The organism is Kouleothrix sp., assembly GCF_046328425.1.
GTDB lineage: Bacteria > Chloroflexota > Chloroflexia > Chloroflexales > Roseiflexaceae > Kouleothrix.
In genome coordinates this window covers 56,785-114,455 of sequence record NZ_JAXLWP010000004.1, presented here as the reverse complement: position 1 = coordinate 114,455, position 57,671 = coordinate 56,785, and the positions used below count along the sequence as shown (strand labels likewise).

Here is a 57,671-nt window from a genome sequence, read left to right as displayed (position 1 = left end):
CCGGCGTCATCGCGCCGATGCCGGGCAGGTCGAACGTGCTCTGCGCGGCGGCCTTCAGCACGAACTCGAGCAGCTTCGGCGCCCAGAACGCCCCGCCGCCCAGCGAGATCAGCCAGCTGCCGAGCGTCAGCCCCAGCGACACCAGCCGATCCCAGCGCTCGGGCTCGGCCAGGCGCGTGCCGGCGTGCGGCGAGCCGGCGGTGAGCAGCCGGCGCGGCTGGAGCTTGGGCTGCCATTCGAGCAGCTCGACCAGGCTGCGCACCACCAGGCCGCCGCGGCTGTGCGCCACCAGGTCGGCGCTCAGGCGCAGGTCGTCGGGGATCATGGCCAGCAGCGCCTGGGCGTTTTCGAGCGGCGTGAGCGTGGCGGTGGGGTGATCGTAGCTGAGCACCGCGTCGTAGCCGGGCGCCAGCTCGGGCACGAACCTGGCGCCGCCGCTGCCGGCGGTGGAGCTGCCAAAGCCGTGGACGTACAGCAGCACGCGGTGGTCGGCGCCGGGCGGCAGCAGTGCGCGCCAGGCCTCGAAGCCTTCGAGCGGCGCGAAGCCGCCAGGGCGCCAGGCCTGCACCTGGGCCGCCGGCTCGAAGCGGCGCACCGCCGCCAGCAGCGCCTTGTCGATCGGGCTGCGCAGCACCTGCAGCACGCGCTTGGTGACGGCGTCGGCCACTGCCCCGCCCACCGCGTCGCCGAGGCCCAGCGTCCGCGGGCGCGGACGCGGGTCGGGCGCGCCGCCGCCGGCCACCTGGTGGATCGGGAAGCGCAACACGCCGGGCTGGTCGTCGCCGAGCGTGCGCGTGGCGCCGGGCTGGCGGTCGGGCAGCGTCACATCGTAGATCACGCCGTCGGCGGTGTGCACCTCTTGCAGCAGCGCGTACACCGCCGGCTCGGCCGGCTGGTACTCGAGCGCGCCGTCGGCGGATGCGTCGCCGAGCGTGCGCGCGCCGGGGCGGGCCTTCACGTCGAGGACTATCGCCGGCTCGGCCGGCTTGAACAGGCTCAGCGGCGCGGTGATCGCCGGCTTATCGCCAAGCACCGCGCCGCTCTTTGGCGCGACCTGCGCGTTGCCCTGCCAGCCGGCAGCCGGCCGCAGCTTCAGGCGCGGCGTCAGCGCGACCGGCGGGGAGTTTGGGGGAATGGTGGGCATGATGACCTCCTGGTATGCGTCGGCTCACTCATCCAGTGGTTGCACCATTGTACCATCGGGCAATAAAAATGTTTCAGGGGGCCTGGTTACCCAGACCCCCTGAAACAAGAGAAGAGAGGAGAAGGAGATATTGCGATTATAGCATACCTTAAAGAGTTTGCAAGCACTTTGTTGGCGTTGATGGCATAGAACGTGCTGAAGCGCGGCGCGCTGCGGCAGAGCGGAGCAGATTGCTATGAGCTGGATCTACCACTTGGCGCCGGCGGCGCGCTGGCGCGATTGGCCGGAGGGCCAGGCGTACCTGCCGGCCGAGTTCGCCGCCGATGGGTTTGTGCACTGCACGGCCGGCGAGGATGTGATGCTGAAGGTCGCGAACGCGTTCTACCGCGCCGTGCCGGGCGAGTTCGTGCTGCTGACGATCGACCCGGCCCGCCTGAGCGCGCCGCTGCGCTGGGAGCCGCCGGCCGACCCGGCGCCGAACGCCGGGCCGCCGCTGGCGCCGCTGTTCCCGCACGTCTACGGCCCGCTCGACCGCGCGGCGATCGTGGCGGTGCGCGCGGCCCGGCGCGCCGAGGACGGGGCGTTTGTGGAGTGGTGAAAACACTGCCATTCTAACCCACCACCCGCGCGCCGGCGTGTAATATCCACACAATATCCCCAACGTCACCAATTCATCAATCGAACATCCTTGCTGTTGCCTTGAGATAGCAGTGCCGATTTTCTTATGATATAGGCACGTCGATGGGTTTTGTGAAGTGCAAGGAGGTTCGATATGTACGTGCAAGGAATTAGCGGCGACCAGGTTATCCTGGCGTGCTTGGCGGCGATATGCGCGTTCTTCATGGCGCGGCAGCTGCTGGCGCTGCTCGGCCTGCTTGTCGGGGTGGTGGCGCGCGTCGGCGTGTTGGTGCTGGGCGCGGCAGTGCTGTATGTGCTTGCTCGTGGCCTGGGCGGATAGCCTACGTTCAAGCTGCTTACGTCAACGCGGGCGGATGCCGGCGAACCTCCTTCCTCACGTAGCGCTATGTAAAACGTTTGCTCGGCTCATACGCTGTTCGCTTGATCACGTATAGATTGTTTGCACGACGTGGCTTCGCCACGTCGTGCAACACAAAAGCAGGGCGGCGGCTTGCCCCCAAACCCCCACCAAGTAGAGGCTCTAACCCACCACCCGCGCGCCGGCGCCGGCGCCATTGGCGATCGTGAACTGCACGCCCGGCAGCGCGCCCAGCCGCCGCGCAACCTCGTCGCGGTCGCCGTCGGCGCAGATCACGTGGACATTCGGGCCGGCGTCGATCGTGAAGTAGGCCGCCAGCCCGCCCTCGCGCCAGGCGCGCACGGCGTGGATGATCTCGAGCGTGCCGGCGTTCCAGTAGAACGACGGCGGCGACGAGGTCATGCACACCGCGTGCATCGACACCGCGTCGGCCTCCATGGTCGCGCCTAGCAGCTCGAGGTCGCGCCGCGCGATTGCGTCGCGCGCGGCGGCCAGCCGCGCCGGGATCTCGGCCAGCCGCGCCGGGAAGTAGGCGCTGGTTGCGGCGAGCTGGTGGTTCTCGGCGCTGCCGATCTTTTTGGCCCCGGCATCCACCACCGCAACCACGTCGGCCAGCGCCCAGTGCTCGGGCGGCGCCAGGCTCACCGCGTACGATTCCTCGTCCCAGCGCGCGGCGTCGAACGGGCCCTCGGGGATACGCCACTCGACATAGCCGGTGGGGATCGAGCGGCATGCTGACCCCGACCCGCCCCGCCGCGTCAGCACCGTCAGCTGGCGCTCGTCGAGATCGAGCCCCAGCGCGGTGGCGCCGGCCAGCGTGAGCGCCGCAAACGCCGCCGCCGACGAGGCGATGCCCGCGTCGGACGGGAAGGTGTTGGCCGAGTCGACGCGCGCGCAGGTGGCCACGCCCGCTAGCGCGCGCAGCCGGCCGAGCTGGGCCACCACGCGCTCGCGCGGCCGGCCGCTGGCGGCCTCGGCGGCGCGCCCGTACAGCGCGATCGTCACCTCGTCGTCGCGCAGCTCGGGGTCGAATGTGACCGTGGTGGTGGTGAGGCAGCTGTCGAGGTTCAGCGAGATCGAGCCGTTGAACGGCAGCGTGCGCGCTGCATCCTGCACGCCCCAGTACTTGATGAAGGCGATGTTCGCGGGCGCCACCGCCGTGGCGGATCTGATCGTGCTCATTGGTGTGCTTTCATTTACAGTACTTACGCGGTGCCCTCTCGCGTGGGGGCTCGGAGGGCGCAAGCCCTCCAGTATCACTCTTTTGGCTGGTCGCGGCCACCGCCGTAGCCGCGACCAGCCAAAAAGAGGCGAGCGCGGTGCCGCCCCGAACCCCCACCGCGTAGCTCGTGTCATGTACAGTACTTACAGGGACGCAGTCCTTCCAAACCACCCTTTTCAGACTGCTTCTAAGCATACCACACCGCGCGGATTGCGCGGCGGCTGCCGGGGTTTGCCAGGGCTGATGCGGCGTTGGCCCTCACCCCCTTACCCCCTTCTCCCGCGCGCGGGAGAGGGGGGTAAGGGGGTGAGTGCGGTCGCAGCCGCGACCGCACCTCACAGCCAGTTGAGCAATCACCAACACGACATACACGCTCTTGGTGTCTTCTGTGGCTACGTCTCAGGCAATTTCTGAGCGGCTTGCACACTACTCCGAGAACCTGTCTGCAAAGCCTGTATACCACCAAGGCGCCAAGCGGTTCTACGCTGAGCAATCACCAACACGACATATACGCTCTTGGTGTCTTGGTGTCTTGGTGGCTACGTCTCAGGCAATTTCTGAGCAGCGACTTGCACACTACTCCGAGAACCTGTCTGCAAAGCCTGTGTACCACCAAGGCGCCAAGCGGTTCTACGCTGAGCAATCACCAACACGACATACACGCTCTTGGTGTCTTGGTGTCTTGGTGGCTACGTCTCAGGCAATTTCTGAGCAGCGACTTGCAAAGTCCCCGGAGGGGCTTGCAAAGTCCCCGGAAGGGCTTGCAAAATCCCCGGAGGGGCTTGCAAAATCCCCGGAAGGGCTTGCAAAGTCCCCGGAGGGGCTTGCAAAATCCCCGGAGGGGCTTGCAAAATACTCGGAAGGGCCTGCAAAGTGGTGCGAAGGGCTTGCAAAGTCCAGCGATGGGCTTGCCCGGTTCTCTCAGCATTGTCTCATCTTCCGGCGGTGAAAAAATGCTATAGTTACCGCACACTGTTCTCTTCCACGGAGCCCTGCGCGCGCCTTGGCGTGTTGATCGCTATTCCTTGCGGTTAGGAAGGGGCATGAACCAACCGACGACCACTCGATTGGAGCGCTGGCGCAGCCGCCTCGCGCGCGGCCGCGCGCTTGCCCGCAAGGCCGCGCCGTTTGCCTCGGGCGTGCTGGCGGCGCTGGTGGCGCTGCTGCTGTACGGCCTGCTGTTCCCCGCGCCGCAGCCGCTCACCGCCGGCCAGGTGAATGAGTCGATCGCGCAGGCGATGGCCTCGGCTACGCCGCCGGCCGCCTACTCGGCGCGGGTGTACGCCGCGATCCAGCCCTCGCTCGTGCTGATCCAGACGCAGGCGCATAGCAGCGCCGACGAGGCCGAGCAGGGGCTTGGCAGCGGCGTGGTGATCGACGACCGCGGCGACATCCTCACCAGCCTGCACGTCGTGGCCGGCGCCGACGATATCAGCCTTACGTTTGCCGACGGCAGCCGCTCGGGCGCGCAGGTGGTGGCTACCCAGCCCAACCACGATATCGCCGTGCTGCGCGCCACCGAGCCGCCGCAGCAGCTTGTGCCGGCGACGCTGGGCAACCCCAACGCAATGCACGTCGGCGACGAGGCGTTTGTGGTCGGCCATCCGCTCGGGCTGTACGGCTCGATGAGCGCCGGCGTGATCTCGGGCTTCGACCGCTCGTTTGTGCTCTCGAACAGCGGGCGCAAGCTGGATGGCCTGATCCAGATCGACGCGGCCGTCAACCCCGGCAACTCGGGCGGGCCGCTGCTGAACCGCGACGGCCAGGTGATCGGCATTGTGGCCGGGCTGATCAACCCGACCGACCAGAATGTGTTCATTGGAATCGGCTTTGCTGTGCCGATCGACGTGGCTGGCGGCGCGGCCGGGCTACCACCTTTCTGATACGCTGTTGGCTTGATTACGTAGAGATACTGTTGCACGACGTGGCGCAGTCACGTCGTGCAACACAAAAAGAATAGAACGTACGCAGTTGGCGCGCTCAGCCTTCGGCAGAGCGGTACTTTCTTCGTGTAGTGTCTGCGGTTTTTCCGCGCGGAGCGAGGAAGCCGAACAGCGCAAGTGCGTAACTTCTAAGAGCCTGTTTGAAAAGGGGGTGCGCGAGGGGCTATGCCCTCGCACCCTCTGGCGGGTGGCGCACGAGTGGCCGCACCCGCCAGAAAAGTGGATACTTGGAGGGACTTCGTCCCTCCAAACCACCCTTTTCAAACAACTTCTAAAGAAATGCGGCGGCGGCGAAGCCGCCCCAAACCCCCACGAAAGTGTACGTGATCAAGCGAATTTGGCATGACAGCTCAAAGGAGTATACAGTGGAGTATCAGAGGAACCCCGAGAGCGCCACGGCCATGGAGCGCGTGCTGTACGAAGTCAAGAAGGTGATCGTCGGCCAGGATGCCCTGCTCGAGCGGCTGGTGGTGGCGCTGCTGGCGCGCGGCCACCTGCTGGTGGAGGGCGTGCCGGGCCTGGCCAAGACCATGGCGATCAAGACGCTGGCCGAGGCGATCGGCGGCGAGTTCAAGCGCATCCAGTTCACGCCCGACCTGGTGCCGGCCGACCTGGTGGGTACGCGGATCTACAACCAGAAGACCGGCGAGTTCAACACTGCGCTCGGGCCGGTGTTCACCAACCTGCTGCTGGCCGACGAGATCAACCGCGCGCCGGCTAAGGTGCAGAGTGCGCTGCTCGAGGTGATGCAGGAGCGCCAGGTGACGATCGGCCGCGAGACGTTCCGCGTGCCGAACCCGTTCCTGGTGCTGGCGACGCAGAACCCGATCGAGACCGAAGGCACCTACCCGCTGCCCGAGGCCCAGGTCGACCGCTTCATGCTCAAGGTGCTGGTGGGCTACCCCAGCCCCACCGAGGAGTTCGTGATCGTCGAGCGCATGACCGGCGTGCTGCAGGCGGTGCAGAAGGTGCTGACCACCGACCAGCTGCTCGATCTGCAGCAGGCCGCCGCGCGCGTGTATGTCGACCCGGCGCTGATCGAATATGCCGTGCGCATGGTTACCGCCACGCGCCAGCCGGGCGAGCACGGGCTAAAAGACCTGGAGCGCTACATCATGTTCGGCGCCAGCCCGCGCGCTTCGATCAACCTCATCCTGGGCGCGCGCGCGCTGGCGTTTGTGCGCGGCCGCGACTACGCGCTGCCGCAGGATGTGCTCGACCTGGCGATGGACGTGATGCGCCACCGCATGGTGCTCTCGTACGAGGCGCTCTCCGATAATGTCGGCGCCGACGAGCTGCTGGCGAAGATCATCGGCCGCATTCCCAAGCCGGAGGTGCCGCTCCATGAGCACACACGCGCCCGCGCCTGAGCGCATCCTGCAGCGCCTCGAATGGCAGGTGATCCGCCGGCTCGACGGGCTGCTGCAGGGCGACTACCGCAGCCTGTTCTATGGCTATGGCGTCGACTTCGCCGACCTGCGTGAGTACCAGCCGACCGACGATATTCGCTACATCGACTGGAACGTGACCGCGCGCATGGACGCGCCGTATGTGCGCCAGTATGTCGAAGATCGCGAGATCACCGCCTGGTTCCTGCTGGATCTCAGCCCGTCGATGGACTTCGGCACCGCGCCGAGCCTCAAGCGCGGCGTGCTGATCGACCTGGTGGCGACGATCGCGCGGCTGCTGACGCGCCACGGCAACCGCGTCGGCGCGATCTTCTATGGCGGCCGGGTCGAGCGCACCGTGCCGGCGCGCGGCGGGCGGCTGCAGGTGCTGCGCCTGCTGAACGACCTGCTGCGCCAGCCGCAGCTGCCCAAGGCGCCGCCCACCAACCTGGCGCCGCTGCTGGCGGCCGGGCTCGGCACAATCAAGCAGCGCTCGCTGGTGTTTGTGATCTCCGACTTCATCAGCGCGCCGGGCTGGGAGCGCCCGCTGAGCCTGCTGAACCAGCGCCACGAGGTGCTGGCCATCCGGCTGTGGGACCCGCGCGAGACCGAGCTGCCCGACGTGGGCCTGATCGTGATGGAGGACGCCGAGACCGGCGAGCAGCTGTATGTCGACACGCACGATCCGCAGTTTCGGCGGCGCTTCGCGGCGGCGGCGCGCGAGCGCGAGGCGGCGCTGGCCGAGGCGTTCAAGCGCGCCGGCGTCGACGTGCTGAGCCTGGCGACCGACGAAGACCTGGCGCGCGCGATCGTGCGCTTCGCGACCCTGCGGCGGCAGCGCCGCAGGTAAAAGCTTTACGGGAACAGCTATGTCGTTTATCTGGCCTGTGATGCTGGTTTCGCTGCTGCTGCTGCCGCTGTTCGCGTGGCAGTACCTGCGGGGCCAGCGGCGGCGCCGGCAGATCGCCGCAAGCTACGGCGGGTTCGGGCTGGCGCAGGCTGCCGGCGGCGCGCGGCTGGGCGCGCGGCGGCACGTTCCGCCGGCGCTGTTTCTGCTGGGCCTGGGCGTGCTGCTGGTGGCGCTGGCGCGGCCGCAGGCGGTGCTCAGCCTGCCGCGGATCGAAGGCACCGTCATCCTGGCGTTCGACGTGTCGGGCAGCATGGCCGCCGACGACATCAAGCCGACGCGCATGGAGGCGGCCAAAACCGCCGCGCGCGCGTTTGTCGAGCGCCAGCCGCGCAGCGTGCAGGTGGGCGTGGTGGCGTTCAGCGATGGCGGGCTGGCGGTGCAGCCGCCCACGAACGACCAGGCGGCGATCGTGGCGGCGATCAACCGGCTGGCGCCGCAGCGCGGCACCTCGCTTGGCCAGGGCATGATCGTGGCGATCAAGGCCATCCAGGCGCTCAGCCAGCCGGCCGAGCGGCTGTACACCAACCGGACGCCCACGCCCACGGCGGTGCCGCCGGGCACGTACACCTCGGCCACGATCGTGATGCTGACCGACGGCGAGAACAACCAGGCGCCCAACCCGCTGGAGGTAGCGCGCGCCGCCGCCGAGATGGGCATCCGCATCTACACGATCGGCGTCGGCAGCCCGGCCGGCACAACGCTGCGCGCCAACGGCTTCAGCGTACACACCCAGCTCGACGCCGAGCTGCTGCAGCAGATCGCGCAGCGCACCGAGGGCGCGTACTACAACGCCGAAAGCCAGCAGGAGCTGCAGTCGATCTACGATAACCTCGATTTGCAGATGGTGATCCGCCCCGAGCCGGTGGAGATCACCGCCGCGCTGGCGGCGGCCGGCATTCTGGCCCTGCTGCTCGGCGCGGTCTGCTCGATGCTGTGGTTTGGCCGCGTGCCGTAGCGGCCCGCGCGGCGGCTTACCCCGGAGGGCGATCGATGGACTTGCTGTGGCCTGGCTTTCTGCTGCTGCTGGCGATCATTCCGCTGCTGCTGGCGGCCTACCTGTGGATGCTGCGGCGGCGGCGGCGCTTCGCGGTGCGCTACTCGAGCCTGGCGCTGGTGCGCGCGGCGATCCCGCGCCACTCGTGGCTGCGGCGGCACCTGCCGTTCGCGCTGCTGCTGGGCGCGCTTGCCAGCCTGGTGATCGCGGCGTGCCGGCCGGTGGCGATCGTCAGCGTGCCGACCAACCAGACCGTGATCTTGCTGTCGATCGACGTGTCGCGCAGCATGTGCTCGACCGATATTGCGCCCAGCCGGATCGAGGCGGCCGAGGAGGCCGCGCTGTCGTTCATCCGCAGCCAGAAATCCGGCACGCAGATCGGGATCGTGGCCTTCGCCGGCTTTGCCGAGCTGGTGCAGCCGCCAACCGCCGATCAAGACGCGCTCGAGGCCGCGGTGAAGAGCCTGACCACCGGGCGGCGCACGGCCATCGGCAGCGGCATCCTCAAGGCGCTCGACGCGATCGCCGAGGTCGATAAGAACGTGGCGCCGAGCGTCACCGACGCGACGCTGCAGGCCGCACCCACGCCAGTGCCGCAGGGGGCCTACGCGCCCGATATCATCGTGCTGCTGACCGACGGCGTCAGCAACTCAGGGCCGCAGCCGATCGAGGCGGCGCAGCAGGCTGCCGATCGTGGCGTGCGCGTGTACACGATCGGCTTCGGCACCGAGAATGGCACGCTGCCGATCTGCGCGCCACAGCTCCAGGGCGGCGGCACGCTCGATAGCAGCGCCGGCGGGTTTGGCGGCGGCGGCGGGTTTGGCGGCGGCGGCGGGTTTGGCGGCGGCGGTGGGTTTCGGCGTGGCATCGACGAAGCGACGCTGAAGGAAGTGTCGGAAATGACCGGCGGCACCTACTATGCGGCCTCAAGCGCGGGCGAGCTGCAAGATGTGTTCAACAGCCTGCCGACCTACCTGATCACCAAGCACGAAACCACCGAGATCAGCTTTGCGTTTGCGGCGGCCGGCGCGCTGCTGGCGGCGCTGGCGATCGGCCTGGCGCTGATCTGGAACCCGCTGCCCTGAGAAGCTGCCTGGAAAGGCTGGCCGCCAGGCGCCAGAGCGGGGGTGCGCGAGGGGCATGCCCCTCGCGCACCCCCGCTGTTGCCCCCAGGCTCGCGCGATCGTTCACCGCTACGAAACCTCTTGCTGGCGGATCCACATGCGCAGGCCCAGAATAACCCCCGAAATGATTGCCAGCAGCATGATGATCGGCAGCGTCCAGGAGGCCGGCTGCTTGGCCGGGGCCGGCTGGTTTGCGGCGGCGCCTGCACCGGCCGTCGCCGGGGTTGGCCGCGTGGGCAGCGAGGCGCCAGGCGCATTGCTACTCTCCGGCGGATCGACGCTCGGCACAGCCGAGGTGGGCTGGGCGGTCGCGATCAGCTGGGGCGTGATCACCACGTCGGCCTGCACCAGCGCGAGCTCGCCACTCAGCTGGCGCCGCAGCGCACTGTCGGTCAGCCCGCTGGCCGCCCAGCTCAGCTCCTGATCGTCGCGCCCGAGCACCAGCAGCACCACCCGCCGCGTGTTCCACGGCGCCGGAACAATCTGGAGGTAGCCTTGCTGCTCGGGCGGGGCGAAGTGCATCACCACCCGGCTGCGCCGATCGTCGGGGTCGTTCGTGCCGGGCGCGAACACGATCGGCAGCTGATCGGAAAGCTCGGCGAGCAGCGGCAGCGCGCGCGGCTGGCCGATCATGATCAGGTGCAGGTCGCTGCGAACTTCGCTGGCCGGCGTATCGGCGAACAGGATCGTCGGCGATACCACCTGGCTGCCGGCCATATCGGCCAAGTACATGATCATATGCTGGGCGATATTCCAGCTGTGCGGGTCGCCGGCTGGCAGCACAAACGCCAGGTTCGCCAGGTCGGGGTCGTAGCTGAACGGCGCCGGGTAGCGATCGAGCGTGAACGGCAGCTCGGGGTCGATCAAATTCTCGCGCGAGATCGAGAACATCGAGTCGTTGTGAACCGTCAGCCAGATGTCGTCGCCGCTGGGCTTGCCGCAGTCGGAGAGCGCGCGCATCAGGGCGCTGACGCTCAGCCGGTTGTCGCCGGGCTTGAGCGCCGTCGTTGGCAGGCGCATCGTTACAACCCGGCCCTGCGCATTATCGTCGTCGAGGCGAATATTGCCCACGACAGTGCCGTTGAGCTCGATCGTGACGTTTGACAGGCCGCCGTTGAGCAGCGCCGAGTGCGCGATCGAGATGTTCAGGGTGCCGCTGCTGAAGCGCGCCTGCCGGGCCGTCAGCGTGAAGTGCGCGTCGGCCGAGCTGGTGCCCAGGCCGCGCAGCGTGATGTCGGGCACGCGCAGCATGGCGAATGTCGCCCGGTCGAGCGGGAAGTCGGCCGTCTGGCTGGCGCGCACGGCCGAGACGATCGCAACCGCGCGCTGCGGCTGGGCCTGCTCGTGCAGGGTATCGAGGCCCTGCGCGCCGCGCAGCACCGCCGTCGGCGTGGCCCCGCTCACCAGCAGCAGCGCGTGCTGGCTATTCCACGGCGAGACGGCGATCTGCACCACGCCATCGTCGTCGCCGACCGGCAGTGAAGGAAAGTGATCGTCTCGCGGCTGCGCCGGCAGCGTCACGCCGCTGAGCAGCGGCAGCCGGCTGGGCTGGCCGACAAGCACCACGTGCGTGGCGGCACGCTGATCGTCGCTCAGGTCGTTGGCCTGCACCAGCGCGAGCGGCGCGTTTTTGTCGATATCGCGCAGGCTCGTCGATACCGCAAACGCCGCCGCCAGCTCGGCCGTCGTCGGCTGCTGCGGCACCACCACGGTGATCCCCTGCACGTCGAAGCTCTGCTCGATCAGCGGGAATGGGTAGTCCATCAGGTCGGGCTGGATCGAGCGCAGCGTATGCGGCAGCACCAGCGAGCTATTATTGAAGATCGTGACTTCAACCGGCGAGAGGCCGATGCAGTCGATATTGTCGCTGATGGTGAAGCTAAGGGTATTGCGCGCCGAGCGCGCGGCCGCAGGGTGCAGGTCGGCGCGCGCGAGCGTGATGTCGACGCTCGAGTCCATGTCCTGGGTGATCGGGTAAAACGCGACGGTTTTGCCGTTCAGCCGGACATTCAGCGACGCGACGTACGCGCTGGTCTTGCTGGTGTCGGAACCCTGTGCCGCCACCATGGGGCCGGTGATCTTCACGGCGTAGTGCAGCCGCATTTTAGTGTCGGGCTGCAGATCCCACGTCGAAGGAAGCGTAAAGAAGACTTTTGCCTCGTCGGTGGAGCTGCGCAGGGTGTGGTCCTGAAAGCCGAGCTGCATCAGCTGCACTTCGTCGTCGGCTACGTCGAGGCTGCCCGTGCGCGGCTGTGGGCTGGCGTGCGCGCCGGTGGCGGGCACGGCGCCGAGGCAGAGCGCGCCTATCAGCGCGATCAACCCAATGCGAATGCATCTTATACGATAAATCAATAATTTTGTTAGCATGCGAGTAGCTCCGCTGTTGTTGCAATATACTGTTCGTTTGTGCTCGGAAAGCAACTTCGCCGTTATACCGACATATAAAAACAAATCGATACGCCGTATGTGGGGCGTATCGATGAAATAATTGATATTTCGCAACGTTATTTTGCTATATTGGGTATTATATCATTATTTTATTGTGCTCGTGCTATTGTTTGATCATTAATCCAGGGCTCGTGCAAAGTCTTTCAAATTGGTGGGGGCTCGGGGGCGGCTTTGCCGCCCGCCCCACCATAGAGCGTGTGCGGCCGCTTTACGGCGCCAAAGCACCACCGCGCAGCGGGCTAACTGCCGCCCAGGTTCAGGCTACCGAACAGCACAGTGCTGTAGCCAGGGTCGGCCCAGTTCGACCAGGAGTACGGCCGGTGCTCGAGGACCACCGGCAGGTAGGCCGGCGCGTGCCAGTGGGCGTAGGCCAGCTCCCAGCCGGAGCGATTGGTGGCGCCGACGCAGTGATCCGGGGTATAGAGCCAGGTGCAGCGCCCCGCGAAGGCGTCGAGAACGCGCGGGGCCAGGAAATCCCAGCCATTTTTCAGCCCCACGCCGCGCGGTGTCTTGTAGGTGTACAGCGAGGCGTCGCCCTGCCTGCGCATGATCTCGGCGAACACCGTCTTGACGCTCAGCGCGCCCTGGTTATAGCCGAGGCCGTCGGCGCCGCGGCGGTTCTCCTCGGTCAGCGAGCCATCGCTGCACATGCCGTAGATCCAGCTGGTATCGGCGCAGGCGTCGCTGGCGGCGGCCGCGCCGGCCTGGGCCACGCCGTCGAGCTTGAGCTTCCAGTTCGCCACCGCCGCAGCGCGCTCGGAGGGCATGCCGGCGTAGACGGCGATGCTGAGCCACAGCAGGTTGCCGGCGTCGGCCCAGTTGTTCGCGCGCTGCGCCGCGGCCTTGGCCTGGGGCAGGGCGTGGTTCTGAAGCATCGCTATCAGCTGCTGGCGGTCGGCCTCGCTCCAGCTGGGCGTGCCGTCGAGCAGGTCGGCGCCCCAGATCATCGCCGGCACCAGCCGGCTCCAATCGAGCTGGGCCTGGTCGTCGCCGGGCGTGATGCCGCTGAGGGTTGCCGACCAGGCGCGGATGAACGCCGCGCCCTTCGCGCTATAGGCCGTATCGCCGGTCAGGCGGTAGGCGAGCGCCAGCAGGTAGGCATACTCCGAAGCCTGGTTGAGGCAGTCGTAGCCGGTGCTCGTGGCATACGTCGCCTGCGCGCACGGCGTCGCGGCGAGCGCCTCGGCGGCGTCGTTGAGCAGCGACTTCACCGCGCTGCGCCCTGGCTCGACGCGCTGATCGTACTGGGCCTTGGTGACCAGCAGCTCGGCGGGCTGAATGATCATGCCCAGCGGGGCGCGCGGGCGGCTAATCATGGGGGCGAAGACCTGGAATGCGCCTTGCGTTGTGGCGCTGGCCGGCGAGGGCGGGGCCGATGGGGAGGCTGGCGGTGCGGCAAATGCTGGCAGCGCCGAGGCAAGTGCGGCAACCACTACCAGGAGCAGCGAGCCTACCGCAGTGGAACGATGCTCGGGGCGACGGTAGGAGTGCGGCAATGAGTTCTCCTTTTATTCATTTCTTAAGAAGCTGTCTGAAAGGGAAGTGCGAGGGGCTATGCCCCTCGCGCACCCTCTTTTCAAACAGGCTCTCTAGCCTCTGGAGTCTCACTCTACCATGATCGATTCGGCGGGTCAATCGGCGCGGGGCGCTGGGAGATGAATTCTTGGTCTCAATGTTTAGCCTGGGTCGCTGCCGGTGGCCACCGGGCGGGCCGGGTCGCTCGACCAGTCGCTCCACGAGCCCTCGTACAGCAGCGCGTCGGCGCGGCCGGCCAGCCACAGCGCGAACACAGCATGCGCTGCGGTGACGCCCGAGCCGCAGTAGCAGACGATCGGGTCGGCGGCGTCGGCGCCAAGCGCGAGGTAGCGCTCGCGCAGCTCGTCGGCGCTCTTCATGTGGCCGTCGGCGCGCAGGTTGCCGGCGAATGGCGCCGAGCGCGCGCCGGGGATATGCCCGGCCTGCGGGTCGATCGGCTCGACGCGGCCCTCGTAGCGCTCGGTGGCGCGCGCGTCGAGCAGCAGCGCGCGCGGCTCGCGGCGCAGCGCGTCGACGGCGGCGGCGTCGACGAGCATTGCCGGGCGCGGCACGGCGATGAACTCGGCCGGCGCGACGGCGGGCGCTGCGGTGGTGGTGGGGTAGCCGCCGGCCAGCCACGCCGGCCAGCCGCCGTCGAGCAGCGACACGCGCTCGTGGCCGAAGTAGCGCAGCAGCCACCAGAGCCGCGCGGCATACGCGCCGCCGCTGGCGTCGTAGGCCACCACGTGCGTGTCGGGGCCAATGCCCGCGCGCCCGGCGGCGGCGGCGAAGCGCTCGGGCGCCGGCAGCGGGTGGCGGCCCGGCCCCTGCCCGCGCGGCGCGGCCAGGTCGCCGTCGATGTCCATGAACACCGCGCCGGGGAGGTGCGCGGCGTCGTAGTCGGCGCGCCCGCGGTGCGGCTCGGTCAGGTACCAGCGCACGTCCACCGCGCGCACCTGCGGGTCGCCGAGGTGGTCTTTCAGCCACTCAACCGATACCAGTGGGTCTACGGTCATGTATGCACCTCGTTTCCTTAAGAGCAGGCTATCACACATCCGCACCGGGTTTCACGAAAGACGGAAGACGAATCAGCGCCGTCTTCCGTCTTTTGTGCTTCGTCCTTTATTCGGAAAATTCGGATCGAACCTGCGGTAGCCTGTACTCAGAACTGTGTCAACAGCGTTTGCCTGTATGTTCAGTGTCATGGTGAGCGCAGCTTCCTTTTCTCGATGGAAATCGGTGTTTATCCGTGAGATGTTTCACCCCGTTCAGCCTGACATGGAGCCTCGTTGGCTCAGCGAATATGCGCTCACTTCGTTGACATGCTACAAGGGCATGGTGCAATCGAGCTTGATGCGCGGGGCGCGATCGATCGCGCCCATACAGAGCCAAAGATGCGGGGCGGTGATGGATCGCGCCGGTACGCACTCGCTGCTCGTTCGGGCGTTAAAGGCGGTGGTAGCGCGGCGCGGCGAACTCATCGCCGGCAACTTCGTCGAGGTTGGCGATCGCCAGCAGGCCGCGCTGGTCGAGGTACTCGACGTGGGCGCCGACCTCCTCGATCGCCAGCAGAATATTGTAGCCGTCGACGTGCGGGTAGATCTGCTTCGACAGCTCGTTGATCGTGCGCGGCTCGGCGCAGGCCGCTAGCAGCCGCTCGAGCTTGCGCTGGTGCGACGCCTCGATCTGCGCGATCCGCTCGTACAGGTCGCCGATCGGCCCCTCGTGGCCGCCGAGCGCCAGGTGGATGCCCGGCACCGCCGCGATCTTGCGCAGCGCCTCGAGGTAGTGGCCCAGCCCCGTCGAGGGCGTGATGCTCTCGGGGGCCATGTGCGGCGACGTGTGCGGCAGCACGTGGTCGGCGCTGAGCAGCACATCGTCGATCTGCAGGCACACCTGGCCGGGGCAGTGGCCGGGCGCGTGCAGCACCAGCATGCGATCGTCGAGCAGGTCGCCGTCGCGCAGCACCGTCTCGACCTCGGTCGACCGCAGCAGGCCCTTGCTCCAGCCGTACATACCCATGAGGCTGGCGTGGTTCGACTCGGAGACGCCGGCGCGCCACAGGAACGCCGACACCGCGCGGCTGGCCAGCACCAGCCGCTCCTCGTGGTTCGTCAGCACACGCCGGTCGAGCTCGTGCACCGCCAGCGGCGCGCTGGTGAGCGCGCGCACCGCGCCCAGGCCACCGTAGTGGTCGACATGCGCGTGGGTGATCACGACGCGGCGGATATCGGCCCAGCCGATGCGCGCGCCCCAATCGTCGCGGATCTGCTCCATTCCGCGCCGGATGTGCTCGCTGCTCTGGCCAAGGCCGCTGCCGGTATCGACAAGCGCGACATACTCGCCGTCGACGACGAGGTAGACGTTCGCGACGAGCATGGGGAAGACCTGCGCCGAGATGCGGTAGATCCAGGCGCCGCGCTCGGTTTCGTAACGAACGACAGGTTCAACTGACACGGCCGCCTCGCTCGCTGTATAGTCTGCTATTCGGCGGGTAGTATACACCTTTTAGGTTACATTGACACGCCGTACGGCAGGTTTTTGTGGTGGGGGTTCGGCGGCGGCGAAGCCACCCCCGCAATTGCTTTAGGGCTTACGCAGCTGGCGCGCTCAGCCTTCGGCAGAGGGGTACTCTTCTCCGTATCGTGTGCGGTTTCTCCGGAAAACCGCCTGCAAAACATCAAAGCCCAGGGGCAAGAGCGCCGGCCGCAAGGCAGCGCGGCTATGGGTGCAGCACCAGCAGCAGCGGCGCGATCGCCAGCCACGAAAGGCGCGCCAGGTCGTCGTTCACAAACGAGATGCCAAGCGAGATCACGAACACCAGCGGCGCCACCAGCGTGCGCAGGCGGCTATTGCGCAGCTGCCTGGCGTCGAGCGGGCGCGCCAGCAGCCGGCCGCCGGCGCCGCTGGCATACCACCACAGCGCCCAGGTCATCAGGCCGGTCACGATCATGGTGAGCGCGTAGAACACCGTGGCCACCTGGCCGGTGTACTCGCCGATGATGCTGGTGGGGAACGGGATGAAGCCGACGCACAGCAGCAGCAGCAGGTTGAGGAACATCAGCCGGCCGTCGTAGCGCGCGATCGAGCGAAACATGCGGTGGTGCGACATCCAGTACATGCCGATCACCAGAAAGCTGATGCCGTAGCTCAGGTAGCGCGGCCAGATGCCCAGCAGCGCCGCCAGCAGATCGGCGCCGGAGGACATCTCGGCGCCGGCGGGCAGGCGGATCTCGAGCGCCAGCAGGGTGATCGCGATCGCGAACACTGCGTCGCTGAAGAAGATCACGCGCTCCAGCCCGAGGTCGTGCTCTGGCTCGGCGGCTGCGTGCTCGGCGGCGCGCGCCCGGCGCGTCGCCGCGCTTTCGCGATGGCTCATGGGCGTACTCCTCCTCTTGCCAGGGCCGGCGCCGCCTCTCTGCCGCAGCGCCAGCCGCCACGGTGATACCAGCTTCGCTTGATTACTTACACTTTGGTGGGGGTTTGGGGGCGGCGAAGCCGCCCCGAAATTCCTTATTATGTTGCAGCGTGGCTTCGCCACTCAGTGCAACGCAATCTATTAAGCGATCAAGCGAGCAGCCTATTATACGCGATCCTGCTGCCAACGAGCAGGCCCCCGCTCGCATGGCCAGGGCTCGTGCAACGTCTTTCGACCCCTCCCCCTGGCTTTGTGGTGCGGTCGCGGCGGCGACCGCACCACAAAGCCAACAACCCCCCTCCCCGCGCGCGGGAGAGGGGGTGAGGGCCGACTTTTCGCATGGCGAGCGGGGGCCTGCGGCTTGCGGAGCGCGCGGCCTACGGCGGGGTCACCTCGATGAACACCCGGCTGTTGGGCGGCTGAGTTGCATCCATGCGTGCAGTCGTGGCGGTGTACATTTCGCCATACTTGGCGCGCAGCGCCGCCTCGGCGGCGGGCGCCTCGTCGGGGCCGAGCACGCGCGCGCGGCCGGACACCGCCGGCCCCTGCAGATTCCCCACCCGGTCGCTCGGCGCCACCAGCACCGCAGGCGTAGCGCGAATACGCGCGACCTTCTTGAGGTTCTGGTTGGTGGTGACGTACACGCGCCCGGCCACCTCGGCGAACCACACCGTGGTAGGAACCGCCTCGCCGCTGGCGCGGTAGGTGGTGAGCACCATGAAATCGGCGCCGGCCAGCGGCGCGAAGTACGCCGGATCGTCTTGTGATGCCTCAGTCATTGGGAAAAACTCCTGTATTTTTCATGTTGGTTAGGAGTTACGCACTTGGCGTGCTCAGCCTTCGGCAGAGCGGTACTTTCCTTTTGGACGTATGCAGTTTTTCCGCGCGGAGCGCGGAAAAACTGCACACAGAAGATGAACAGGTACTATGCTGCCGCAGGCTCAATCTCATCGCTTGAGGAAGCCGAAACACGCAAATGCGCAACTCCTAGTTGGTATCTAGAAGCTGCTACGTACGGCGCGGCGCGGCGGATCTGCCGCGCCTCACTCGTCGAGCAGCACCACCGGCTCCTGGTAGTAGCGAATGCGCCGGCCGGCCAGCTTCTCTTGCAGCATGCGGTCGAGCTGGTCGCTCTTGGCGGCCAGCGGCTCGTCGCCGCGCAGAAACGCGAGCGGCAGGTTGAGGCGTAGCACGCGCCCAGGGATGACAAAGCGCGTGATGCCGGCCGGCAGCACGCGCCCGGCCGCCGCCAGCGCCAGGATGCTGTCGGCGGTGAGCTGCGGGAACACCACCAGCCCGGCGAGCTGCGGGAACTGCGCCTTGAGCGCGCCCATGTCGGTGGCGAGCGTGCGCTCGACGCTGCCCCAGGCGGTGTAGCGCTCGACCGCCGGGTTGAGCACGTCGAGCCAGTCGTGCTGCTGATCAGGCGCGGCGCGTAAGAGGAAGCCGCGCTTATCGGCGGTATAGAGCCCGGCCAGCGCCTGCTCGATCTGCAGGCGCTCGCGCAGCTGCTCGGGCGCCAGCTCGCGCAGCTCGAGCCCCGGCACGGCGTGCAGCAGCGCCAGCAGGCCCTCGGGCGAGGCGCCCGAGATCGCGTGGAACCAGGTGTGCGCGTTGTGGTTGGCCTGGTCGGCCGGCACGATCTGCACGACGGTGTGCGGGAAGCCGAGCTGGCGCATCGCCGCGGTGCGGGTGGCGCCGTCGAGCACGACATAGCGGCCGTCGCGCTCGGCTACTACCGGCGGGTTGATCAGCGTGCCCTCGGCGTCGAGGCGCGCGGCCAGGTCGGCGGCGCGCTGGGCGTCGAACGACTCGTGCGGCACCACCAGGCTGAGCGGCACCACCCGCAGGCCGAGCGTGTCGGCCACGCGGCGCGGCCGCAGCAGCGCGATGATCTGCTCGGCTACGCTGATCGCCGCGCTGCGCTGGGCGTCTTCGGTGCTGGCGGCGATATGCGGCGTGGCCAGCACCTTGGCGTGGCCGGCCAGCGCGCTGTCCATGGCCGGCTCCTGCGCGAACACGTCGAGCGCGGCGCCGGCCAGCCGGCCGGCGTCGAGCGCCGCCAGCAGCGCGGCCTCGTCGATCACGCCGCCGCGCGCCGTGTTGACGATGTAGGCGCCGGGCTTCAGCAGCGCCAGCTCGGCCGCGCCGATCAGCCCGTTCGTCTCGGGGCGCAGCGGCACGTGCAGCGTCACGAAGTCGGCGGCGCGCAGCAGCACCTGCAGGTCGGCCTGCTCGACGCCCCACTCCAGCGCCAGCTCGGGCGTGAGCCGCGGCTGGTTGACGAGCACGCGCATGCCGAAGGCCTGGGCGTACTTCGCCACCTGCCGGCCGATCCGCCCGAACCCGACGATCCCCAGCGTCTTGCCCATCAGGCCGGTGCCCATCAGGCGCGATTTCTCCCAGCGCCCGGCCTTCATGCTCTGGTCGGCGGCGACAAGCCGGCGCGCCAGCGTCAGCATCAGGCCGAGCGTGTGCTCGGCTACGGCCACGGTGTTGGCGTCGGGGCAGTTCACCACCTCGACGCCCTGCACGCGCGCGGCCGAGACGTCGATGCTGTCGAGGCCGGCGCCGGCCCGGCCGATCACCCGCAGGCGCTGGCCGGCGGCGATCACCGACGCCGGCACTTTGGTGGCGCTGCGCACGATCAGCGCGTCGGCGTCGGCCACGGCCTGCTCGAGCTGCTCGCGCGCCAGGCCCGGGCGGATGTCGACGGTCGCGTGCTGGCGCAGCAGCGCGATCCCATCCTCGTGGATCAGGTCGCACACAAGGACGCGCGGCTGGTGGGCGCTCATGGGCTTGCTCCTGTTGTTGTGTTCAGGCTAGCTGCGGCCGCGGCCGGCCTACAAAGATGTATGCGCGGGCAGCCTTGCCACCCGCGCACCAACCAAAGAGCTTCTCGAATTGTGGGTATACGTTTGCCGAGGTAACGCTGGTACGCAGCGCTAATGATACCGCAACTGGCGCGCGGCTACGCCGCCGGTTGTTGCGCCTGGCGCAACCGCAACGGGCGTGCGGCTAGCGCACGCGCACGTTCTCCTGGCCCTGCTGCTCGGCGTAGCCCGTCAGCTCGACATAGCCGCTGCCCGAGGCGGGCTGGCCGCCGGCCGTGCCCTCGAAGCGCACCGCGCCCTCCCAGTACACCGTCGCCAGCGGCAGCTCTTGGTCGGCCAGGTATGGCGTGATCGTCAGGTCGATGCCGGCCGAGGCCACGCGCAGCCGCCATGTGGAGGGGTAGGCTCCGCCGCTGCGCGGGCTCTGCCATGTGCCGAGCACGTCGATGCGCGCGTCGTCGCGGGCGATTGGCGTGGCGGTGCCATCGGCGGCGATCAGCGTGCCGCTGCTGTAGCTGTCGGCCGCGCCGCTTTTCTGGCGCAGCTGGAAGTACATCAGGTCGCGGCCGTCGGCCAGCTGCAGCGCGAACCAATCCCAGCCGGCCACATTGGCGGCGAGCGAGCTGGTGCTCCACTCGCGATCCATCCAGCTCAGCCCGCTGACATCGTAGCGCGCGCCGCCGGCCGCCACCGAGCCGCGCGTGGGCATGCGCGTCAGCGAGTAGTAGTACGAGGCATTGCCCGGCTCGGCGCTCTTCTGGCTGAGGCCGCGGTCGCCCTGCAGCACCACTGGCTTGCCGGCGTCGAGCGTGAGGTCGATCGCGACCTCGCCCTGCTGGGCGCGCAGGCGCATAGGCGTGGCGCCGCCGACGCCCTCGGCGCTCCAGCCCTCGAGCCAGACCCGGAACGGGTCGCCCTGGGCGCCGGCCAGCCCGGCCGCGTCGCGGCTGAAGCGGTCGAAGGCGTAGAACTGCTTGCCGGCAACGTCGCTGAGCGCGAAGTGCGCCATGTAAATATTCGACGCGCCCCAGTCGGATGCTCGCTCGGCCGGCTTGGGCGCCAGGCCGAAGCGGAAGAACGTGAGCTGGTAGCCGAAGTGCCGGCCGTCGGCGGCGCTCAGGTTGCCGGTGTAGTACCACCACTCGGTGGCGTACTCCTGGTGCGGGCCGTGATCCTGCGGGAACACGAACTGGCGCGGGCGCGTGGCGCGCGCAAACCCCGCCGCGCCCGATCCGCCCACCGCCTCGACCGCCGAGATCTGGCCGAGCGGGCCGGCCGCCGGCGTGGCGCCGCCGCACGCCGCCAGCAGCAGCGCCGCCACGAGAAACATGAATGCTTTGCGCATAGTAGCTGCCTTATGTCTGCTTGTCTTCGGGATGTGCGCCCGCAACGCCGTGCTGGCGGCCGGCCACACAGCCGCCCTGCTGGAACACTAGCATATTCTACGCCTCGCCGGCTGGCGGGGATGCTGTGAACTGGCGTACATCCCGCTGTCATCCTGCCGTAATGTCGTGAATGGTGCGGGCTCGCGCCGAGCGGCGTTCTACATAGTGGAACGTGCGAACATCGGCGCGGAGCTGAAGGAGCCGCCGCCGGCCGCGCGGCTAACCGCAGGCACAGGCGCAATTACAGCGGCGCCCGTTTCCAGGCCCTCGCCCGCAACGTTAACCTAAACGAATGCATTGTCTTAGCCAACGATGGCTAGGTGGGAAGCGCTGGCACCGCGCGAGCGCATGGCAGCCATATGCCAAAAGCGCCTTTCGCGCGCCTGGGATCGCGATCTAATGAAGTGTGCGGCGGTGTGGGAGCGTCATCGCGGATCGCCAGGGATAGAGCACGAGCGTTCACGCCATCATCGCAACCGAGGGATCACCAGTATGACACAGCGAAGCGAGGCACGGCTCGACTCTGGCGCCATGCGCCAGATCGAACGCTGGGATATCGCCCCACAGGCTAGCTCGATCATCGCGCTCATTCCGGCCTACAATGAAGAACGATTCATTGGCAGCCTGGTGCTGAATGTCCAGCAGTTCGTCGATCAGGTCGTGGTTGTCGACGACGGCTCGGCCGACCAGACTGCCCAGATAGCGCGGCGCGCCGGTGCGATGGTGCTGCGCCACCAGGCCAACAGCGGCAAGGCCGCGGCGGTGAACACCGGCTTCAACTACCTGCGCCAGCTCGGCCCGGCCGCCGTGGTGATGCTCGACGGCGACGGCCAGCACTGCGCCGACGATATCCCGGCCGTGCTCGAGCCAGTGCTGGCCGGCCACGCCGATATCGTCGTCGGCTCGCGCTTCCTCGATGTCAAGAGCGACATCCCGGCGTACCGCCAGGTGGGGCAGCACAGCCTGACGCTGCTGACCAACCTGGCCTCGGGCGTGCCGATCAGCGACTCGCAGAGCGGCTACCGCGCTTTCTCGGCGGCGGCGCTGGCGGCGCTGACCTTCGGCCACGGCGGGTTCTCGCTCGAGTCCGAGATGCAGTTCCTGGCCAACGAGCACCGGCTGCGGATCGTCGAGGTGCCGATCAAGGTTGTGTACGCCGAGCCGGCCAAGCGCAACCCGGTGAGCCACGGCATGCAGGTGGTGAACGCGGTGATGCGCCTGGTAGGCCAGACGCGGCCGCTGCTGTTTTTCGGCGCGCCTGGCTTCGCCACGCTGCTGGCCGGAGTGCTGCTCGGGCTGTATGTGATCCGGATCTACGCCACCAGCCACCAGCTCGCCCAGGGCTACGCGCTGATCACCGTGGCGCTCAGCCTCGTCGGCCTGCTGCTGCTGTTCTCGGCGATCATCCTGCACTCGGTGCGCGGCATGATCGTCGATCTGCGCCAGCGCCTGATCGAGCGCCTGGCCGACCCATACCAGCGCAAGGTCGACTACCGCGCGCTCGAGGAGCCCTACGACGACGCCGGGGCGGCCGGCGGCCAGTTGCTGAAAGAGCGCGAGCATGCGAGCTAGCATCGTCGTCGTCACACACAACAGCGCCGGCTACATCGAAGCCTGCCTGCGCGCAATCAGCGCCGACATGGGCGCGCACGACGAGCTGATCGTCGTCGACTGCGGCTCGGCCGACGGCACCGCCGAACTGGTGCGCGCGCGCTTTCCCCAGGCGCGGCTGCTGGCGGCCGCGAACCTGGGCTTCGCCGGCGGCAACAACCTGGGCGCGCAGCTGGCGAGCGGCGAGTACCTGGTGCTGCTAAACCCCGACACGCTGGTGCGGCCCGGCGCGATCGACGCGCTGATCGCGCCGCTGGCGCGCCACGCCGACGTCGGGCTCAGCACCGGCTGCGTGGTGCATCTGCGCCGGCCGGCAATCGTCAATGCCTGCGGCAATACCATGCACTACACCGGGCTGACATACTGCCGTGGCGCCGGCCGGCCGGCCAGCCAGTACGCCGCGCCGGCCGATGTCGACGCGGTGTCGGGCGCGGCCTGCGCGATCCGCCGCGCGCTGTTCGAGGCGCTGGGCGGCTTCGACGACCACTTCTTTATGTATGTCGAAGATACCGACCTCTCGCTGCGGGCGCGGCTGGCCGGCTTTCGCTGCGTCTACGCCCCCGGCGCGCTGGTCGAGCACGACTACCGGCCCGGCTACAGCCCCGACAAAGCCTTCTACCTCGACCGCAACCGCCACCTGATGCTGCTGAAGAACCTGCGGCGCGCCACCTACGCGCGGCTGCTGCCGGGGCTGCTGCTGGGCGAGGCGGTGACATGGGGCTTTCTGCTGCTGAAAGGCCCGCGCTTCTGGGGCGTCAAGCTGCGCGTGTACCGCGCGCTGTGGGCCGAGCGCGGGTACATCCGCGCGGCGCGCCAGGCCGGCAGGGCGCTGCGCCGCAGATCGGACCGCGCCGTGCTGGCGCGCCTGACGTGGCGGCTTGAATTTGGCCAGCTGGCCAGCCGCACGCTGGCCGCGTGCGCGGCGGCGGTCTTTCACCCGGTGTTCTGGGCGCTGCGCGCGCCGATCGGCGGAGGGCGGGCATGAGCATGCGCATTGCCCACGTCAGCGCGACTTTCCCGCCCTACCGCGGCGGCACCGGCAACGTGTGCCTGCACAACGCGCTGGCGCTGGCGCGGCGCGGCCACGAGGTTCACGTGTTTACGGCTGCCGGAGGCGCGCCGGCCCGCGAAGAGCGCGATGGCGTGGTCGTGCGCCGGCTGCGCCCGCTGCTGCGGGTGGGCAATGCGCCAGTGCTGCCGGGGCTGCTCGGCGCGCTGCGCGGCTTCGATATCGTGCACCTGCACTACCCGTTTTTTGGCGGCGAGATCAGCGCGCTGGCGGCGGCGCTCGGCCGCACGCCGCTGGTGATCACCTACCACCAGGACGTGCTGCTGCGCGGCGCGATCGGGCTGGCCGAGCGCGCCCTGCGCCATACCTCCGGCCGCGTAGCGCTGCGCTCGGCGGCGCGCGTGCTGTTCACCTCGCGCGACTACGCGCGCGCCAGCTATGCCCGTGGGCTGCTGCGCGGCCGCGATCAGCGCGTCGGCGAGCTGCCGAACGGCGTCGATATCGATTTCTTCACCCCCGGCGTGGCCTCGGCTGTGCAGCGCGCCGGCATCGCGCCGCAGTCGGGCGATCGCGTGGCGCTGCTGGTGGCCGGGCTCGATCACGCGCACTACTTCAAGGGCGTGCCGGTGTTTCTGCAGGCGCTTGCCGGGCTGCCGCGCCATATCAAGGGCGTGATCGTCGGCGATGGCGATATGCGCGCCGAGTATGGCGCGCTGGCTGGCCGCCTGCGCCTCGACACGCGCGTGCTGTTCGCCGGGCGCGTGGCCGACGACGAGCTGCCGGGCTACTACCGGCTGGCCGATGTCACCGTGCTGCCCTCGACGACCATGGGCGAGGCGTTCGGGCTGGTGCTGCTCGAGTCGATGGCCTGCGCAACGCCGGTGATCGCTAGCGACCTGCCGGGCGTGCGCACGGTGGTATCGCACGGCCGCGATGGCCTGCTGGCGCCGCCGGGCGACGCCGCCGCGCTGAGCCGCGCGCTGGCACGCATCCTCGGCGACGAGCGCCGGCGCCAGGCCATGGGCCAGGCCGGGCGCATCAAGGCCGTGACATACTACGACTGGAATACGATCGGCGCGCGGCTGGAAGACGAGTATGTCGCCGTGCTGGCGCGCCGCCCCGCTCCGGCCGGCGTCTATGCGCGAGGCGACGAATGATCGGCACGCAGCCCGCGAGCACGCTCCCGCCGCTCGACTACCGCTACGCGCTCGATGCCGCGCTGGCGACGGTTGGCGCCGCGCCGCTGGCGATCTGCCGCGCCGACGAGCTGCGCGACGCGGTGGAGCAGCGCGTTGCGCGCGGCGAGGCAGGCCCGGGCGGGCTGTGGATCGAGCCCGACGCGCGCGGCTGGCACGAAGACCTGGCGGCCTTCGCGCGCGCGCTGGCGCCTGGCGCGCCACTGGCGATAGTCATGTCGCTGCCGCTGGCCCGGCTGCTGCCCGAGCGGCGCGGCTGGGGCGGGGCGCCGCTGGGTTTGCGCGGCGCCGGGGCCGGCCAGCTGATCGACGCGCTGGCGCCGGCCGGGTTTACGCTGCGTGCGCGCCACGGCGTCCACAGCCTTGCGTCGATCGTGCTGCAGGCGCTGAGCCGCCGCGCAGGCCAACCCGACCTTGCCGACCGGCTGTATTTTGCCGCGCGGCTGCGCTACCGCGCCGAGGGCCGCTCCGCCGGCCTCGCGGCGGTCGCGCTGCTGATTGCAGATAAGAACGGCTAGCCCATGGAACTTCAGCCCGCAGCAACCGAAATGCCCGCCCGCGCGCCCGCGCCGAAGCCGTTTGACCACGCGCTGGCCCGCCTCGACGCCTGGCTCGAAACTATCCGCGGCGCGGGCGGCTACGGCGGCCCGGTGGCGCACTGGTGGCGCCAGAGCCTGAGCTACACCGGCCCCGGCCGCGACTGGCGCTACGAGGGGATCGTCGCGGGCTACCTGCTGCTGTGGCGCCGCAGCGGCGACGAGCTCTGGCAGAGCAAGGCCCAGCGCGCCGGCGACGACCTGCTGGCTGGCCAAGTGGGCTACCACTACGCCGCCTCGGGCTTTGAAGAAAACCCCAGCTCGGCCGGAACACCACACGAGGCCGCCGCCGACGTGGCGCTGCTGCTGCTGGCGCTGGCGCTGCGCCAGGCCAGGCGCGCCGGCGCCGAGCACTACGCCGCCGGCGCGGTGCGCAACCGGCACGGCTTCTATATCGACCAGCTGTGGGACGCAAACGCCAAATCGTTTCGCGACAGCCCGGCGGTGGCGTCGTTTGTGCCGAACAAGGCCGCCACCGCCTGCGAGGCGCTGTTTCTGCTGGCCGAGCTCACCGGCGACAGCAGCTGGGTCGATCGCTACGCGCTGCCCAATCTGCGGCGCATCCTCGAGCACCAGGTGCGCACGCCCGGCCGGCTGTACGGCGCGATCGCTCAGAACAGCTTTGGCCCGCGCGTCGTCGAGAAGTATTTCCCGATCTACATCGCGCGCTGCGTGCCGGCGCTGCTGCGCGGCTTCGGCTGGACAAACGACGAGCGCCTGCTCGACGGCGCGCTGGGGGCAATGCGCTTTGTGGTGAGCTGGATGGACGCCGACGGTACGCTGCCGACGGCAATCTACGCCAACGCCAAAGCCAGCCGCGGCCCGGCCTGGCTGGCGCCACTCGGCGACGTGCTGCGCGCCGCCGACCTGCTGCGGCCGCACGGCTTCGCCGCCGACCTGCGCGCGGCCCAGCAGCACCTGCTGGCCGCCCAGGACGCGAGCGGCGGTATTCAGACGGCGCGCGGCTTCGCGGCCCAGGCGTTTGGCCGGCCGGCCAAGCTGCCCGACGCGCGCGACCTGCTGCATGTCGCCGGCTGGTGCGACAAGGCGTTTCGCTACATGGCCGCGCACGCTGGCCCGGCCCTGCCGGCCGCGCGCAGCGAGCCGTTCGAGGCCGAGTGCTCCTTTGGCGGACGGTCGTTCGTTATGGCCGAGACCCCGGCCGAGCTGACGTTCGCGCGGCGCGGCGCGGTGTGCTACCGCTGGCGCAAGGGCGCCGCGTGGGCCGAAATCAACGACCCGGTGTTCTGGCTGGCCTGAAAAATAAAACGCGCTTTCGCGCCCGTATGCGGATGTTGCTATGAACAATCGACATTTCCGGCTTCAAGGTATCCGACAAGCTCAGCAGACAGCGAACCGTAATGTGGGTAAGCTGTTTCTCATAGGCCTGGCGTCTGTTGCGGCCTACAATTGGCAGCGGTGGCAGCGCGATAAAGCGCTGGCCGAACGGCTTCGCGCCGCGCAGACGCCCGCACCCGCGCTCGACAACCCGCCGCAGGTGAGCGCGCTGGTGGCGGCCTGGAACGAGGTTGAGCATATCGACGCGCACATCCAATCATTTCTGGCGCTGCGCTACCCGAATATCGAGCTGGTGCTGTGCGCCGGCGGCTACGATGGCACGCTGGCCAAGGCCCGGCTGTACGCCGGCGAGCGCGTGATTGTGATCGAGCAGCATGCCGGCGAGGGCAAGCAAAAGGCGCTGGCGCGCTGCTACGAGCACGCCCACGGCGACGTGATCTACCTGACCGACGCCGACTGCCGCTTCGACGACGACGCCCTGGCGCGGCTGCTCGGCCCGATTGTCAACGAGGGCGAGCACGCCGCGACGGGCGGCTCGCGGCCGCTGGCGCAGCAGGCCGACCAGATCTTGCCGGCCTACCTGTGGGCCTCCGACGTGGTGGCCGGGCTGCGCAACGTGCCGTACACCGCCGGGCTGCTTGGCCGCAATGCCGCCGCCACGCGCGAGGCGATCGACCGGAGCGGCGGGCTCGATTTCGAGGCGCGCACCGGCACCGATTACCAGCTGGCTCGCCGGCTGCTCGCCTCGCACACCAAGATCCGTAACGTGCCGGCGAGCGTGGTCGAAGCGGAGTACCCGCCAACGTACGGCGAGTACCAGCGGCGCCAGTCGCGCTGGCTGCGCAATCTGCTGCTGTATAGCCGGCGCTACGGCGCGGCGGAGGATGCGCGCGCGACCTGGAGGACGATCGGAACCGGCCTGGCAATGCTGGCCATGCCCGCTTTCGCACTGCGGCTCGGGCCTGCCGTGCTGGCGCTGTGGGCTTTGATTGTCGCGTACGCGGCCGGCGCGAAGCTGCGCTATGCCGCCTTCACCGAGCGCCTGTATGCCCTGCGTTTGCCGAAGCGCCTGCCGGCCCTGCTGCTGCCGCTCACGCTCGTCGATTTCGCGATCTGGGCCTCGCCGATCATCGACCTGCTCGACCCGCGGAGGCGCGAGCGATGGTAGCGCCCCGGCGGCAACCGGCCGCGCCGGCGTGGGTGGCGGAGTGGCACGGCACCGTGGCGCTGATTGCCAAGCCGGGCGGCATGCACACCGGCGTCGGGCGCTACGCGCGGATGCTGCACGATGGCCTGCGCGCCTCCGGCGCCGACGCGCAGCGCGTCGCGCCGGTGCTGCCGCCGCTGCCGGGCATCGGCTATCGGCTGTTGGGGCGGCTGGGCCTCGACGCCCGCGCATTCTTCGGCACCTACCTGGTGGGCGCGCTACCCGCGCGCCGATGTCTACCACCTTACCAGCCAGAACCTGGCCTCGCTGCTGCTGTTTCGCCGCCCGGCCGGCAAAGTCGTCGTCACCGTGCACGACATCATCCCGTATATGCTGCGCGCCGACCGGCAGCTGAGCGTGTATCGCGGCGCGGCCGACCGGCTGTTCGACCGCATGGCCATGGCCGGGCTGAAGCGCGCCGACCGGCTGATCGCGGTTTCGCACTATAGCAAGCGCTCGGTGGTTGCGCTGCTGCACATTCGCGCCGATCAGATCGACGTCGTGCACGAAAGCGTCGACCACTCGCGCTTCCGGCCGCTCGATGTGCCGGCTGCGCTTCGCGAGCGCTACAGCCTGCCCGCCGGCCGCCGCTACCTGATCTACGTCGGCTCGGACGACCCGCGTAAGAACCTGGCGACGCTGCTGCGCGCGCTGGCCGAGCTGCGGCAGACGCAGCCCGATGTCGAGCTGATCAAAGTCGGCCGGGCGCATTTCGATGCCGAGCGCGCCAGGCTGCGTGCGCTGGCCGCCGAGCTTGGCCTGGCCGGGGCGATCCACTGGCTCGACGATGTGCCCGAGCGCGATCTGCCGCTGCTGTACGGGCTGGCCGATCTGTGCGTGATGCCGTCGCTGTACGAGGGCTTCGGGTTCCCGGTGATCGAGGCCATGGCCTGCGGCACGCCGGTGGTGGCCGCGAATGCCAGCTCGCTGCCCGAGCTGCTGGGCGACGCCGGGCGGCTGTACGAGCCGCGCGATGTGCACGCGCTGGCCGAGGCCATCGGCGAGCTGCTTGGCCCGGGCGCGCGGCGCGAGCAGCTGCGCCAGCGCGCTGCGGCGCGCTCCGCGATTTCATGCCCGCAGCAGAGATCGAGAAGACGCTGGCGAGCTACACGATGCTTTAGGCTTCATCGGTACTATGCTCTGTATCGTGTGCGGCTTTTTCGCGCTCCGCGCGGAAAAACCGCACACAGAAGATCAATAAGTACCATGCTGCCGCAGGCTCAATCTCCTGCCTTTGCGTAACTCCTATTTCCAACTGTACGGCAGGCGGCCATCGTACTGGCAACAAGGGCGTAGAGCTATGTACCCGCAATTATTCTCGAAGCATGCCGCCCGGCTCAATACCAGGCTCTTGCAGCAGCTGTGGGCCTGGCTGCATACGGCCGAGGGCGCGCCGTGTGTGCGACGCTGCTGGGCCACGCACTGCTGCACCTGGCGCTGCCGCTGTTCATGCCGCTCCCGTACTTCTCGGAGCTGAGCGCGCACGACGGGCGATCGTACTATGCGCTGGCCTACGACCCGGTTCCCGCGCAGCCGGCCTACTCGCTGATGCGCTACAAGCGCGTGCTGTTCGCGCTGGCGGCGCGCGCCGCCTGGCCGTGGGACGCGCACATCGGCTTCGCGCTGATTGGCATTGCCGCAGCGGCGATGGCGAACCTGTTCGTGTACCGCATTCTCGCGCGCTACACCCAGCAGCCGCTGCGCCCGGCGCTGCTGTTTGCCTGCTCGCCGTACCTGTTCGCCGCGGCGCACCTGGCCCTGCCCGACCCGGTGAGCGTGGCGCTGACGCTGGCGGCGCTGTATGCGCTGTTGGAAGGCCGCTTCGGCCGGCTGGTGCTCTACAGCGCCCTCGCGCTGCTGTTTAAGGAAGTTGCGGCTACGGCCGTGCTGGCGCTGGCGGTGCTCGCGTACGGCCGCTGGGGCTGGCGCCGCGCCGCCACCTACCTGGCTCTGTGCGGATTGCCCGTGCTGGGCGTGGTGGCGGTGTACGGCCAGGCGTGGGGACAGTGGCAGTGGTACCTGCTCGAAAGCCGCTCGACGATCGTGCCCGCGCCGATCACCCTGGTTTGGCTGATCGCCAGCGCGGCGTCGCCGGCGATCGTGCGGCTCGATAGCGCGATCAACCTTGGAATTCTCGCCCTGCTGGCGTGGGCGCTCTGGCGGCTGCGCTCGATCGACCGGCGGCTGCTGGTGTACTCGCTGATTGTCGTCGTCCCGCTGCTGTTCCTCGACGAGCGGCAGTATCAATCCGATTTCGACATGGCCCGCCAGTATATGGCAGTGGCCCCGGCGCTGCTGGCCTTTGCCGGGCCGGCCAACCGCGCCGGCAGGTGGCTGTTTCAGGCACTGTTGGCTGGAATGATCGCCTACGGCATGTATTACATTCTTTCAATATCGACCTTCTTTGTCACGTATAAGCACGAAATCCTCAGCATGCTTACGTTGTTCTGGTAATGACTAGAACTTACGCAAGTTGGCGCCTTCCGCCTTCGGCAGAGCGGTTCTATGCTTCCGTAGCGTGCGGTTTTCGCGCTCCGCGCGGAAAACCGCACACAGAAGATGAACACGTCATGCTGCCGCAGGCTCAATCTCGTACCTGTAGGAAGCCGAAGCACGCAAGTGCGTAACTCCTAATAACAGTGGAAGTTTTGTAGATCGAACAGACATACTATGAAAATTGCCTTCATCGACTTCATATTCGATCGCAACGCGCCGATTGGCACAACTGGCCTCAGCGAAGTGGTGTGGTGCCTGGCCGGCCCGCTCGCCGAGATGGGCAACGAGGTGCACGTGATTGCGCCATACCAGCGCGCCGACTACCCGGCGCCGAATGTACACGTGCACACCTTCGAGCTGCCGATCATCAACTACCGCAATATTGTCGGCCATATCCTGATCGTCAAGCGCGCGATCGACGTCCTGCGCCAGTTCGGGCCTTTCGATGTCGTCCACGCGCCCGAGTACCTGTCTACCGCGCTGCTGTGCCGGCTCTACCCCGACGCCCCGGTGGTGCTCACCGAGCCGGGCAATATCTTCGAGCGCATCGCCAATGGCAACCCGTACGATATCGTCACGACCCAGGTGTACAAGTGGGCCGCCGCGACATCGGGCAAGCGCTGCGCCAGGGTGATCGCCACCAGCGCCGAGATGGCCGACTGGTGGCAGCGCAGCGGCGCCGACGAGGCGCGCATCGCGCGCATCGCGCTCGGCGTCGATCTCGATGGCTTTGCCCCGCTGCCCGAGGCGCGCGCGCAGCTGCGCTGGGAGGCCGGCCAGCAGCATATCTTGTTTGTCGCGCGGCTGTCGGTCGAAACCGGCGCCGACTACCTGCTGCGCGCGCTGCCGGCGGTGGCGCAGGCATTTCCCAATGTCCGGCTGCACGTGATCGGCAGCGGCGCGGCCGAGCCACGGCTGCGCCAGCTGGCCGGCGACCTGCAGATCGCCGAGCGCGTGACGTGGTATGGCTGGGTGCCGCTGCGCGACCTGGCGCGCTACTACTCGGCCGCCGATGTCATGGCCTTCCCAGGCACCAGCGGCGGCACGCCGCGCGTGATGCTCCAGGCCATGGCCTGCGGCACGCCGTTTGTCGGGTCGGCGATTGGCGGCATTGTCGACCATATCCAGCCGAACAGGACGGGCTGGCTCGTGCCGCCGCGCGATTTCCACGCGCTTGCGCGCATCATCGTCGAGATACTGACCCAGACCGATTGCGCCCGCCAGGTGGCCGCTCAGGCGCAGGCATACGTGCACAGCCTGCACTGGCGCACGATCGCGCAGCATGTGTATGAAGATGTGTATCTGAAGATCTCGCCCTGATCGGGCTTTCGCATGTGGCTGCCCGCCCATATGATAAGGCACACCATGACGCATCAAGTCTTACGCATCGCATTTGTCGATTATGTTGTCGATCCCAAGCACCCCGGCCTCACCGGGCTGTCGGATGTGGTATGGGATATGGCAAGCGAGCTGATCAATCAGGGCCACGAGGTGCACATCGTTGCTTCGTACCATACCCAGCACTACCCCGACCCGCGCGTGATCGTACATAACTTCCCTACGCCGCCGATCGGGTACCGCAATATTGTCGGCCACCTGATGATCCTTGGCCGCGCCGCCGTATACCTGCGGCAGATCAACCCGGATATTATCCACGCGCCCGAGTATGTTTCCACTGCGGTATTTGCCACTCTTGGCCTCAAGGCGCCGCTGGTGCTGACGGTGCCGGGAAATATTTACCAGCGCATACGCCAGGGCCACGGCTACGACTGGCACTTTGTGCAGGTGCTGAAGTGGGCCGCGCGCACGTCGGCACGCCACTGCGCCAGCGTGATCGCGATCAGCCAGGAGATGAAGTACTGGTGGGAGCGCACCGGCAGCGCCCCCGAGCGCACCCCCTGGATCCCGTATGGCGTCAGCCCTGCGCGCTTTTCGCCGCAGTCGGGCGCACGCGCGCGCCTGCACATCGCCGATAGCGCGCAGCTGCTGCTGTATGTCGGGCGCTTCTCGCGCGAGAAAGGCCTGCTCGACCTGCTCGACGCAGTAAGCCAGATACGCGACCGGATTCCCGGCTGGGCGCCGCGGATTGTGCTGGTTGGCGGCGGCCCGCAAGAGGCCGAGATCCGTGGGCGCGTCCAAGCGCTCGAGCTTGAGCCGATCGTTCAGATGCGCGGCTGGGTGCTGCAGGACGAGCTGAAGTGGTGGTATTCGGCGGCCGACGCGCTGCTGATGCCAAGCTGGAACGAGCCGCTGGGGCGCGTGATGCTGGAGGCCATGCTGTGCGGCACGCCGGTGATCGCGTCGGCCACCGAGGGGCCAAACGATCACATCCGCGATAGCGCGACCGGCTTCTTGTTCCCGCCCCACAATGTCGAGCAGCTCGCGGGCATCCTTGAGCATGTGGCAACTCACCGCGAGGTGCTGAGAAACATGCGCCGCGCGACCCTGGAGTACGCCAGCGAACGGCTGATCTGGCCGAAGATTGTCGAGCGCATTGTGCAAGAGGTATACGAGCCGATCGTATGCCAGAGCATGCACATGACGATATAGAGGTACCCACGCTATGGCAACAGACCAACGCCAGCTGATCGTTGATCACTACAATCGCCACAGCCAGCTGATGCAGAATCAGCCGTGGTTTTACGACTGGATTATCGACGCGCTTCAGCAGGCGCGCCTCGCGCGCGACGCGGCGATCTGCGATGTTGGCTGTGGCACCGGCGCGCTGCTAGCGCAGCTGCACGGCCGTGGCTATACCAACCTGAGCGGCACCGACTTCGCGCCTGCATGCGTGGAGCTGGCGCGCCAGCAGCTGCCATGCGCGCGCTTCTCGGTGCACGACATCGAGCAGCGGCCGCTGCCCGAGCAGTACGACTTAATTACGCTCACCGGCGTGATCGATTTTGTGGCCGATCCAGCCGCCGCCCTGCGCAATCTGCGCGCGTCGCTCAAGCCGGGCGGGCTGCTGCTGTTCAATATTCGTAATCGCATGGCCTACTGGCCGCTCTACTACCTGCGTGGCCTGGCGGCGCGCCTCCCCAACGAGCGGCTGCGGCACTGGTTTTTGTGGTTTACAACGCCGCTGGGCATGCGCCGCAGCGATCAGCCGTACGAGCGCGTGTATGCGCCGCCCGAAACGCGGCGGCTGGCTGGCCAGGCGGGGCTGCGCGTGGTTGCCGAGCACGGCTACCAGTGGCTGCCCATGCTCTGGATCCCCGAATTCCCGCGCTGGATCGGCCTGATGCGCCGCCTGGATCGCTGGTCGAGCCATCTTCCGGGCAAGCAGCGCTACTACTACTATGTCTTCGTGTGCGGCGTTGAGCCGGAGCCGCAGGGGCTGGCGCCATGAGTAGAGCGACGCTCGCCGGGAAGGCCAGGCTCTCGAGTGTATCGTCGAAAGTAGCCGGCGTGACGCTCGCCAATCTGGCGATCACCGTGCTGAACATCGTTGCCGGCGTGGTGGTGGCGCGCTCATTCGCGCTCGCCGACTACGGCCAGCTTTCGTATTTCGTGAATGTGTTTGGCTCGCTGCGGCTGCTTGGCTCGCTCGGCCTCACCAGCCAGGTTTCGTTTGCGCTGGCGCAGGCGCGCGGCCGCGACGAGCCGTATGCCGCGCTGTTCTACCAGCTGCTGAAGCTGCGCGTCGCTACGCTCGGCGCGGTGATGCTGGCCCTCGGCGGCGTGGGGCTGGCGCGCGGCGATCAGGCGCTGCTGCTGGCCAGCGGCGCGGCGGCGGTGGCGCTGCTGGCCGATTTCGGTATTGGCGCGCTGCAGGGGCTGGGCCGCGTGCGCGAGGTTATCGCGGCGCTGCTGCTGCAGCCGGTGATCTACGCGGCCGGGCTGGCGCCGATCATCGCATTTGGCCTGCCGGTTCAGGCGCTGTATCTGCTGTTTGCCGGGTCGTTTCTGCCGCCCGTGCTGCTCGCCGCAGTGTGCCTGCTGCGCATGGCGCCGCCCGGCGCGGCGCGTGGCCGCGCCAACATCTCGCTCGGCGCGGCGCTGCGCTTTGCCGGGGCGATGTACGGGCTGGCGCTCTGCGGCACGCTGTTCACATCCTACGCCACCCTGTACCTGGGCGCGCTCGGCAAGTTCGCCGACACCGCGCTGATCACCATCCCGCTGAACATTATTTTTATGCCCGGCGCGCTGCTGAACATGGCCAGCAGCACGGTGTATTTCCCACGCCTGAGCCACGCCGCGGCCCAGCGCAACAGCGGCGAGGCGCGCGCGCTATTTCAAGATTTCGCCAGCGTGGCGGCCAGCGCCGGGCTGCTGGTCGGCGCCAACCTGCTGCTGTACCCGCGCAGCCTGCTGTACATCCTGTACGGTGCGCGCTACCTCGCCTCGGCCGAGCTGCTGGCGATCCTGGCGATCGTCGCCTTCGCCTACCCGCTGCAGTCGGTTGTTACCACTACGCTAGCGGCGCAAGGGCGGCTGCGCGCCGCGCTGCTGTATGTAGGCATATCGACGGCGCTGCTGCTGGTTGGCGTCACCCTGGCGGTGCGCTACTCGGCCGATCTGCGGCTCGCAGCGGCGGCGCACGCCGTGGCGGTGGTGCCGGTGCTGGTGTGGCAGCTGCGCACCGCCGGCTACCCGCTGCGCCGGCTGGTCGCCAGCATTGGCCGCTCGGCGCTGGCGCTGCTGGTGCTGGGCGGGGCGGCGCGGCTGTGCGTGCCCGATGCGCCCGAACATCTGCTGGCCGCGATTGGCGCGCTGAGCGCGATCACCCTGCTGTATACAGCCTGGATCTGGCGATGGTTCTATCGCGCTCACGCGCTCGCCGAGCCTCCGCTCGGGCTCAGGGGGAACTAGCTATGCGCTATCTCTGGCAAACGCTCAACCGTGCCTTCGTCGCGGCTACCGTCGCGCTGCTGCTGATCCCCGCGGCGGCGCGCGCCCAGCCGCCGCAGAATGCGTGCCCGGATACCGCGCCGACCACCTATCACCCGGCGGCGGGCGACACGCCGGCGTATATCGAGATCGCCTGCCCGTTCGCCGGCAGCGCCTCCGACCGCGTGTACGCCTACGATCGCAATGGCGACATGCGCGACACCGGCAGCTGGCGCAGCGCCGCCGACTTCACCAACGACTTCTGGGTGTTCGACGCGGGCGGCAATGGCAGGGCCAACCTGCTCATCGATTTTCACCCGAGCGGCGGCGCGCTGGTGGCCGACCTCTACGACGACCAGAACGGCGACGCCGCGGTCGACTACCATTTCGAAGGCGGCCGGCCGGTGATCGGCGAAAGCCGCTTCTGGACGGTCGAGGTGACGGCGAAAGATGGCTGGTGGCAGCGCGACGGCGTCGATAACTTCAACCTCGATATCGCGATCGACGGCATGGTCATCGCCATGCCGATCACCACGCTGGATATCTACCGCAAGATCACCAGGCACGACGGCACGCCCGACCAGCTGATCACCGTGCGCGATCCGCAGCACCAGGGCAAGCCCGACCTCGACATGCGCGTCGCGCCCTCGGCCGAGGGCTATGGCGTGGTGAAAACGGCGATCATGAAAGACTACGGCGTGCGCGCCGTGCCGATGCAGCCTGGGATCTTCTGGCCCTACCTTGGCAGCGCCTACGGCCCGCCCACCGGCTCGGCCGACAATGTCATGATGCTCGTCACCGAGTATGCCGGCGACCGGGCCTACGGCCTGGTTCGCGCGCCCAATAGCTTCCCCGCGCCCATCCAGATGATCTGGGCGCAGAGCAAAATCAGCTACCTGGGCGAGTTTACGCCCTCGCGCGTGGCCAACTCGCGCTTTATCTACTCGATCCGCGCGCTGACGCCGAACGATCTCAGCTACCTCGACTTCGAGAACCCCTACGACTACTACGATCTTGCCCAGGCCAACGACGGCTTTCAGGATCTGCAGGTGCGGTTTGAGTCGTACCCGGCCCACGACGAGAACTACCAGCAGGGCAAGCTCGCCGATCCTTCGACGCTTATTCGGTACAGCTGGGACATGGACCACGATCACCGCTGGGATTTCAAGCTAAGCCTCACCGGCAGGCACGCCGTCGATACTGCGGTTGAGTACAACGGCTACCAGATCCAGTCGCTGACGCACGACGCGGTGCCGTACTGGGTTACCGAGCGGCCGTGGGATGTGGCGCAGTTTGTGCAGGCCGAAACCGGCTACGAATCGACCGAGGGCATTTACACCTGGGACACGCTGAAAATGCGCGATGCGTATATCAGCGGTTTGCGAAACGGCCCCGATGCCAGCGAGCTGCAAACAATTCCGCCGCTGTACCGTGGCGAGTATGCCGTGGATCTGCACGCGCAGCCATACCTGTACTTCAGCCCGGTCGACCGCAAGCTGCACATGCTGAAGGCGCAGCAGGGCCTATGGAATGTGGACGGCGATCACGAGATCCGCACCAGCAACCTGGGCGGCGAGTATATCAACGAGTGGCTCTACCGCTCGGGCGGCAGCGTGCTGGAAAGCCTGCACGTGGCGGCGGGCTACCTAATCTACGCCGACGCAAACAGCATCCGCCTCGTGCGCGCCGATGTTCCGCCCGCGCTCTTCACCACGCTGCCGCCGCGTAACCACGCCGAGTGGGCCAGCCTGGGCCAGCAGCTGGCCGCGTACCCGGCCAGCTTCGCGCCGGGCGACTTCAAGGCGATGCAGGCGCAGTTCAGCGGCCCGGCCAGCGATCTCTCGAACGCGAGCCTGCGCGATTTCCGGCTGGTGGGCAGCGGCTTTCGCTTTGTGCTCGAGCTGAAGCCCGGCTTCGCGCTCGCCGGCGACGCGCCGCTCGCGCTCGATGGCCTCCAGCCTGGCGCGTATGCCGTGGCCTACGATGGCGCATTTCATATCGAGCCGCTGACGCCGCCGGCGCTCGCGGCGCAGATCACAGTGCAGGCGCCGCAGCAGCTGGCCAGCGCGGCCCTGCGCGTGGCGCTGCGCAACGACGGCCGCGAGGACATGCCGGCCTCGACGCTGGAGCTGTGGGCGACGCCGCCGCAGGGCAGCGCGACGCTCGTGACCACGCAAACCGTCGCGCTGCTGGCGGGCCAGACGATCACCGCCACCGCGAACTGGATGCCCGCGCTGCCCGGCGAGTGGCAGATCGCGCCGCGCTTGCTGCGCGCCGACGGCCAGAGCCTGCCGCTGGGGGCGCTGGGGGTGCAGGTGCAGCCGGCCGCCAGCACGGCGCCGCAGGTACTGGTGAGCCGTAGCTCGAGCGCCAGCGCCGCGCCGCTGATCGCGCTCACGCTGCTGGGGTTCGCCGCGATCGCCGCGCTGGCGTTTCAGTATAGCTGGCGCCAGGCGCTACAGGAGCCAACGAACAATGCTGAATAGAACACACCCGCCCGGCCGCCGCGAACAAAGCCCCTGGCTGTGGCTTGGCCCGCTGCTGTATATGCTGGTGGTCGGCCTGTATTTCACGGCGCGCTTCATGGGCCGTTGGTCGGAGACCGACTCGGCCGCGCTGGGGAATATCGTGCGCGTGTTTGTGCAGGCGGGCCGCCTGGTGCCGGCGCAGGGCGACGTATACTCGAATGGCTACACCTTTCAGGCGATCTCGGCGTTTATCGTCGCCTGCACCGGAGTCGAGGTAGCGACACTGCAGCAGATCATCTACCCGCTCACCGCGGCGCTGCTGGTGCTTCCGGCCTGGATGATGTACCGCGAGTTCACCGGCGGCGCGCCGGCGGCGGCTCTGGCGACGCTGCTGCTGTTCACCCAGCCGGAATTCCTGTTTGTGGTGCTGCGCAGCTCGCACGAGAAGTTCACGCGCCTGCTGATGATCGTGTGCCTGTACTTCCTGGCCCGCAGCTTCAAGCTGCGCGATCGGCCTGGGCACTTTGCGGCGCACGTGGCGCTGTTCTACTGCGCGGCCTTTGCGCTGATCGCCTCGAACAACCTGCTGGCGCACTCGTTTATCTTCGCCGTGGCGCTGGCGCTGGTGCTGGGCTGGCTGCTGCAGGGCCGCTTCGCGCGCGTAGCGTTTAACGATAGCCATACACAGCGGCGCCTGGCGTATGTGCTGATCATCAGCCTGGGGCTGGTCTACATCCTCACGTTCTATATCTACCCGCCCGCGCAGGGCAGCCTGTTCGTGCTGCGCACGATCTGGGATCGGATCGCGGTGCTGTTTCTGGATATGCAGAGCAGCAGCACGCTGGCGTACCAGCAGGTGGAGTCGGGCTGGGTCAGCCTGCCGGTGTACTTTCTGCTGAGCTTCGCCGACTGGGCGGTGCTGGCGGCCTCGTTCGTGATCTGGCTGCGCCTGAGCTGGCGCTGGTTTGCCCGTGGCGCCAGGCCGGCCAACCAGACGATCTGGCTGGTGTGGCTGTTCTACACCGCTTTTGCCATCCAGGGGGCCATCTCGATCGTCGCCGATGCCAGCGGCGTGCTCGGCAGCAATTTGCAGCACCGCCTGTTCCCCTCGTTCGCAATCGTCGCCATCGCGCTGGTGAGCATTGTCTTTGTCGAATGGCTCAGGCGCCAGCGCTCGCGCACGCTGGTATCGCTCGCGGCGGCGGGGATGTTCTGCCTGGCCATTCTTTCAGTGCTCAAAGCGACGAACGAGCCGCTGCTCAGCAACACCTGGACGTTCTATCACTCCGACGAGCTGATCGCGTTCGAGTGGAGCGACCAGCACATGCAGAATGCGCTGATCTGGGCCGATTACAACGAGCGCCTGACGACCGCCGCAGTGATGCAGGATCTTGGGAATGCGAACCATAATAAGTATGTGCCGCAGCTGGCCAACGACGAGCTGCGCACCTACCTCGTCAGCGATATTATTCGGCTGCGCAGCGTGCGTTTAGGCATTCCCCTGCCGGTGCCCTATGACGGCATGCAGATCTACGATAGCGGCGCGAGCCAGGTCTATCATAAGCGGCCGCAGACGCCCTACCAGCGCTAAGAACCTGGCCAGAAAAGGGGTGCGCGAAGGGCTGTGCCCTCGCACTTCCCTTCTGGTGGGTGGCGGCGACATTCGTGGCCGCCACCCACCAGAAAGAGTGATATTTGAGTGTGTTTAAACCCTGCCTAAGGACCGGATATGCTGCTTTCAAAACCTGCCGATACGGCGAGTGAATTGCCCGGCGCCCGGCGGCTGGCCGCGCTCTGGTCGCCACGCGGCTGGGCGGCGTTTGTTTTCGGCCTCGCGCTGCTGCTCAGGTGTGTGTACGCGCTCGCCGCGCCGTATGCCGACCCATTTCTCGCGCGCAGCCCGCTCTTGGGCGACGCGGCCTCGTACGACCGGATCGCGCGCACGCTGCTGGCGACGGGTGTGTATGGCGAGTTTGCCGGCCACCCCAGCACATTCTGGCCGCCGCTGTTCCCATTCGTGCTCGCGGCGATCTACGGCGCCTTTGGCTACCACCTGTGGCTCGCGCGGCTGCTGCTGGCGGCGCTTGGCGCGGTGCTGCCGCTGTGCACCTTTCTGGCGATCGAGCGCCTTGGGCTGCCGCGTACGGCGCGCTGGGCCAGCCTGGCCACCGCGCTGTACCCGTTTCTGATCTATTTTGGCGCCTGGCTGATCGCCGAAAGCCTGTACTTTGCGCTCATGGGCCTGGTGCTCTGGCTCAGCGTGCGCCTGCAGCAGCGGCCGTCGTACGGCGGGGCCGCGCTGCTTGGCCTGGCGATTGGCCTGGCGGCGCTGGCCAAGCCGACGATCCTGTTCCAGCTGCCATTCGTGGCGATCTGGTTTGTGTGCTGCCTGGCCGGCGCCGGGATGTCGCGGCGCCTGGCGCTCGGCGCGGTGGCCGCGCTGGCGCTGGCGCTGGCGCTGATGCCCTGGACGGCGCGCAACTACGCGCTGCTCGGCCGGCCGGTGCTGATTTCGACAAATGGCGGCTACACATTCTACGGCGCCAATAACGCGGATGCGTTTGGCGGGCACTACGAAAATTTCCCGCCGCGGATCGCGGGCCTGGACGAAGCGCAAGAGCAATCGGCGTACTACGGGCTGGCCAGCAGCTGGATCCGCGAGCATCCTGCCCAGTTTGCCTGGCTGGTCGGGCAAAAATTCAAGCGCCTGGTTTCGCCGCTGTCGGTGGCGAGCTCGCCTCACGATTTCGCCGTGCCGGGCAGCGCGCTGATCTACCTGGGCTACAGCCTGTTTCTGCTGCTGTCGCTGGCGGGCCTCGTGCTCTCGCTCAAGCGCTGGCGCACGCTGTTTGTGTTCTACATCCCGCTGCTTGGCGTGATCGTGAGCACGCTGCTGTTTTATGGCGACGCACGCTACACGCTGCCGGCCGTGCCGTCGCTGCTGCTGTTCGCTTGCCTTGGGGCAGAAGCGGCCGTGCGGCGCGCGCGGCGGGGGGTATGACCATGCGCATCGGCTACCTGACATACGGCCTCGACCGTGCGCCGACCGGGATCGGGCGCTATGTGATCGAGCTTGCGCGCGCGCTGGCGGCGCTGCCCGGCGCGCCCGAGCTGGTGCTGCTCACCACCGAGCAGGAAGATCCACACGGCCTGTGGAACATGTTCGAGCACCACGCGCTGCCGGGCTGCCGGCTGCTGCCTGCGCTGATGACGCTGGGCAACGCCGCGATCAGCCAGGCGGCGGCGCGCTATCGCCTTGATGTTGTGCACGACCCGAACAGCATCGTGCCGTTTCTTGGCCCGCCGCTGGGCGCGCGGCGCGTGGCCACCATCCACGACGCGTTTAGCTTTGTGTGCCCCGAGACGCAGAGCCAGCTCGACAACTGGCGCTATCGCTGGATGCTGCCGGTCGCGCTGCGCCGCGCCGACTATGTGATCACCAACAGCCAGCAGTCGTTTCACGATATCGCGCGCTACCTGCGGGTGCCCCAGGCCAGGATGGCGATTATTCCCTATGGCATGCACGCGCGGCTGGCGCCAGTGCCGGCCGGCCGCGAGCGCGACGCGATCCTGGCGCGCTACGGCGTGCGGCCGCCATTCCTGCTGTACGTCGGCGGGATCAACGCGCGCAAGAACATCGCCCGGCTGTTCGAGGCGTACGCGCGCGTGCGCGAGCAGCGCCCCGATGTCACGCTGGTTGTCGGCGGCCAGCGGCAGTGGCGCGTGGCCGAGATCGACGCGACCTTCCGGCGGCTGAACATCGAGCCGCATGTGCACTTCACCGGCTACCTGCCGCACGACGACCTGCCGGCGCTGTATAGCGCGGCCGAGGCGTTTGTGTTCCCCTCGCTGTACGAGGGCTTTGGGCTGCCGCCGCTCGAGGCCATGGCCTGCGGCGCGCCGACGATCACCTCGAATGTTTCGTCGCTGCCTGAGGTGGTCGCCGACGCGGCGCTCACCGTCGACCCATACGATGTCGGCGCGCTGGTGGCGGCGATGCTGCGGGTGCTGGGCGACGCGGCGCTGCGCGACGATCTGCGGCAGCGCGGCGTCGCGCGCGCGGCGCAGTTCAGCTGGGGCCGCGCCGCCCACGAGACGCTGGCGCTGTACCGGCAGGTGGTGGCAGCGCCGTGACCCGGCGGCCGGGAAATGCCCACGTGCTCGCTGGTATGGAACCGTAATCTAGCGAGCGGCCAGCGACGTAACCTTTGCGCGCGCGGCGTCGTTCATGTTGATACGCACGCGCTGAGCCTGGCCGCGCGTGGCGCCAAAAAAGCGACGCCGATGGTCGCTGGTTCTCGGGTTAGGCCAGGCCGGCGATATGCGAAAACACGCGCCGGGGTCGTTTATGTAGCGATGGAAGCGCTGCCGGCCGGGTAAGCGCATTGCCGGATTGGTACGGGCTAGCCGCCGCGTTTCGTGCCGCTGTGGTGATTCGGATGGGCAGTTACCGGCACAGGAAATCATTGCCATGACCGTGAAGCCAACCACGCAACCGCGCATCGTTCGCAGCAGCCTGCGTACACCTGCGCCCGCAGAAGTGTATGATCTGCTGCTGCTGATCGGGGCGGCGCTGCTGGTGCCGGCGCTGCTGCTGCTGCCGCTGCCATGGCTGCGCGTGCCGCTGGGGCTGGCCACAGTGCTGCTGGCGCCGGGCTACGCGCTGGTGGCGGCGATCTTCCCGCAGCGCGACGACCTCGACGGCGTGGCGCGCGCCGGGCTGAGCTTTGGCCTGAGCGTGGCGGTGGCGCCGCTGCTGGCGCTGCTGCTCGACCAGCTGCCGTGGGGTATTCAGCCCTGGCCGATCGCGATCACGCTCATGATCTGGATCACGCTATGGTGCGCGGTGGCGCTGCTGCGGCGCGCCTGGCTGCCGGCCGGCATCGCCGATGCGCCGGCTGTCCCCGCGCCGCGCGGCCTGGGGCGCGCTGGCGCACGGCCCGCGCGCCTGCTGCTGGGCGCGCTGGCGCTGGCGCTGGTGCTTGGCGCCGGCGTGTACGCCCTGGCCGCGCCCGACCCGTCGGCGCGCATCACTGAGTTCTACGCGCTTGGCGCGCAGGGCTTGGCCGAAGATTACCCGCGCGAGGTCGCGCCGGGCGAGCTGATGCAGGTGCGGCTCGGCGTGGTGAACCGCGAGGGCGCGCCGCAGCGCTACCGCGTCGAGGCGCGCGCTGCCGGGCAGCTGATCGCCCAGGCCGGGCCGAGCGAGCTGGCCGACGGACAGAGCTGGGAGGCGCCGCTGCGCTACGCGCTGCCAGGCGCTGGCGACGACCAGCAGGTTGACATCCTCTTGTTCCGCGACGACGAGACCACGCCCTATCGCCAGCTGCGGCTGTGGGTGAATGTGCGAGGCCAACCATGACCACCTGGACCGTGCGACAGACGCGCCGGCCGATCTGGCTGCTGTGGGGCTACCTGCTGCTGATCACCATTGCCGAGCTGTGTACTTCGCTTGTCAACCCGCAGCTTGGGCTGCTGCTGCACGCGCTGCTGCTGGTGGGGCTGACGTTTTATGGCGCGACTGGCCAGCTCGACGAGAACCGCAAGCTGGCGCTAGCGCTCACGCTGGCCCCGCTCATCCGGCTGCTTTCGCTCTCGCTGCCGCTCACGCGCTTCCCGCAGATCGCCTGGTACCCGATTGTGGCGCTGCCGCTGTTCCTCGCCGCCTGGATCGTCATCCGGCTGCTAGGCATCTCGCGGCAGACGCTGGGCCTGCGCGCCGGGAACCTGCCGCTTCAGCTGATGATCATCGGCGGCGGGCTGGGGCTGGGCGCGATCGAGTTCGCGATCCTCCGGCCGGCGCCGCTGGTTGCCAGCCTGGCGCCTGGCGCGCTGTGGCTGCCGGCGCTCAGCCTGATCGTCTGCACCGGCTTCAGCGAAGAGCTGATCTTTCGTGGGCTGCTGCAGCCGGTGGCGACGCCTGCGCTGGGGCGCTGGGCGCTGATGTACGTGGCGCTGCTGTTCGCGGTGCTGCACATTGGCTACCTGTCGCTCAGCGACGTGCTGTTTGTGTTTGTGGTGGGGCTGCTGTTCGGCTATATCGTGCGCTGGGGCGGCTCGATCCTCGGGGTGTCGCTGGCGCACGGCCTCACGAATATTACGCTGTTCTTGATCTTGCCATACCTGTCGCGTAACCCCGGCCTGCTGTCGAGCGCGATGCCATGGGCGATCGCAGCCGGATCGGCGATGGCGATCCTGGCGATCTCGCTGCTGATGTGGCGTGGCGCCGCGCTGCGTATGCCGCTGCCGCGCACCCTGCCCGCGTTTGCGCCGAGGCCCGCCGCGCCTGCCGCGCCCAAGCCTAAGCCCGCCGCCAACCAGCCGTTGGTCGCTAATCTGCGCCTGCGCCGCCAGGTCGCCGGGATAACCTATGTGGATCTGGCGCAGCGCACGGGCTTGCCGGCGCGCCTGCTGGCCGAGATCGAGCACGGCCTGCGGCTGCCGCAGCCCGAGCAGATCCAGCTGATCGTCAGCGCGCTGGGGGCTGCGTAAGATTTTGCTGAAGAAGCCGGGTGGCTTCGCGGCAAGCACCCGGCTGAAGAAACTCGATCGATTGTGATGTAATTGTATTAACGGTATATAAATATATTTGCTGCTTATTGATCTGCGGCGATATTATTTTATTTAACGATATATAAACGTCTTTATTGTTGAATGATTATACGCTTACGAGTGCACCGCGTAGCCACTGACATCTTTCGTTAATCTGAGAAGCTATCTCTAGGGCGATCAAACGCGTTATACTGTTCGATACCGTTAGATATACAGGCGAACCACGAGCGAGGAGCCGGACATGATTACGACTGTAACGACGACAACCACAACGGTGATGACCACCGCCGCAGCGGCTTCGCTCGCGCTGATCGCGATCCTGACGCTGATTCTGCTGCTGATCCAGAAGGAGATCATCAGCGGGCTGAGCGGTAGCCGCGCCCAGCGCCTGAGCCGCGCGCTGAATATCGCGATCGTGCCGCTCATCCTGGTGTTTGTGGCCACGGTGGCGCTGAAGGTTGTCGACGTGCTGCGCTAGCAGCGTTCGCTCCTTTCGCAGGCATATACAGCGCGGCCCGCCGGCAATGGCGGCGGGCCGCGCGGTGGGTTGTGCATTGTGCTGGCGCTGTGGCGCGGCCGCACCACTGGCGGCTACGGCATCATGAAGCGCAGATCGAGGTCGATATCGCGCGCGAGCGTAGCCTGAAACACCAGCTCCTGGCCGTCGCGGGCTGCGGGCGCCGGGCTGGCCGAAACCAGCGCCGCGCCGCGTGGCAGCCGCACGCGCACGCTCGTGGGCGCCGCCGGCGCGCCCGGCTGCGCCTGGATCGTCAGCTGGTAGTGGTAGCCTTGGGCATCGTGGGCCAGCACATTGTCGGGCAGGCGGTAGCGGAAGAAACTGCGGCGTGTCTGGCCGGGCGGGATCACCAGAAACGTGTCGATCGCGGTGGTGCGCGCGTCGCCGGGCTCGGCCGTGGCGCCGCCGTCGTCGGGCTGGCCGCGCAGCAGCCAGCCGCCGGGTGTCGGGTTGCCAAGCGAGCTGACGAGCTGGCTGCCCTCAGGGGCGAGCGCGCGCAGGTAGATCCAGGCGCAGCCGGCCATCAGGTCTTCGTAGCGCTGCGCCTCGACGATCGCGTTGTAGCCGCTCGATTGGTCGCAGGCAGGCGCGCCGGCGGCGCCGTTGCGCTGGCGCACGCTCAGCTCGGCGATTGGCGCGGCCGGCTGGCTCAGGTCGATGGTATAGCTGATTGTGGTGTGCACCAGCGGCGACACTTTGTTGTAGCCCAGGTTGGCACTGCTCAGCAGCAGGAAGTCGCCGTCGACCGCGCGCACCGCGCCGTCCCAGCCACGCCGGGCCAGCACTGCGGCCACGTCGGGCTGGCGCAGCACCAGCTGGATGTGGCGTTCGTCGAGCGCCTGGTGCAGCGCGCCCAGCAGCGCGGGCCAGCTGACATTCGCGCCGTCGCTCTCGAGCCGCGCCAGCAGCGCGCGCCCCAGCGGCGCCATAAACGCTTTGCGCTGCACCCACCACGGCTGCGCGGCGGCGCCAGCCGCCTGCGGCGAGGTAAAGAACACGGCATTGCGCAGGTAGGGCAGCAGATTCGCGGCGGTGATTGGCTCGGCCGCGCCTTCGACCTGCAGCATGCCAAGCGCGCCCACCAGCAGCTGCAGCCCCTGCGGGTCGATCACCACCATGTCGCGCACCTCGCGCCCGCGCCCGCGCGCGTACAGATCAGCGATCGCGGCCGAGGCGGTTGGTAGATCCGGCGACCAGTTGGCGTCCTGGAAGCCCCACACGTCGAAGCCCATGTAGCGGCGCAGCGGCTCGGGCGCGGGCGGGTAGGCCGATTTTGCGAAATCGTTAACCGCGCCAGAGTCGCTCATATCGAACTCGGCGATGCGCCCGCCCTCGAGCGCAACCACGCCTGCGGCGGTGATCAGGCCGCCGGTAGGCCGCAGCTCGTCGGGATTCTGCGCGACGAGCAGGTAGACCTGGCGGCCGTGCGCGCCGAGCAGGTCGGGCAGCGCCAGCGCGAGGTCGACGCCGTCGCGCGCGGCCGGCAGCAGCGGCGCGATCAGCTGGAGCTGCGCGCGCAGCGCCGGCGAGAGCCCGGCCAGCGGCAGGCGTTCCCAGGCGGCGCTAGCGCGCGCCAGCGTCTGGCGCATGTGCTCGAGGTCGGGGCGGGCGCCGCCGAGCCGCTGCACCAACGCCGCCCCGGCGGGCTGGCCGGCCGGAAGCGGGCGCAGCGCCGGCATCAGCGCAATGTAGCCGTCCTCGGCGGCCCAGGCCATATCGACGGCAAGATCGAGCAGATCCTCGGCCGAGGCCAGGTCGGTTCCATAGCGCGGCAGCCAGCCCAGATAGTGCGTGATCGGCAGCAGCGGCGCGGCCTCGTCGCGGAGCGCCTGGGCGTTGGCGTGCGTGCGGGCCAGCAGCGGGCCGAGGGTTTCGATGCGCGCCAGCTCGGGCCGGGTTGCGGCCTCGCTCAGCTCGGCCGCATCCTGGCGCAGCGCCTCGGCGCGGCTGTAGATGCGCCAGCCCTTGATCGCGCCCAGCAGCAGGCACGCGGCGGCGATCAGCGCCAGCAGGTGCCGCGCGCGCAGGCGCGCCAGGGCAGGGGTGTGGCGTGTATGTGTAGGCTCTTTGATCGACTGTTGGAGTGACATAGACGTTGCCTGAATTCAAGTGCGTGGCAGTGGCCGAGCGGCCGGCCAGAGCGTATTTCTCGACGTAGCGGCCGCCTCGCGCGGCAGATGCGGCGGGAGCAGCCCTTCACATTGCTGTTCTGTTTGGCGAGGCGTACCTTCCCAAGCTCTGCCGCGTACATCGCGACACTAAGAAACCGTATAGCCGGCACAAAGAGCAACATTACAGTTCCGATAGTCTCGCAGAAAATGCGCCTTAACATGGTTAAGAACATTACAGCTTGGTTACAGCCTGAATTGGGTGATTTCATGCCGTTATGCCAGGTATTATTAATTTTGCAATACTACGCCTGATAAGTGCAAAAATACGTATCAATTGGGCGTAAAACAGCGTTTATACAATCAAGCCATTGTAAGTGCCGGTCGATAGGCGGCGACATACCGGATGGACACATGAAACGAGAGGGATCGCGCCCTATGAACCACTTCCCGCAGAATCGCAGCGTGCGCAGGCTCGCGCTGACGCTGGTAGCGCTGGCGCTGCTGGCACTTGGCTTGAACGGCGCGGCCAGCGCGGCCCCGGCAAGCCAGACGCTGCCAACCTTTACGCCGACGCAGGTCAATGCGCCCGAGCCTTCGGCGACGTCGACGCAGACACCTACGCCGCGCCGGCAGCGCAACCCCACGGCCACGGCAACCGCGACGGCGAGCGTCACGACGACGCCGACCGCCTCGCCGACCGCAAATGCGGCCGAGGCGACCGCCACCAGCGTCGCGGGCGCGACGGCCACCGCCGGCGCAAATGCGACGGCCACTGCGGGTGCGAACGCCACTGCCACCGCGCGCGCGGGTGGCCCAACCGAGCGCCCCGAGCCCACCGAGGTGCGCGACGACGAGCGCTGCCCGCTGCGCCCGGATGGGCCGCCTGCCGGCTCGCCGCGCGGCATACGCCAGCCAGTCGATGGCAACAGCGCTCTGGTGATCGTCAACTGCCCCTGGTCGATCGAGATCGAAGCTGGCGACCTGGGCGCGCCCGGCACGATCGAGGCCAAGCTGATCAACCCCGGCGACTCGCGCGGGCCAAACTCGGGCGAGCGCTTTTTTGGGCCGCACGTCGAGCTGACGCTGTTCGACAGCAACGGCAATCCGATCGCCGCGCCGACGTTCAAGCAGCCGGTGCAGCTGTGCTTCAGCTACACCTCGGCCGATCTGGCGATCATTGGCGACCCGGCGTCGTTCGCGGTTGAGCTGTTCGACCCCGGCAAGAAGCAGTGGGAGCGCCTGCCGAGCACGGTCGATCGGACGCACAACCGCGTCTGCACGCTGTTGCCGCACCTGAGCCTGTACGCGCTGGCGGCGCGCGTGCCGCAGCCTAGCTCGCTGCCAAATACCAGCGCCGAGAGCGGCCCGGCCGTGGGCACGTGGGTGTGGGTGCTGCTGGCGCTGGCGCTTGGCACCGGCGCGAGCATTCGCGCGCACGGCCTGCGCCGCGAGCTGACCGAGGCCCGGCAGCCGGTTCGCAAGGACTAATACCAACTCCGTTTGATCACTTTCTTTTTGCGATGCCCTGCCCGGCAAAGCTGGGTACGGCATCGCAAAAGAAATTTCGAGGGTGGCGAGGCCGCCCCGAACCCCCAAGCAAGTGATCAGCCCCCAGCAAACCCGATTGAACCCTGGCTTACTATGAACATGCAGCGCGCGCAATTCGCGATTCTTGCTCGCTTCTCGCCGCGCCGGGCGGCCCGGGCGCTGCCGCCGCTGGGGCTGGCCGCGCTAGCGGCGGCCTACGCGCGCACGCTTGCCCCGAGCATCAGCTGGGCGAACAATGGCGCCGACAGCGGCGACCTGGCCACGGCCGCCGCGACGCTGGGTGTCGCGCACCCCGCTGGCTACCCTACTTACCTGCTGCTGGCGCGGCTATTCATGCTGCTGCCGGTTGGCGATATCGCCTACCGCGCGAATATGCTCTCGGCGGCGGCGGCGCTGCTGGCCACGCTGCTGCTCTACCGGCTCGCGCGGCGCCTGCTGGCCGCCGGTACCCTGGCGAGTGCCAGCGCCGCCGGGTTGGCCGCGCTGGCGCTGGGCACCGCGCCGCTGTTCTGGTCGCAGGCGGTGATTGCCGAGGTATACACGCTGAACGCGCTGTTCGCGGTGCTGCTGCTGGGCTTTGCGGCCGAGCCGGCGCGATCACGCAGCGCGCTGGCGGCGCGCGGGCTGCTGGCTGGCCTGGCGCTTGGCAACCACCCGACGATCGGCCTGTTCGTGGCGGCGTGGCTGCTGAGCGAGGGCTTGCGCGCGCGCCAGCGCCTGGCCGATATCCTCGGCGCGGCGGGCGGGCTGGCGGCTGGCCTGCTGGTGTACCTGTACCTGCCGCTGCGCGCCGCCGCGCACCCGCCGGTCAGCTGGGGCGGGGCCGACACGCTGGCGGGCTTCTGGTGGGTGCTTTCGGGCGCGCTGTACCGGCCGCTGGCATTTGGCGTGCCGGCCGGCGAGCTGCCTGCGCGGCTGGCCGACGCGGGCGCGCTGCTGTGGCGGCAGGTCGGGGCGCTGGGGCTAGGGCTGGCGCTGGCCGGGCTGGCGTATGCCCCGCCGCGCGCCCGCCGGTTCGTGTGGCTCTCGGCAGGGGCGGCGCTGCTGCAGGCGGCCTTCGCGATCGGCTACAACACGCCCGATTACGCGGTGCACTTGATTCCGGCGCTGCTGATCGCCGCGCTGTGGATGGGGCTAGGCGCGGCGGCGCTGCTGAGCTGGCTGAATAAGCGCTGGCGCGGGGCCGCGCCGCTGGCGGCGCTCGTGCTGGCCGGAGCGTTCCTGGCGCCGCTGCCCGCCACACTGCGCCAGGCCGACGCCAGCGGCGACACGCGGGCGCTCGACTACGCGCTGGCTGTGCTCGAAGCCGCGCCGCCGCGCGCGATCGTGCTGAGCGCCGGGGACCGCGATAGCTTCGCGCTGGCCTATGCGCGCTATGCGCTGGGCCGCCGCCCCGACACGGCGGTGCTGATCGAGTCGCTGCTGCAGTACGATTGGTACCGCGCCAACGCGCGCGCGCTGTACCCGGCGCTGCGTCTGCCCGACGCGCCGGAGGGCGAGTGGGGCACCACACTTGCCGCCGCAAATCCCGATCGCGCGGTGACGCGCGCCCCGGCGCCGTAGAGCGCGAGAAGCCTGGCTGATCAGTTGCTTTATGGTGGGGGTTCGGGGTCGGCATCGCCGCCCTCGAATTTCTTTTTGTATTGCACTGCTTGGCGAAGCCACGCAGTGCAATACAATCTTAGGGGTTACGCACTTACGTGATTCGGCTTCCTCAAGGTAGTAGATTGAGCCTGCGGCAGTATGGTACGTGTTCATCTTCTGTATGCGGTTTTCCGCGCGCAGCGCGGAAAACCGCATACACTAAACGAGGTAGTACCGCTCTGCCGAAGGCTGACGGCGCCAACTGCGTAAGTCCTAAAGTGATCAGGCGAAGAGCATATTATTCCTCGCGCAGCGCCAGCGCGGGCGGGGTACGGCTCATGCGCCAGGCCGGGTAGAGCCCGGCCAGCAGCGCGGCGGCGATCGCCACCAGCATAGCCTGGGCGAACAGCCCGCCGTCAAGGCGGAACAGCAGCGTCCAGCCGAACGAGCGCTTGTTGATCACATACACCAGCACGGCCGCGAGCATCACGCCAACCGGCAGCGAGAGCAATCCGGCGGTAAAGCCGATCAGCCCGGTCTGCGAGATCACCACGCCCCACAGCTGGCGCGGAGTGAGCCCGTTGGCGCGCAGCATGCCCAGCTCGCGGGCGCGCTCGAGCTGCAAGGCCATGAGCGCCGCCAGGATGCCGATAAACGCCACGATCGTGGCGAGCAGCTGCAGCACCGTGGTGATTGCAAAGGTGCGGTCGAAGATGTCGATCGAAGCCTCGCGCAGCGCGCGGTTCGATCGAATGTTGACGATCTGGTCGGCGCCGGCCAGGCCGCGCAGCTGCAGCACCAGCGCGTCGACGTCGGTGCCGGGCGCGGCGTAGACGCCCAGCGACGAAATGCGTGGGTCGTTCCAGAGCGCCTGGTAGCGCGCAAGATCGATCATCACCACGCCCTGGTCGGAGCCGTAGTCGGCGTACACTGCGGCGATTGTGAACTCGCGCTCGCCCGCCTCGGTGAGCAGGCGCAGCGTGTCGCCGGGGGCGAGGTCGTAGCGGAACGCCAGCGGCTCGGACACCAGCACCTGGCCCTGCGCGAACCCCGGCCAGGCGCTGGCCGGCTGGCCCTGCAAAAACTGAAACGATGCGCGGTCGCGGTCGGTGGCGACTTCGAGCGCCACCAGCAGCTGTGGCCCGAACTGGCCCTCGACGGTGACGCTGCGGTAGCGCCGCACGCGCTCGACGCCGGGCGCCGCCGCGATCTGCCCGACGATCGCGTCGGGGAGCGGCGCGTCGAGGCGGTTGCTCGACACGCCGGGCACCGACACGAACACATCCGCGCGCAGCGTCGAATCGAGCCAGCTCACCACCGTCTGGCGGAAGCTGCCGACCATCAGGCCGACGCCGATCGTCACCGACACGGCGATCATCAGCGCGGCGATCGCCACCGAGGTGCGGCTGAGCGTAGCGACGACATCGCGCGCGGCCATGCGGCCGAGCAGCCCGAACAGCCAGCCCATGGGCAGGCGGGCCAGCTGCATCATCAGCAGCACGGCCATTGGCGTCACCGCCGCCGCGCCGAGCGTCAGGATGAGCAGCGCGCTGAAGCTGAGCACGATGCTCTTGCTGGGGATCAGCAGCAGCGCGCCGCCGCCCAGCAGCAGTGCCAGGCCGGCCGCGCCGGCGATCGGCACATAGCGGCGCACGCGCTCTTCGTACGACGAGCGGCGCAGCACGGTGCGCGGTGGTGTGAGGGTTGCCTCGACTGCCGGCACCGCGGCGGCGACCAGGGTAGTGCCGAGGCCTAACAGAAAGCCTTTGATCAATGGCCCGGCGCTTATTTCCACATTGTTGATCGACACGGTGAAGTACAGGTCGTTGATCGTCTGCGTCACCAGCCGGATGAGCCCGCGCCCGAGCCCGATGCCCAGCAGCAGCCCGGCCAGCGCGCCGACGACGCCTACCAGCAGGGCCTCGCCAAGCACCAGCGCGAAGATCTGCCGGCGCGAGACGCCCAGGCAGCGCAGGCTGCCGATCAGGCTGCGGCGCTGCACCACCGAGAAGGTGATCGTGTTGTAGATCAGGAACATGCCCACCATCAGCGCCAGCAGGCTGAGCGCGGTGAGGTTCAGCTCGAACGCTGCGGTCATCTGCTCGATCGCCTGGGTGCGCAGCGCCGGCCGGGTGACGCGCAGGCCCTGCGGCAAGAGCGCGCCGACCTGGTCGAGCGCGGGCTGCGCGGCGGCGCCTTCGGGCAAGATCAGGTCGATCTGGCTGAGCCGGCCGAGCATGCCGAGCCACTCCTGGGCGGTAGCGATATCGACGATCAGCAGGCTGTCGCTGGCGCGGCGCGCGGCCTCGTCTTGCGGCTCGAGCAGCGCGATCAGCGTGGCCGACTGGGTGCGCGCGCCTACGCGCAGGCTCAGCGTATCGCCGCTTTTCAGGCCATAGACGCGGGCGGTCTCGGCCGACATCAGCGCGGCGCCGGGGGTGGTGAACAGCGCGGTGAGCTGCGAGTTCGGGCCGGCGTTGGCGCTGCTGAGGTACGGGCGGAACGGCCCTTCGGCCAGCGGGTCGACGCCGAGGATGTGCAGGGTCAGGCCGGGCTTGCCGGGCACCGCGGCGTAGCCCTCGACCAGCGGGGCCGAGTCGCGCAGGCCCAGGTCGACGCGCAGGCGGCGGTAGATCGCCTCGTCGAGGCCGTTCGGCCCGCCGACGATCTGGTGGGTCGCGCGCCCGGCGATCGTCTCGGTCGAGATCGCAAAGGCGCGGCGGGCGCTGCTGTTGGTCAGGTCGATCGACACCACCACGGCCACGCCGAGCGCGACGCCAAGGATGGCCAGGCCGATCTGCCAGGGATGCCGCAGCAGATAGCGCCAGGAGGTCTTGAGCAATGTTGGGGTCATTCGCATCCTACGCAATAGATAGACAGGCAGACAGGCGAGGTGAACAAGTACCGGTGTGCAATCTGTGGATGATCGCTCTATCAGATACGCAGCTCCAGATCCTTGCCTCCCTGTGACCTGATCTGCACGGCTGGCTCTTCGACGAGGTGCCCCTCTGTCACTCGAAACACCCGGTCGGCCAGGCCGACAACCTCGGGGCTATGGGTGACCATCAGCAGGTTCTTGCCGGCCTGGCGCGTGAGCGAGTCGAGCAGGTCGAGCACCTGGCGGCCGGTCTCTTCGTCGAGGTTGCCGGTGGGCTCGTCGGCCAGAACCAGCAGCGGGTCGTGCACGAGCGCGCGTGCCACGGCGATGCGCTGCTGCTCGCCGCCGGAAAGCTTATCGGGGTAGGCGTCGCGCCGGTCGGCCAGGCCGACCTGGGCCAGCAGCGCCAGCGCGTGAGCGCGGCCGGCGGCATCGGCGCGGCCGTTCAGCTCGAGCGGCAGCAGCAGGTTTTCGAAAACCGTCAGCGTAGGCACCAGGTTGAAGAACTGGAAGATAAAGCCAATGTGCTTGCGGCGGAACAGCGTGCGCGCGTGCTCGGAGAGGTGGGTAAGATCCTGGCCCGCGACCCAGACCTCGCCGGAGCTAGGCGTGTCGATGCCGCTGACGAGGTTCAGCAGCGTGCTCTTGCCCGAGCCGCTCTTGCCGACAAGCACGATAAACTCGCCGGGCGCGAACTCGGCGCTGACCTCGTGCAGCACCACGCGCTCGCGCCCGCCTTCCTCGAAGCTTTTACACACGCGGCTGAGCCGGATGATCGGAGCGCTTGAACCGAGACCGTTGTCGCTGGCTGGCATGCATGTATCCAATCGTTTGTGCTAGTAGACTTATTGGAAATAAGGGATCCGGAGGGGCAAAGCCTCTTCGAACCGCCCTGGTGGGGCGTGTATGGTAGCAAAGCTATTATATGGCACGAGTTTACGTGGTGGGGGTTCGGCGGCGCAAGCCCTCCAAGCCTCCCATACGTGAGGACAGCGCATAACTCGTATCCTATGAAAGTACGCTGCGGGCCGGGCGGCGGATGGAGGCGCGCCATCAGCCCAGCGCGTCCTCGGCGGCCCAGCGCACGCCCTCGGCCAGGGTTGGGTAGGGCAAGATCGTACCCGCCAGGTCGGCCGCGCGCAAGCCGGCGCGCATGGCCAGCGCCAGCGGGGCGATCAGCTCGCCGGCGTGCGCGGCCAGGATATGCCCGCCGAGAATGGCGCCGTCGTCGCCGACGAGCAGCTTCACCTGGCCCTCGGGCTGGCCGATGAGCAGGGCGCGCTCGACATCGCGCATCTGCTTCACGCCGACGCGGTAGGGCACCCCGGCCTCGCGCAGCTCGTCTTCGGTGCGGCCGACGTGCGCCAGCTCGGGGCTGGTGTACGTCACCCACGGGATCACGTGCTCGTCGAACTGGCGCGGATGCTCGGCAAAGGCATTCTCGGCCGCCAGGCGGCCCTGCTCGTAGGCCACGTGGGTAAACTGGTAGCCGCCGGCCGCGTCGCCCGCGACCCAGATATGCGGCACGCTGGTGCGCAGCGTCGCGTCGGCCACAACGCCGTGCTCGTTGGTTGCCACGCCGGCCTCATACAGGCGCAGGCTGGCGAGCGCCGGCCGGAAGCCGGTGGCGATCATGATCTCGTCGCACTGCAGCGCGCCATTCTCGCCGTCGCGGGTGTACAGCAGCTGCTTGGCCTGGCGGTACGGGCGGGCGGCCGTCAGCGTGGCGTTGGTAATCACGCCGATGCCCTCGGCCTCGAGCAGCTTGCGCAGCCGCTCGGCCAGCGCGCACTCGTCTTTCATCAGCAGGCGCAGCGCCTGCTCGACGATCGTCACCTGTACGCCAAAGCGGCTGAACAGCTGGGCGAACTCGACGCCGATCGGCCCGCCGCCGACGATTGCCAGGCGGCGGGGCAGCTCGCGCAAGTTCACCGCCTCGCGGTTGGTGATGTAGCCGAGCGCCTGGAGGCCAGGCAGATCGGGCGGGGTAGCCAGGCTGCCCACGGCAATCAGCACGCGCTCGGCGCGCAGCAGCTCGTCGCCGACGCGCAGCTCGCGCGGGCCGGCAAAGCGCGCCACGCCTTTGCGCACATCGATGCCCTGCTCGGCCAGCTGGCGGCGCACAGCGGCATCGGTGCCGCCGCGCACCTGGTTGCGCACGTGGTGCAGGTAGCTCTGCACGGCCGGCCAGTCGGCTGCGGCGGTGCCGAAGCGCAGGCCGGTGGGCGCGGCGGCGCGCGCGGCGTGAAGCTGGTTGGCCAGACGCAGCAGCGCCTTGGTTGGGTCGCAGCCGTAGTTCAGGCAGGTGCCGCCGATCTTATCGCGCTCGACCAGCACGACGCTGCGGCCCTGCGCGGCGGCCAGGTTGGCGGCGGCGCTGCCGGCCGGCCCCGCACCGATCACCAGCAGATCGTAGGGTTTGGTCATCGGCCGTCTTCGCCGTTCAGCTCGACGCCGTGGCGCTTGGCGGCGCGGCGGATACGGCCTTTGATCGCCTCGACCTCGTCGGCGTCGTACTTGGCGGCGTTATCCTTGTGGTGGATGTAGCTCCACGCGGCGCGCACGTGCTCGGGCGTATCCACCGGGTACTTCTTGTTCGTCGGGTCGGCGAACTCGACATCGCCATACTCGCGCTCGCCCTCGCGCGGGCTCACGTCGTCGCGCCGGTCGATATGTGTCGATTGTTTACCGCTCATGGCAGGCTCCTTGTGTTCAGGCGCGCGGCGGCGCGCCTCGGCTTGCTGCCCCTACAGCACACAATATGCCTCGGCCCGGCGCGCGGATATGCTACAATAGCGGCGCGCCGCCTGCCCGCCGGTGATCGTCAAAAACCGCGGCGCACAGGAGCAACAGTGTTTCACTTCCTACCCGCGCCGCTGCTCGGCGCGCTCACCGCACTGCTGATGCTTGGCAACCTGCTGTTCTGGGCCACGCCGCTGTACTGCGTAACGCTGGCGAAGCTGGTGCTGCCGCTGCCCGCCTGGCGCCGCAGCTGCTCGGCCGCGCTGGTGCGCATCGCCGAGCGCTGGATCGACGGCAACAGCCGCATCCTGGCCTGGACGCAAGCGATCCGCTGGGATGTGCGCGGGCTTGAGGGCCTACGCCAGAACCGCTGGTACCTTGTGGCCAGCAACCACTGCTCGTCGGTCGACATCCTGGTACTCCAGCGTGTGTTCAACCGGCGTATCCCGTTTATCAAATTCTTTATCAAGCAAGAGCTGCTGTACGTGCCTATCTTGGGGCTTGCGTGGTGGGCGCTCGACTTCCCATTCATGCAGCGCTACTCGGCGGCGCAGCTCGCGCGCCGGCCCGACCTGCGCGGCCGCGACCTTGAGACGACGCGCCAGGCATGCCGGCGCTACCTGTACCAGCCCTCGACGATCTTGAACTTTCTGGAGGGCACGCGCGTGACCGAGCGCAAGCGCGCGGCGCAGGCCTCGCCATACCAGCACCTGCTGCCGCCCAAGGCCGGTGGGGTGGCGCTGGTGATCGCGGCGATGGGCGACCAGCTGCACGCGCTGCTTGACGTAACGCTCGTGTACCCGCAGCAGCGCGCTGGCTTCTGGGATCTGCTGTCGGGCCGCATCCGCCAGGTGATCGTCCAGGTGAACGAGATCGCCATCCCCAGCGAGTTCGCGCATGGCGACTACGCCGCCGATGCGCAGTTCCGCGAGCGCTTCCAGGCGTGGGTGCGCGAGCTGTGGGAGGCCAAAGACGCGCTGATCGAGCAGCTGACGCGCGAGGCCCAGCTCCAGGCGGCGCGCTCGCTGAAGGGGACGCATGCCTAACCTCGCCGACTTTCGCCTGCTGGCCGCGATTGGCGCGGGCAAGGCCGCCGGGGTGGCCAGCCGGGTGCTGCGCGCCGGCGGCGGCACGACGCTGCCGGGCGTGGTGGCGCGGCGGATCGCGCCCGACGCGCTCCGCCGGCTGAGCGCGCGGCTGCCGCAGGGCGTCGCGGTGATCGGCGGCACCAACGGCAAAACCACCACCGCGCGCATGCTCGCCAGCATCCTGAGCGACGACGGCCGGCGTGTGCTGCACAACCGCGCCGGCGCCAACCTGGTGACGGGGCTCACCGCCACGGCGCTGGCCGGCAGCTCGCTGGCCGGGCGGGTGCGCGCCGACATCGGCCTGTTCGAGACCGACGAGGCCGCGCTGCCGCAGGCGCTGGCCGAAACGCGCCCGCGCCTGGTGCTGCTGCACAACCTGTTCCGCGACCAGCTCGACCGCTACGGCGAGGTCGATACGATCGCCACGAAATGGCGTGCCGCGCTGGCCCAGCTGCCGCCCGGCGCCACAGTGCTGCTGAACGCCGACGATCCGGCGGTGGCGGCCCTGGGCGAGGGTCTAGGCGCGCGGGTGCTGTACTACGGCCTTGAAGACACGCGCCACGCTGGTGGCGGCGCCACGCACTTCGCCGACTCGCAGTTCTGCCGCAGGTGCGGCG

At 68.3% G+C, this 57,671-nt stretch carries 45 protein-coding genes (2 of these 45 only partly in view); 30 read left to right on the top strand and 15 right to left on the bottom strand.

The window, feature by feature from the left end:
- Positions 1 to 1,144, bottom strand: the 5' portion of a protein-coding gene (locus U0177_RS03325) for an esterase/lipase family protein (RefSeq protein ID WP_409569169.1). The gene continues 320 nt to the left of window position 1, outside the view; only the first 1,144 of its 1,464 coding nucleotides appear in the window; the start codon lies at positions 1,142 to 1,144; its stop codon lies off the left edge, out of view.
- A 235-nt stretch (positions 1,145 to 1,379) separates the two neighbouring features.
- Here U0177_RS03325 and U0177_RS03320 point away from each other — a divergent pair, with 235 nt between their 5' ends.
- Both U0177_RS03320 and U0177_RS03315 read left to right on the top strand, forming a co-directional pair.
- On the top strand, positions 1,380 to 1,742 hold the full coding sequence (locus tag U0177_RS03320; RefSeq protein WP_409569168.1) for a DUF952 domain-containing protein: 363 nt from the start codon (positions 1,380 to 1,382) through the stop codon (positions 1,740 to 1,742).
- Between the two features lie 174 nt (positions 1,743 to 1,916).
- Positions 1,917 to 2,102, top strand: coding sequence for a hypothetical protein (locus tag U0177_RS03315; RefSeq protein WP_409569167.1), 186 nt, complete (start codon positions 1,917 to 1,919; stop codon positions 2,100 to 2,102).
- Positions 2,103 to 2,303: 201 nt separating this feature from the next.
- Here U0177_RS03315 and mvaD read toward each other — a convergent pair whose 3' ends face one another.
- Positions 2,304 to 3,323 carry a diphosphomevalonate decarboxylase gene (gene mvaD / locus U0177_RS03310; protein WP_409569166.1) on the bottom strand — a complete coding sequence of 340 codons (1,020 nt, stop codon included), beginning with the start codon at positions 3,321 to 3,323 and terminating at the stop codon, positions 2,304 to 2,306.
- A 1,083-nt stretch (positions 3,324 to 4,406) separates the two neighbouring features.
- Between mvaD and U0177_RS03305 the strand changes: the two genes are divergently transcribed.
- From U0177_RS03305 to U0177_RS03285, 5 genes are all read left to right on the top strand, one after another.
- On the top strand, positions 4,407 to 5,246 hold the full coding sequence (locus U0177_RS03305; RefSeq protein ID WP_409569165.1) for a S1C family serine protease: 840 nt from the start codon (positions 4,407 to 4,409) through the stop codon (positions 5,244 to 5,246).
- 461 nt (positions 5,247 to 5,707) lie between these two features.
- On the top strand, positions 5,708 to 6,676 hold the full coding sequence (locus U0177_RS03300; protein ID WP_409569452.1) for an AAA family ATPase: 969 nt from the start codon (positions 5,708 to 5,710) through the stop codon (positions 6,674 to 6,676).
- Entirely contained in the window at positions 6,651 to 7,544 is an 894-nt protein-coding gene (locus U0177_RS03295) for a DUF58 domain-containing protein (protein WP_409569164.1), read from the top strand. Before U0177_RS03300 ends, U0177_RS03295 begins: the two co-directional genes overlap by 26 nt.
- Positions 7,545 to 7,563: 19 nt before the next feature.
- The gene (locus tag U0177_RS03290) at positions 7,564 to 8,559 is read left to right on the top strand and encodes a vWA domain-containing protein (protein ID WP_409569163.1); all 996 of its coding nucleotides are present in this window, start codon (positions 7,564 to 7,566) and stop codon (positions 8,557 to 8,559) included.
- Between the two features lie 35 nt (positions 8,560 to 8,594).
- Positions 8,595 to 9,683 carry a VWA domain-containing protein gene (locus tag U0177_RS03285; protein WP_409569162.1) on the top strand — a complete coding sequence of 363 codons (1,089 nt, stop codon included), beginning with the start codon at positions 8,595 to 8,597 and terminating at the stop codon, positions 9,681 to 9,683.
- Between the two features lie 108 nt (positions 9,684 to 9,791).
- Here U0177_RS03285 and U0177_RS03280 read toward each other — a convergent pair whose 3' ends face one another.
- The 8 genes from U0177_RS03280 to U0177_RS03245 all read right to left on the bottom strand — a co-directional run bounded on the left by U0177_RS03280 (position 9,792) and on the right by U0177_RS03245 (position 21,282).
- The gene (locus U0177_RS03280; RefSeq protein ID WP_409569161.1) at positions 9,792 to 12,041 is read right to left on the bottom strand and encodes a cellulose biosynthesis cyclic di-GMP-binding regulatory protein BcsB; all 2,250 of its coding nucleotides are present in this window, start codon (positions 12,039 to 12,041) and stop codon (positions 9,792 to 9,794) included.
- A 368-nt stretch (positions 12,042 to 12,409) separates the two neighbouring features.
- Positions 12,410 to 13,666 (bottom strand): alginate lyase family protein, encoded by a 1,257-nt coding sequence (locus U0177_RS03275; protein WP_409569160.1) that lies wholly within the window; start codon positions 13,664 to 13,666, stop codon positions 12,410 to 12,412.
- Between the two features lie 180 nt (positions 13,667 to 13,846).
- Positions 13,847 to 14,701 (bottom strand): sulfurtransferase, encoded by an 855-nt coding sequence (locus tag U0177_RS03270; protein WP_409569159.1) that lies wholly within the window; start codon positions 14,699 to 14,701, stop codon positions 13,847 to 13,849.
- Positions 14,702 to 15,131: 430 nt separating this feature from the next.
- Positions 15,132 to 16,142 (bottom strand): MBL fold metallo-hydrolase, encoded by a 1,011-nt coding sequence (locus U0177_RS03265; protein ID WP_409569158.1) that lies wholly within the window; start codon positions 16,140 to 16,142, stop codon positions 15,132 to 15,134.
- 265 nt (positions 16,143 to 16,407) lie between these two features.
- On the bottom strand, positions 16,408 to 17,064 hold the full coding sequence (locus U0177_RS03260; RefSeq protein ID WP_409569157.1) for a TMEM175 family protein: 657 nt from the start codon (positions 17,062 to 17,064) through the stop codon (positions 16,408 to 16,410).
- A 416-nt stretch (positions 17,065 to 17,480) separates the two neighbouring features.
- Positions 17,481 to 17,882: a PPOX class F420-dependent oxidoreductase gene (locus U0177_RS03255; RefSeq protein WP_409569156.1), complete on the bottom strand. Its 402-nt coding sequence runs from the start codon at positions 17,880 to 17,882 to the stop codon at positions 17,481 to 17,483.
- Between the two features lie 264 nt (positions 17,883 to 18,146).
- Entirely contained in the window at positions 18,147 to 19,898 is a 1,752-nt protein-coding gene (locus U0177_RS03250; RefSeq protein ID WP_409569155.1) for an NAD(P)-dependent oxidoreductase, read from the bottom strand.
- A gap of 223 nt (positions 19,899 to 20,121) precedes the next feature.
- Entirely contained in the window at positions 20,122 to 21,282 is a 1,161-nt protein-coding gene (locus tag U0177_RS03245; RefSeq protein ID WP_409569154.1) for a lipocalin-like domain-containing protein, read from the bottom strand.
- A 532-nt stretch (positions 21,283 to 21,814) separates the two neighbouring features.
- Here U0177_RS03245 and U0177_RS03240 point away from each other — a divergent pair.
- The 19 genes from U0177_RS03240 to U0177_RS03150 all read left to right on the top strand — a co-directional run bounded on the left by U0177_RS03240 (position 21,815) and on the right by U0177_RS03150 (position 45,064).
- Positions 21,815 to 22,894 carry a glycosyltransferase gene (locus tag U0177_RS03240; RefSeq protein WP_409569153.1) on the top strand — a complete coding sequence of 360 codons (1,080 nt, stop codon included), beginning with the start codon at positions 21,815 to 21,817 and terminating at the stop codon, positions 22,892 to 22,894.
- Positions 22,884 to 23,918 carry a glycosyltransferase family 2 protein gene (locus U0177_RS03235; RefSeq protein WP_409569152.1) on the top strand — a complete coding sequence of 345 codons (1,035 nt, stop codon included), beginning with the start codon at positions 22,884 to 22,886 and terminating at the stop codon, positions 23,916 to 23,918. Before U0177_RS03240 ends, U0177_RS03235 begins: the two co-directional genes overlap by 11 nt.
- The gene (locus tag U0177_RS03230) at positions 23,915 to 25,099 is read left to right on the top strand and encodes a glycosyltransferase family 4 protein (protein ID WP_409569151.1); all 1,185 of its coding nucleotides are present in this window, start codon (positions 23,915 to 23,917) and stop codon (positions 25,097 to 25,099) included. The genes U0177_RS03235 and U0177_RS03230 overlap by 4 nt, the downstream gene beginning before the upstream one ends.
- Positions 25,096 to 25,656 carry a hypothetical protein gene (locus tag U0177_RS03225; protein WP_409569150.1) on the top strand — a complete coding sequence of 187 codons (561 nt, stop codon included), beginning with the start codon at positions 25,096 to 25,098 and terminating at the stop codon, positions 25,654 to 25,656. Before U0177_RS03230 ends, U0177_RS03225 begins: the two co-directional genes overlap by 4 nt.
- A 3-nt stretch (positions 25,657 to 25,659) precedes the next feature.
- Positions 25,660 to 26,994 carry a hypothetical protein gene (locus U0177_RS03220; protein ID WP_409569149.1) on the top strand — a complete coding sequence of 445 codons (1,335 nt, stop codon included), beginning with the start codon at positions 25,660 to 25,662 and terminating at the stop codon, positions 26,992 to 26,994.
- Positions 26,995 to 27,097: 103 nt separating this feature from the next.
- Positions 27,098 to 28,201 carry a glycosyltransferase gene (locus U0177_RS03215; RefSeq protein ID WP_409569148.1) on the top strand — a complete coding sequence of 368 codons (1,104 nt, stop codon included), beginning with the start codon at positions 27,098 to 27,100 and terminating at the stop codon, positions 28,199 to 28,201.
- A 120-nt stretch (positions 28,202 to 28,321) separates the two neighbouring features.
- Positions 28,322 to 29,482: a glycosyltransferase family 4 protein gene (locus tag U0177_RS03210; RefSeq protein WP_409569147.1), complete on the top strand. Its 1,161-nt coding sequence runs from the start codon at positions 28,322 to 28,324 to the stop codon at positions 29,480 to 29,482.
- 153 nt (positions 29,483 to 29,635) lie between these two features.
- Entirely contained in the window at positions 29,636 to 30,694 is a 1,059-nt protein-coding gene (locus tag U0177_RS03205) for a hypothetical protein (RefSeq protein ID WP_409569146.1), read from the top strand.
- A 216-nt stretch (positions 30,695 to 30,910) separates the two neighbouring features.
- On the top strand, positions 30,911 to 32,056 hold the full coding sequence (locus U0177_RS03200; protein ID WP_409569145.1) for a glycosyltransferase family 4 protein: 1,146 nt from the start codon (positions 30,911 to 30,913) through the stop codon (positions 32,054 to 32,056).
- A gap of 45 nt (positions 32,057 to 32,101) precedes the next feature.
- A complete protein-coding gene (locus tag U0177_RS03195; RefSeq protein ID WP_409569144.1) occupies positions 32,102 to 33,286 on the top strand; it encodes a glycosyltransferase family 4 protein in 1,185 nt (394 codons plus the stop codon).
- Between the two features lie 13 nt (positions 33,287 to 33,299).
- Positions 33,300 to 34,085, top strand: a complete 786-nt coding sequence (locus U0177_RS03190) for a class I SAM-dependent methyltransferase (RefSeq protein WP_409569143.1) — start codon at positions 33,300 to 33,302, stop codon at positions 34,083 to 34,085.
- On the top strand, positions 34,082 to 35,548 hold the full coding sequence (locus U0177_RS03185; RefSeq protein WP_409569142.1) for a lipopolysaccharide biosynthesis protein: 1,467 nt from the start codon (positions 34,082 to 34,084) through the stop codon (positions 35,546 to 35,548). The genes U0177_RS03190 and U0177_RS03185 overlap by 4 nt, the downstream gene beginning before the upstream one ends.
- A gap of 2 nt (positions 35,549 to 35,550) precedes the next feature.
- On the top strand, positions 35,551 to 38,052 hold the full coding sequence (locus U0177_RS03180) for a hypothetical protein (RefSeq protein ID WP_409569141.1): 2,502 nt from the start codon (positions 35,551 to 35,553) through the stop codon (positions 38,050 to 38,052).
- Positions 38,042 to 39,625, top strand: a complete 1,584-nt coding sequence (locus tag U0177_RS03175; RefSeq protein ID WP_409569140.1) for a hypothetical protein — start codon at positions 38,042 to 38,044, stop codon at positions 39,623 to 39,625. The genes U0177_RS03180 and U0177_RS03175 overlap by 11 nt, the downstream gene beginning before the upstream one ends.
- A 138-nt stretch (positions 39,626 to 39,763) precedes the next feature.
- Complete coding sequence (locus tag U0177_RS03170) at positions 39,764 to 41,035, top strand: ArnT family glycosyltransferase (RefSeq protein WP_409569139.1); 1,272 nt, start codon at positions 39,764 to 39,766, stop codon at positions 41,033 to 41,035.
- The gene (locus tag U0177_RS03165; RefSeq protein WP_409569138.1) at positions 41,032 to 42,168 is read left to right on the top strand and encodes a glycosyltransferase family 4 protein; all 1,137 of its coding nucleotides are present in this window, start codon (positions 41,032 to 41,034) and stop codon (positions 42,166 to 42,168) included. Before U0177_RS03170 ends, U0177_RS03165 begins: the two co-directional genes overlap by 4 nt.
- Before the next feature lie 337 nt (positions 42,169 to 42,505).
- On the top strand, positions 42,506 to 43,396 hold the full coding sequence (locus tag U0177_RS03160; RefSeq protein WP_409569137.1) for a DUF1616 domain-containing protein: 891 nt from the start codon (positions 42,506 to 42,508) through the stop codon (positions 43,394 to 43,396).
- Entirely contained in the window at positions 43,393 to 44,526 is a 1,134-nt protein-coding gene (locus tag U0177_RS03155) for a type II CAAX prenyl endopeptidase Rce1 family protein (protein WP_409569136.1), read from the top strand. Before U0177_RS03160 ends, U0177_RS03155 begins: the two co-directional genes overlap by 4 nt.
- A gap of 301 nt (positions 44,527 to 44,827) precedes the next feature.
- Positions 44,828 to 45,064, top strand: coding sequence for a hypothetical protein (locus U0177_RS03150; protein WP_409569135.1), 237 nt, complete (start codon positions 44,828 to 44,830; stop codon positions 45,062 to 45,064).
- A gap of 113 nt (positions 45,065 to 45,177) precedes the next feature.
- On the opposite strand, the gene U0177_RS03145 is transcribed toward U0177_RS03150, so the two are convergent.
- Positions 45,178 to 47,193, bottom strand: coding sequence for a DUF4012 domain-containing protein (locus U0177_RS03145; RefSeq protein WP_409569134.1), 2,016 nt, complete (start codon positions 47,191 to 47,193; stop codon positions 45,178 to 45,180).
- A 456-nt stretch (positions 47,194 to 47,649) separates the two neighbouring features.
- Between U0177_RS03145 and U0177_RS03140 the strand changes: the two genes are divergently transcribed.
- Together U0177_RS03140 and U0177_RS03135 are read left to right on the top strand one after the other, a co-directional pair.
- Positions 47,650 to 48,702, top strand: coding sequence for a hypothetical protein (locus tag U0177_RS03140; protein WP_409569133.1), 1,053 nt, complete (start codon positions 47,650 to 47,652; stop codon positions 48,700 to 48,702).
- A gap of 153 nt (positions 48,703 to 48,855) precedes the next feature.
- Positions 48,856 to 50,325, top strand: a complete 1,470-nt coding sequence (locus U0177_RS03135) for a protein O-mannosyl-transferase family (protein ID WP_409569132.1) — start codon at positions 48,856 to 48,858, stop codon at positions 50,323 to 50,325.
- Positions 50,326 to 50,644: 319 nt separating this feature from the next.
- On the opposite strand, the gene U0177_RS03130 is transcribed toward U0177_RS03135, so the two are convergent.
- The 4 genes from U0177_RS03130 to U0177_RS03115 form a co-directional block, all read right to left on the bottom strand.
- Positions 50,645 to 53,200, bottom strand: a complete 2,556-nt coding sequence (locus U0177_RS03130) for an FtsX-like permease family protein (protein ID WP_409569131.1) — start codon at positions 53,198 to 53,200, stop codon at positions 50,645 to 50,647.
- Positions 53,201 to 53,280: 80 nt separating this feature from the next.
- On the bottom strand, positions 53,281 to 54,039 hold the full coding sequence (locus tag U0177_RS03125) for an ABC transporter ATP-binding protein (RefSeq protein WP_409569130.1): 759 nt from the start codon (positions 54,037 to 54,039) through the stop codon (positions 53,281 to 53,283).
- 238 nt (positions 54,040 to 54,277) lie between these two features.
- Positions 54,278 to 55,651, bottom strand: coding sequence for a dihydrolipoyl dehydrogenase family protein (locus U0177_RS03120; protein WP_409569129.1), 1,374 nt, complete (start codon positions 55,649 to 55,651; stop codon positions 54,278 to 54,280).
- Positions 55,648 to 55,920 (bottom strand): DUF6582 domain-containing protein, encoded by a 273-nt coding sequence (locus U0177_RS03115; protein ID WP_409569128.1) that lies wholly within the window; start codon positions 55,918 to 55,920, stop codon positions 55,648 to 55,650. Before U0177_RS03115 ends, U0177_RS03120 begins: the two co-directional genes overlap by 4 nt.
- 156 nt (positions 55,921 to 56,076) lie before the next feature.
- On the opposite strand from U0177_RS03115, the gene U0177_RS03110 reads away from it, so the two are divergent.
- Together U0177_RS03110 and U0177_RS03105 are read left to right on the top strand one after the other, a co-directional pair.
- Positions 56,077 to 57,012 carry an acyltransferase gene (locus tag U0177_RS03110; RefSeq protein ID WP_409569127.1) on the top strand — a complete coding sequence of 312 codons (936 nt, stop codon included), beginning with the start codon at positions 56,077 to 56,079 and terminating at the stop codon, positions 57,010 to 57,012.
- On the top strand, positions 57,005 to 57,671 hold the 5' end (the start) of the coding sequence (locus tag U0177_RS03105; RefSeq protein ID WP_409569126.1) for a MurT ligase domain-containing protein. It continues 776 nt past the right edge of the window; the window shows 667 of its 1,443 coding nt (coding positions 1-667); the start codon lies at positions 57,005 to 57,007; the stop codon falls past the right edge of the window. The genes U0177_RS03110 and U0177_RS03105 overlap by 8 nt, the downstream gene beginning before the upstream one ends.

Excerpts from the sequence above, each read along its gene's own strand:
- U0177_RS03320 (WP_409569168.1), top strand. The coding sequence starts at position 1,380 with ATGAGCTGGATCTACCACTTGGCGCCGGCGGCGCGCTGGCGCGATTGG.
- U0177_RS03315 (WP_409569167.1), top strand. The coding sequence starts at position 1,917 with ATGTACGTGCAAGGAATTAGCGGCGACCAGGTTATCCTGGCGTGCTTG.
- mvaD (WP_409569166.1), bottom strand. The coding sequence starts at position 3,323 with ATGAGCACGATCAGATCCGCCACGGCGGTGGCGCCCGCGAACATCGCC.
- U0177_RS03305 (WP_409569165.1), top strand. The coding sequence starts at position 4,407 with ATGAACCAACCGACGACCACTCGATTGGAGCGCTGGCGCAGCCGCCTC.
- U0177_RS03300 (WP_409569452.1), top strand. The coding sequence starts at position 5,708 with ATGGAGCGCGTGCTGTACGAAGTCAAGAAGGTGATCGTCGGCCAGGAT.
- U0177_RS03295 (WP_409569164.1), top strand. The coding sequence starts at position 6,651 with ATGAGCACACACGCGCCCGCGCCTGAGCGCATCCTGCAGCGCCTCGAA.
- U0177_RS03290 (WP_409569163.1), top strand. The coding sequence starts at position 7,564 with ATGTCGTTTATCTGGCCTGTGATGCTGGTTTCGCTGCTGCTGCTGCCG.
- U0177_RS03285 (WP_409569162.1), top strand. The coding sequence starts at position 8,595 with ATGGACTTGCTGTGGCCTGGCTTTCTGCTGCTGCTGGCGATCATTCCG.
- U0177_RS03270 (WP_409569159.1), bottom strand. The coding sequence starts at position 14,701 with ATGACCGTAGACCCACTGGTATCGGTTGAGTGGCTGAAAGACCACCTC.
- U0177_RS03260 (WP_409569157.1), bottom strand. The coding sequence starts at position 17,064 with ATGAGCCATCGCGAAAGCGCGGCGACGCGCCGGGCGCGCGCCGCCGAG.
- U0177_RS03255 (WP_409569156.1), bottom strand. The coding sequence starts at position 17,882 with ATGACTGAGGCATCACAAGACGATCCGGCGTACTTCGCGCCGCTGGCC.
- U0177_RS03250 (WP_409569155.1), bottom strand. The coding sequence starts at position 19,898 with ATGAGCGCCCACCAGCCGCGCGTCCTTGTGTGCGACCTGATCCACGAG.
- U0177_RS03245 (WP_409569154.1), bottom strand. The coding sequence starts at position 21,282 with ATGCGCAAAGCATTCATGTTTCTCGTGGCGGCGCTGCTGCTGGCGGCG.
- U0177_RS03240 (WP_409569153.1), top strand. The coding sequence starts at position 21,815 with ATGACACAGCGAAGCGAGGCACGGCTCGACTCTGGCGCCATGCGCCAG.
- U0177_RS03235 (WP_409569152.1), top strand. The coding sequence starts at position 22,884 with ATGCGAGCTAGCATCGTCGTCGTCACACACAACAGCGCCGGCTACATC.
- U0177_RS03230 (WP_409569151.1), top strand. The coding sequence starts at position 23,915 with ATGAGCATGCGCATTGCCCACGTCAGCGCGACTTTCCCGCCCTACCGC.
- U0177_RS03225 (WP_409569150.1), top strand. The coding sequence starts at position 25,096 with ATGATCGGCACGCAGCCCGCGAGCACGCTCCCGCCGCTCGACTACCGC.
- U0177_RS03220 (WP_409569149.1), top strand. The coding sequence starts at position 25,660 with ATGGAACTTCAGCCCGCAGCAACCGAAATGCCCGCCCGCGCGCCCGCG.
- U0177_RS03210 (WP_409569147.1), top strand. The coding sequence starts at position 28,322 with ATGGCCTGCGCGCCTCCGGCGCCGACGCGCAGCGCGTCGCGCCGGTGC.
- U0177_RS03200 (WP_409569145.1), top strand. The coding sequence starts at position 30,911 with ATGAAAATTGCCTTCATCGACTTCATATTCGATCGCAACGCGCCGATT.
- U0177_RS03195 (WP_409569144.1), top strand. The coding sequence starts at position 32,102 with ATGACGCATCAAGTCTTACGCATCGCATTTGTCGATTATGTTGTCGAT.
- U0177_RS03190 (WP_409569143.1), top strand. The coding sequence starts at position 33,300 with ATGGCAACAGACCAACGCCAGCTGATCGTTGATCACTACAATCGCCAC.
- U0177_RS03185 (WP_409569142.1), top strand. The coding sequence starts at position 34,082 with ATGAGTAGAGCGACGCTCGCCGGGAAGGCCAGGCTCTCGAGTGTATCG.
- U0177_RS03180 (WP_409569141.1), top strand. The coding sequence starts at position 35,551 with ATGCGCTATCTCTGGCAAACGCTCAACCGTGCCTTCGTCGCGGCTACC.
- U0177_RS03175 (WP_409569140.1), top strand. The coding sequence starts at position 38,042 with ATGCTGAATAGAACACACCCGCCCGGCCGCCGCGAACAAAGCCCCTGG.
- U0177_RS03170 (WP_409569139.1), top strand. The coding sequence starts at position 39,764 with ATGCTGCTTTCAAAACCTGCCGATACGGCGAGTGAATTGCCCGGCGCC.
- U0177_RS03165 (WP_409569138.1), top strand. The coding sequence starts at position 41,032 with ATGACCATGCGCATCGGCTACCTGACATACGGCCTCGACCGTGCGCCG.
- U0177_RS03160 (WP_409569137.1), top strand. The coding sequence starts at position 42,506 with ATGACCGTGAAGCCAACCACGCAACCGCGCATCGTTCGCAGCAGCCTG.
- U0177_RS03155 (WP_409569136.1), top strand. The coding sequence starts at position 43,393 with ATGACCACCTGGACCGTGCGACAGACGCGCCGGCCGATCTGGCTGCTG.
- U0177_RS03150 (WP_409569135.1), top strand. The coding sequence starts at position 44,828 with ATGATTACGACTGTAACGACGACAACCACAACGGTGATGACCACCGCC.
- U0177_RS03145 (WP_409569134.1), bottom strand. The coding sequence starts at position 47,193 with ATGTCACTCCAACAGTCGATCAAAGAGCCTACACATACACGCCACACC.
- U0177_RS03140 (WP_409569133.1), top strand. The coding sequence starts at position 47,650 with ATGAACCACTTCCCGCAGAATCGCAGCGTGCGCAGGCTCGCGCTGACG.
- U0177_RS03135 (WP_409569132.1), top strand. The coding sequence starts at position 48,856 with ATGAACATGCAGCGCGCGCAATTCGCGATTCTTGCTCGCTTCTCGCCG.
- U0177_RS03130 (WP_409569131.1), bottom strand. The coding sequence starts at position 53,200 with ATGACCCCAACATTGCTCAAGACCTCCTGGCGCTATCTGCTGCGGCAT.
- U0177_RS03125 (WP_409569130.1), bottom strand. The coding sequence starts at position 54,039 with ATGCCAGCCAGCGACAACGGTCTCGGTTCAAGCGCTCCGATCATCCGG.
- U0177_RS03120 (WP_409569129.1), bottom strand. The coding sequence starts at position 55,651 with ATGACCAAACCCTACGATCTGCTGGTGATCGGTGCGGGGCCGGCCGGC.
- U0177_RS03115 (WP_409569128.1), bottom strand. The coding sequence starts at position 55,920 with ATGAGCGGTAAACAATCGACACATATCGACCGGCGCGACGACGTGAGC.